Below are 55,199 nucleotides of genomic sequence, written 5' to 3'. Positions count from 1 at the left end.
CGTCTGGACCAAGAAAAAGGTCCGTCAACGCCGTTTCAAAGGCCGCCGTATCACTCAGCTCTGATTCCGGGTACTAGTCTTCGTTGAGAGCCTCATCTTGCGCTTCTCGTGGAGTTTGTAGGTGCCCGGGATAGGCGGCCGGCGCTTTCGGGCCGGCCGCTTCTGTTGTTCTCAATCGCGGCCTGACGTTCGCAGCTAGTCGCTTCGGCCGGCCGTCTTCATATTCTTAACTTGCTGCATGACCTGGTCCAGGTTGTAGCTGGCCGGGTCCTGCAGCGGCGGGAATTTGACGAAAGTCTCGAGGTGCATCAGCCACAGCTGCTGCCCGATAGGCAGCATGTTCCAGTCATAGACATAGGCGGTAGACGGAGAAGCAATCGCCCCGCCCATACCGAACAGCGTCTTCTGCTGTGAACCAATAGAGGTCTCGAAGGGATCGCGCTTGATGTTGACGACCTGGGTCCAGTGGAAGGGCAGCACTCCGGAAATGAAGCCCGACGGTGAGTCGGACACCATTGCGAAGTACATCTTCCAGTTCTTGTAGCGGACCGCCGACGGCTCCTTGCCGGAGTAATACAGGAAGTGGTCGCGGGCCGACTTGTCGGACCTGCCGCTCAGGTATTCCACCTGGTTGACGCCATCGAGCGTGGTCTTGACGATGCCGGGATACTCCCCGGCCTCGATCCGTTGCTTCAGTCCGTCGCCTTTGGGCCCGCCGGCGATCTCGACGAGAGTCGGGACCCAGTCGAGGGCGGCAAACATTTCGTTCTTGACCGTGCCCGGCTTGATGACGCCTGGCCACCGGATCACCATCGGGGCGCGCATGCCGCCCTCCCAAGTGCTCAGCTTGCCGCCTTTGAACGGCGTGACGCCACCGTCCGGGAAGGTGATGGTCTCGGCGCCGTTGTCGGTGGTGAACACGACGATCGTGTTGTTGAGCTGGCCCATGTCTTCGAGCTTCTTCAGCACCACGCCGATGTTGTCATCCATCTGCTTCATACCGGCTTCGTTGACGCCCCAGTCCTTGCCGCCGGGCTCGCCCACCATGGCCAAGTACTTGTCCGACAGCACGGTCGTGATGTGCATGCGTGCCGGATTGTACCAGGCGAAGAACGGCTTGTTGGTCTTCCTCGGATCGTTGCGATCGAGGAAGTCGACGACCTTAGCCGAGATTTCCTCGTCGATACCCTTCGATCGCTCGAGGGTCAGCGGGCCCTCGTCCTTGCATGTCATGTTCTTGGCGGTGCCATCCGAGGACTTGCACGCGAGCATCGGACGCGGTGGCGTCAGGCAGACCGTGGTCTTTGGATCCACCGCGCCGGCAACCTCGGGCAGGCCGGGGATCAGCGTATTCTTGCAGGGCGGCGCGACGGTCTGCTGGGTCGCGGTCTTGTTGATGTCGGGGAAGCTCACCCCCTGCATGGCGTCGAGGTGATACAGGTAGCCCCAGTATTCCTGGAAACCATGCGCAGTCGGCAACGAGTCGGTGTGGTCGCCGAGATGGTTCTTGCCGAACTCCCCGGTGTTGTAGCCGAGATCGAGCAGGAACCTGGCAAGCGACGGCGTCCCGGGCCGCAGATAGGATGGGCTGCCGGGAATCTCCGGCAAGGTCATGCCGACGCGAACCGGTTGCATGCCGGTGAGGAAGGCCGTTCGCCCGGCCGTGCAGCTCTGCTCCGCGTAATAGTGCGTGAACATTGCGCCTTCGTTGCCGATGCGATCGATGTTGGGCGTCTCCCCGACCATCAATCCGCGATGGTAGATGCTCGGCTGCATCCAGCCGATGTCGTCACCCATGATGAAGAGGATGTTTGGTTTTTGCTGGTTTTGCGCCAAGGCCGGCGTACTGACCGGACCGGACAAGGCCATCAGCATCGTCGTGCCGAGCAGCGAGGCGCAGGTCCCCTTGAGCCGGCCAGATGTCTTGCGTGACGGCGTTCTAGTAGGCGGCGACGGCTTGTCGGGCAATACAGAACTCAACATGGCTACGCTCTCCTGTTTATGATGCACTAGAGGCTCCTCGACTGATGCATCGAAAGCCAAGATGACTCGTGGAAGTATCAACCGGCTCCGCGTGGCGCGCTGCCGGCCGGTAGCGTCGGCAGTAATTCGGCGCGCACAAATGCGAGCCGCCTTTGATGACCTTCCTTGGAATCTTCACGTTGGTCATTCTGGGATCGTAGCTGTCGGCCTCACGCCCGCCGCGCGGATTCTCCGGGATGCAGCAGGCCTTCGTCACATCCGCCTCATGCCTGGGGGAATACCAGTCGGCTGTCCATTCCCAGACGTTGCCGATCATGTCGTAAAGGCCGTAGCCGTTCGGCGGGAATGCGGTGACTGGCGAGGTGCGTTCGAAACCGTCGGCATTGGTGTTTTGGTGCGGAAAATCACCCTGCCAGGTGTTAGCCATGTGATGGCCGCGCGGCATGAATTCGTCACCCCACGCATACTCGGCGTCGTCGAGCCCGCCGCGTGCCGCAAACTCCCATTCCGCTTCGGTCGGCAATTCCTTGCCAGCCCATTGCGCGTAGGCAAGCGCGTCGTTGAAGGCCACGTGCACGACCGGATGATGGTCGAGCGCATGGATGTTGCTATTCGGTCCGTAGGGATGGCGCCAGTCAGCCCCCCTGGCGAAGGTCCACCACTGGCTGAAGTCGCGCAGGCCGACCGGATGCCCCGGCGGCAAGAACATCAGTGAGCCCGCAAAGACCATATGCGGTAGGATCCCGGGATAGTCTCTCGGGTCGGGCGCAATCTCGGCCACGGTAACGTGACCAGTAGCCTTGACGAACTTTCTGAACTGCTTGTTTGTGACAGGATGGCGATCCATCCAGAAGCCATCGACACTCACCCGATGTGCCGGCGCCTCCTCCGGATAATGCTTGTCCGATCCCATGCGGAATGTCCCGCCGGGTATGTAGATCATCTTGTCGATATCCGACGGACCATCGCAAATGGCGATATCGCGCGCGCGCTTGGACTTCGCTCGCAAGGCGTCACCTCCCAGCCGGTCTTTCCGCGCTACGAGGCAAAACCCTCGCGTGATATCGGACCGTGGTCCAATATCTGCGCGCGCGGCCTCTGTTCGACCCACGGATGCCGCGGTGCCTCACTGGCCGCCCTGAAGCTGATACAGGTGACACTCACTCGCTTAAGGCGATCTTGATCTAGATCAAAGCGGGACTGCCTTCGGGGGCAGAATTCCGGGAAGCAGTGGAGGAATGCCCATAATTCCGCCTGCCCACGACTGTCCGCATCAGCCTCGGACAAGCGAGGCGCACTTGGCCATGTCGGCTACGGGGCCAATTTCGGACATTCCCGACAGGCCGCAGTGTCTTCGTGCATCGCCACCTGTTCCCCGGATGCGTCAGGTGACGTAGAATGTCACGGCCCTTGAAACGGGACGTGCCGAAATCACCGTCCGGGCAAACGAGCAGCACTGGTGCCATCGGCAGGCACGCTCTCCTAGAGGCCGTTCTTTTTTCGGTTTCGCACCACCGTTCACCACGAACTTTGCGCGCTGCATTTGCGGCGGCTCGTTCGGTAACGTCGGGAGAAAAGCGATGAGGAAGGTCGATCGAAGGTCCGCACTGGGAATCGCGTTGGCAGCGGTTTCGACTGCCATGATCAAGCCCGCCGAGGCTCAAGCCACGGGCTACAAGGATACGGCACCTTGGCCAGGTGTCGTGGTGCGTGAATATGAAGGCGAGACACCATCCCTGATCCCAGGATTCAAGACAGTCTCAATGCGCGATGTCATTATGCAGCCGGGATCGAAGACCATGGGTCCCCCGATGATGAACGCCATGATCTGCCATATCACCGAAGGGGAGCTTCGGCTTGAGCAGGAGGGAAAGACCTTTACGGGCAAGAAGAATTTTGTCTGGACCTGTAACAAGGAAACAAAAGAGCAGGCGTACAACGATGGGAATGTGGTCGCGATCATGCGGATCACGGACCTGAAGGCCTAAGGCTCTTTTCTTCGCAAGAGATCGATTGCAGGAGCGGATGGCGCACGCGACGACGCGCCATCCGCGTGCAGGACCGCTTCGGGTCAGAGGGCGATATCCCCGATGTCGGGTCGGGTTTCCGCTTCGTCCCCGACAGCGGGCGTCCCGGATTTTAGTGAGTACCTGCCCTACTCGCCCCGCTGCCGCGCCGTGGTGGCGAGCGCGCAGCCCTCGCAATAGCGGGCGTTCTTAAAGTCGATCCAGTTGTGCGCGTAGACGCGCTCCGGCGGACTGCCGTAGTGCGCGCAGCACAAGGTTGATGGGTATCGCTTCGCTCCACCCATGCTACGGGCTGGCTTTTGGCATAGTGCTTCGGCACGCACCTCGATCCAGGATCGTATGCCCATAGATCCGCCTGCCGACGAATGTCGCATCAGCCTCGGGTGCGGACAAACGAGGCAAACTTGGTTCATGTCGGCTAAGGGCCACAAGCGGTAGTTACTGCTGGTTCGGCTGAATGAAAGACGCCACCAGTTAAAGCGCTCTAATCAAGAACCGGCCCACCGCCAACCGCGCGATCGACGATGGGCCGTTCCGGGTGGATGGCACGAACTTGGTGTTTCAAGCGTCGCACCACAGACCCTACTCTCAATATCTGTACTTGGAGGTGGTTCCTACGGATTGGGCTGGCGGCCTTGCTCTTTAGGGCCCGGCTTTTCGTCCTGCTCAACCTCTTGCAGCACTGTATCAACAACGGCTTGAGTGCGTGTGTCATGCAGCTCTTCGGCGTACGCCGAAGCTGCCTCTAAGTGAAAGCGCATTTGAGTGCGCAACGCTTGTTCGCGACCAGCCATGCCATAGGATCGCAGGATCGGTCGATGAATCCATTCACATAGGTAAGAGAGCCAAGGTGTGAGGTGCCCTTATTAGGCTCCGACGTTCAAGCGCACAGCGCGACCAAGCTGTATAAGACTTGGCGGCGCTGGCGCTCAAACTGGAAGCTGCAATCCTCCAGCAATAGGGATACGGCTGAGCGAGCGGAAGGTTGCTACGGTCGGCGGTCCAGCTCCGCTAATTGCTCTTCGATGTCCTTGATTATGTCAATGAGCAAAAACCGCAGAGCGTCATGGGCGAAACGCTCCGAAAGCCCACGATAGCCGCGCAGCTTCTGTTCAAGTTCTTGCTTCGCCTCCTCTCGATTCACGTCGGCCCGGGAGAGCGTAGCCACTCGCTCGCGTGCGCGCCGGTCTCGGCTTGCCTGGCGCGCTTCAACAGCGCCTCCTTCTCAACACCTGGCGGCATCGACTTGGCCCGTTCGCGCATCTCTTCGGCCTGTCCGGCAAGCCGCGTTCCAGCGGCTCAGTTTGAATGCTCCGGCGTCTAATTGGTCCCATGCGAATTTCCTCATTGGGTTCCTGCCTGGAACGAGGGACTCAAGTCGGGAAGCCGCGCAACGTTCCTCGGGCCCGCCAACTGAGGTGGCCGGCGCGGTTCATTCCGACGCCGCTCCCTTTTCCTCAAACAGGATAATGCTGACCTCTCCGCAGGCCTCGCAGCGCTGCGTCAGGAAGCGAGTTCCAGTCTGCGCGTCAGGAAAGCTGCGGAGGTTGGTCAGCTCTCGGCCGCACTTGCAGCGACGGATAGCTTCTTCTGTTTTGAGCATCGCATGATCTCCACCGATCACGCTGACCCAACAGACCGGAGTTAAGTCCGTTCCGGACTTAACTAGGGAAATTCTGTTCACCCATGGAGAACCGCGGTAACACCCCTGCGCTGTGGATTGAGAGAACTTTGGCAGACGGCAACATTTGCTATGGGTTAATTCAGAACAGGCCCCTCGGAAATTCGAACTAAGCTCCGGCCAATTGGGACGGACGGTGAAACACCGGAGAGACAGGCCTGTCATAATCTGCAATTCTCCAGAGACGGCGCGGTGAGGCGACCCCAGTGTTCGTTCCAACGCGCTGGGGCCGTTTTTTGTCACCGTGTTTCTACGAAATCTGCTTTGAAGCAGAAGGGGCCTAGGGTCCTAATCCCGGGCTATTTCATAAAGATCATTTTTTGGTTATCCGGCAGGGGTCGCTTGCGTTGGCGGCCCCTATTTTATGTGCGTTGCGCCCTGCGCCGGTGCCTAAGACGGACAGCACTCAACCGTCCCGTCAGAACGGATGGTGATACCAGACCAATTCGGGAACATGGCAGTTGGCCGGGAGTCCGCATCGGGTCAAAAGCCGCCCGTGGTGGCTAAACCGGGCGGCAATAGAAACTCGCATATTAGTGCCGCAACTGTCGCATTCCGCATTATCGACTTCGAAGCTTACGGCTCAGACTCGGAGCGATCATCGAACAAGACCCACGCAAGTCCTGCCTTGAGCTACTGGGCGTCGGCCATCTTCGGTCGGGATGACTGCGGTTGTGCGTTGACTGCCGAGGGCCGGCTCGACGGCGACGCCGGTTCCGGCGATGAGAGGGCGGCGTCGGGCGGCGCGCTTTGGGATGGTCGATGGGCAGCTTGTGCCGGAAGCACGATCACTTTCGCTCCGACCTTCACCCGATCATAAAGGTCCGTGACGTCGTCATTGGTCAGCCGGATGCAGCCGGACGAAACCCGCTTCCCGATCGTATCGGGCTTGTTGGTGCCGTGAATGCGATATTCGGTATCGCCCAGATACATCGCCCGGGCGCCGAGCGGATTACCAGGACCGCCTGCCATAAACCGCGGCAGATAAGGCTGGCGCGAAAGCATCTCTGCCGGCGGACGCCAATCCGGCCATTCCGTCTTGCGGGCCACGACCTGTTCACCGGACCATGTGAAACCTTCGCGGCCAACACCGATGCCGTAGCGCATCGCCTGCCCGCCGTTCAGAACGAGATAGAGGAATGTGTTTCCGGTATCGATGACGACGGTGCCCGGCGGCTGGTGACTGACGTAGTCAACCACCTGCCGAACAAATCTTCCGGGAGCGTCAGCGGCTTTTGGTGTTTCGATCCGGGGTGCGGGGACCGGGATTGGAACCGGAGCTGGCGCTGGAGCCTGAACCGGCGCCGCTACGTGAATGGGAGTCGACGGCGTCGGACTAGATGGCGCCGGCACCTGGTGCGCGGCTTGCTTCCGTATTGGTTGAACGCTCGCCGGCCGCCACAGCAAGCTGTACCCCAATGCGGCAGCGGCCACGACGCCAACTACAACTCTTCCGGCGACCGGCAGGGTGAGCGTTTCGATCTTTCCACGTTTGGCCCGCTTGCCCATACCTCTCCCCTGATCCCAAGCCTGGAAGAGGTACCCGGCAAATTTTAACAAGCCTCGAAGCGATTTCGCTCAGGGTGGAAATCGCCAAGCGTCGTTAACGCCGGCCCTTGTTCTGCAACACCCGTCGTCCACATTCGATCGGTGGTTCCGGAGATGCGCCGCGGCAAATCGCGCCCCATAGATCAGCCTGTCGATGCGGAGGAGCGCGGCTCATTCGGGCAACCCCGCTTTGCGAAAACCCTCGATCATCAGCTTCGCATTTATTGATAGCCGGCTCCGAGCGATCCACGCCGATATTGTGAAAGTGGGATCGAGCTCAAGCACACCGGCTGCCGCTTCACGGGCCTCAGCGTCCCGTCCGAGATGAGCGAAAGCAGACGCGAGGCAGCGGTATGCGCCTGGATAGGAAGGGTTCTGACGCAGGGCTTTCTTCCCTGCAACGATGGCCTCGTCAAAGCGACGAAGCTCAATAAGGGCAAATCCCATCCCGGTTAACGCTGTGAATTGGAGCGGGTCCACCGGGCTCATTCGCATGGCGCGTTCGAGGCTCCGGATCGCTTCCTCCGGCTGCCCCGCAATCTTATAGACCCAGCCTCTGCGGTTCCATGTGTTATATGAATTCGGGTTGAGCGCGACCGCCCGATCGGCCATCTCAATCTCAGCCTCGCAATCGCCGACCAAAAGAGCCGAGATCAATGCGGCAGTTGCCAACGTGCCTGGATCATGATCGTCGAGGCTCAATGCCAGGCGCATAAGCCGAAGGGCCGCCTCGCGTTCGAATTGTTGGTCGATCGCATAGCTCCTGAGCACGTTTTCCAAATAACAGGCACCTGCCAAAGCTGCCGCAGCAGCAAACCCAGGGTCAAGCTCCAGGGCGCGCTGCACCAGTCGGAGTGCCTCGGCCAGACTTTCGCGGGTCGATCGGACGGCTTGCTGTGTTGCCCGGAGATAAAGATCATATGCGGTGAGGTCTTCCGGTCGCCGCCGCGACGCCATTGCGATTTCTGCTTGAAACAACTCTGGCTGAACAGCCGAGACAACAGCGAGCGTGATGTCGTCCTGCAGCGCGAAAACGTCCGTCAGGTCACGCTCGAACCTGTCCGCCCAGATGTGTGCGCCCGTGGCCGCTTCAATCAACTGGCACGTGATGCGGACTTTCCCCGACGCCTTGCGCACGGCTCCCTCGAGGACATAGCGGACCCCAAGCCTGCGCCCGACGTCCTTGATGTCGACGGCTTTGCCCTTGAAGGTGAAACTCGAATTGCGCGCGATCACGAACAGCCATTTGAACCGCGAAAGCGCAGTCGTGATCTCCTCAACCATCCCGTCCGCGAAGTACTCCTGCTCGGGATCGCCAGACATGTTCGCGAACGGCAGCACGGCGATGGAGGGCTTGTCGGGTACCGCAGGGGCGCTCTCGGGCGTATCGGCCGGATCCGGACCTGCAACCTCTCGCGCCTCCTGCACCTGTCCGACGAAACGGAATCCCTTGCGTGGTAACGTCTTGATCAGTCGCTGTTCCTCCCCGGAATCGCCGATTGCGCTTCGGGCGACATTCAGCCGGGTCGTCAGTGCCGCATCCGAAACGCTGCGCCCATTCCAAACGGCATTGATGAGGTCGTCCTTGCTGACGACGCGCTCCCTGTTGCGGATCAGATAGTCGAGCAGATCGAACACCTGCGGGGCGATGCGGACGACGTCCGCGCCGCGATACAACTCGCGCCGGTCAGGGTCGAATGCGTAATCCTCGAAGAGATAGCGCAAGATACGAATCCCCCTGGAATCCCCTCGGATGAGAGCCCCCGATAACCGGGCAGCGCCTTGGGCTGGCTGGAAATCGCAAGAATAAGCTGCAGGTGAGGAAAATGTAAGCCGCCGGTCAAGCATGCCCGCCGCTCTCGCGGCATCCTCGTGCCGGCGATGACGGCTCCTGACACCATGGTGGCAACAGGGGAGCGCTAAAGCCGTGGAAGAAACACCATCCCATGGAGACTGCGCGATGAGCTCGACGCACGGCACAACGTGGCTGGAACGGACATCCGTATCGACCCGGCATGTCTCCAGCTTCTTCTGGAAATATTGGGATGCCTTTCGGGAGCGCCGCGAACGCCAGGAACTGCGCGCCACCTTGTCCAACCTAAGCGACGCGGAGCTGATGGACATCGGCACCACGCGCGGAGAGATCGACTACGTCGCCTCGCACCGAGACATTGACCCGCGAGGCATCCGATCCGGCGAATGGCTCCGATAATTGTCAACGGTAGACGGCCGGGTTGAGCCCACCGACGTCCGATAAGGTCAGGAGGCGATATCCCTGAGGCCGGATCGGGTTTCCGCTTCATCCGCGAAAGCGGGCGTCCCGGCTTTTAATAGAGTACGCGCCCTACTCGCCCCACTGCCGCGCCATTGTGGCGAGCGCGCAGCCCTCGCAGTAGCGGGCGTCCTTGAAGTCGATCCAGTTGTGCGCGTAGACGCGCTCCGCCGGAATGCCGTAACGCGCGCGCAGCAGCTTCACGAGCACCCGCCAGGCCGCGACCTGCGCGTCGGTCGGGCCGGTCGTGACGTCGGGGTAATTGCCGGCGAACTCGACGCCGATCGACGTGTCCTTGTTCACCTGGCGATAGGTCTTGCTGTTGTCGATGTATTTGTTGTCGTTGCGATCGGCGCCGTCGGTGTGGGTCGGAACGAGGTTGTCGGCGACCGACCAGTAAACCGTGCCGTCGGTTTCGACCCAGACCATGACGCCGCGCCGGGTCGGGTTCTTGTGCTGCGCCTCGGCGCCGTATCGCGCCGAGCCCTGCGGCCCCTCGGTCTGGTGCACGATGATGTTGCGCCAGGGATGCGATTTGGCGACGTCGCCCCAAGGCGACAGCCAGACCATCTTCAAGCCGGGAATCTCGGGCGTGCCTTGCGATCGCGCAATGGCCGCGAGATCGGGGGTTTGGGCTGATACGGCGGAGGACAGGGCCAGCGCAAGGAGCGCGGTGAGCAGGCGAGGCATCATCAGGGAATATCCGGTGTCGCTCCTCGTTAGGGCGTGGCCTCGTTAGCGCGTCTAGCCCAAATCCGCCGCCGCATCTGTCGAAAATGACCCCGGGCGGAGCTTCCCTCTGCTGCTCGAAATCCCGCGCCCAAAGTCCTGTATCCCACGGTCAGGTAGATGTGCCAATCTACCTTTAGTAGCGCCGGGTGGGGGGAATCGACGGCATGAGCGATCTGCGCGACTGGTTGCGTGGGCAGAATCTCGAGCAATATGCCGACGCGTTTGAGGCGAATGACATCGACCTCGACATCCTGCCCGACCTCCATGACCATGATCTCGAGCAATTGGGCCTCTCACTGGGCAATCGCCGCCGGCTTTTGAAGGCGATCGCGGGCCGTAATATCGCAGCAAGCCCGATTTCCGAGGACAAGGCTCCTTCGCCCGGCAAAGCTTCGTCCGCGGCTGGGGCGCCCGGCTCTGGCGACGCCGAGCGGCGGCAGGTATCGGTGATGTTCGCCGATATGGTCGGCTCGACGGCACTCTCAGCGAAGATTGATCCGGAGCTGCTCGGCGGCCTGATCCGGCGATACCAGGACGCGGTGGCCGGTGCGATCGGCCGTTACGGTGGATTTGTCGCCAAGTTCATGGGCGATGGTGTGTTGGCCTATTTCGGTTTTCCCCGCGCCTTCGAGGATGCGGCGGAACGTGCCGTTCGCGCCGCGATTGGAATTCTGTCGGAAGTCGGCGCAATCGAACTGCCCGACGGCACACGCGTGCAGACCCGGATCGGCATCGCCACTGGTCTTGTCGTGGTCGGCGAAATCATCGGCACCGGCTCGGCGCAGGAGCGGACCATCGTCGGTGAAACACCCAACCTCGCGGCGAGGCTGCAGGCGCTGGCCGGTGCAGACTGCATCCTTATCAGCGAGTCCACCCAGAAATTGTTGGGCGGCCTATTCGAACTCACCCATACCGGCGAGCACGAGCTCAAGGGCTTCTCCCGACCGGTGCCAGCTTGGCGCGTGTGCGGCGAGGCCTCGGTCGAAAGCCGATTTGCCGCGATCCGCGCGAGACGCCTGCCGCTGGTCGGCCGAGCGCATGAAATGGGACTGCTGCGCGAACGCTGGCATCTGGCGCGGCAAGGCGACGGCCAGATCGTGACCGTGACCGGCGAAGCAGGAATCGGCAAATCGCGCGTGATCGAGGCGCTGCAGCAAGAGCTTGCGGCCGACGCTCTTGCGCGCATCAATCTGCAATGCTCACCCTATCACAGCGATAGCGCGCTCTACCCGGTGATCCAGTATCTCAACCGGGTCGCGCGCCTCGCGCCTGCCGACCCGTCGGATGTGCGCACCGAGAAACTCCGTGCGCTTCTTGGCGCGCGGCACATCGCCGATCCGGCTGCGCTACCGCTGTTGGCCGAGCTGTTGTCGATCCCGCTGGCTGAGGCGGCTCCCGCCGCGTCGCCGGCGCAGCGCAAGGCCGCGACGCTGGCGCTGATCGTCGAGATCATGACGCGGACCAGCGACAGCGATCCGGTGCTGACCGTGCTGGAAGATGCGCACTGGATCGATGCGACCACGATCGAACTGATGACGCGATTGGCCGACAGCATCGCCCGCGCGCGGCTTCTTGTCGTTGTGTCGGCGCGACCGGATTTCACGCCGCCCTGGTTGTCAAGGCCACACGCCACGCTGATCACACTCGGACGCCTTGGCCGCCCCGAATGCGTGCAGGTGGTCGCAAGCGTCGCCGCCGCGCATGGACTGACGGCGGACACGATCGCCGCGATCATCGCCAAGACTGATGGCGTGCCGTTGTTCGTCGAAGAGCTGACCCGAAGCGTGATGGAATCGGCGGGCGAGGATTCGGTGCCGGCGACGCTGAAGGACTCCCTAATGGCCCGCCTCGACCGTCTCGGCGGCGCCCGCGAGGTGGCCCAAATTGCCGCGGTGATCGGCCGGCAATTTACCTTTGCCTTGCTGGAAGCGGTAGCAGGCAAGGACAACGACGAACTGGAAGACATGCTGGCAAAGCTGGTTGCCGCGGGAATTGTGTTTCCTGAGGAGCGTGGCCTTGAGCGGAGCTTCAACTTCAAGCACGCGCTGGTGCGCGACGCCGCCTACGAAAGCCTGTTGCTGATGCGCCGCCGAGAATGGCACGGGCGCGTCGGTTTCGCGCTGGAGCGTTTTGGCGATGTCGCTGTGAAGGAACCGGAGTTGCTGGCCTATCATTTCGGCGAAGCGGAGCAGCTCGCTCTCGCTTGCGATTACCGCATGCGCGCCGGCAACCAGGCCGTGAGCCGCTCGGCCTATGTGGAGGCGATCGCGCATTTCACCGCGGGTCTCAAGCTCGCCGAAACCATGCCGGCGCAAGACGGCCTGCGCCGGCAAGTGGAGTTCTGGCTCAAGCTCGGCGCGGCGTCGGTGGTCGCCCACGGCATGCAAAGCGCCGAGGCCGAAGCAGCCTATACCAAGGCTGGCGAGATCGGCGAGCAGATCGGCGACAGCACCGCTTCCTTCCAGGCCAAATGGGGCCTCTGGATCAACGCCAACCTCAGGCGCAAAACGGCCCTCGCCCGCGACCGCGCCGGCGAGCTGGTGTCGCTCGCGCAACAGTCAGGCGATCGCGAGTTGTTGCTGGAAGCCTATCATTGCCAATTTTCAACGGCATATTTTCGTGGCGACGTCGGCGGCGCGCTGGAGGGCTGCCAGCACGTCATCGCGCTTTACGACATGACCCAGCATCGCCATCTTGCGCACGCGTTTGGAGGTCACGATCCCGCCGTCTGCGCTCATATCCAGTGCGGCAATTCATGGCGGCTATCGGGAGACGAACAACAGGCAAAGCCGCATTTCACACAAGGCATTGCGCTCGCCGAAATGCTCGATCACCCGAACAGTCTCGCGCACGGGCTGCACAATGTCGGTATAGGCTATCAGCTCGGGGGAGACCGCGAAGCGACTTACGCTGTGGCACATCGCGCGGCAGCGCTGGCCGAGAAGTTCGCCCTGCCGCCATGGCGCGCCAGCAGCCTCATCCTGGCCGGGTGGGCCACCGCAAGTGGTGCAGGCGCCACCGACGCGGTGCGGCTGATCGATGCCGAGATCGCCAACGCCACCGCAGCCGGTCCGCTGCCGCAATATTATCTCGGCCTCGCAGCTGAAGTTCTGCTTTCCGCGGGCCGCCCCGCGGACGCGCTCGGTCATCTCGACCGCGCGATCGCAGGTATCGACGAGGCCGGCATCGGCATCTACCTACCCGAAATCTACCGCTTGCGCGGCGCGTGCCTGCTGGCGCTCGACCGGGGCAACAAGACGGAGGCACGATCGGCCTTCGCAACCGCTGCCGATATCGCCAAGCGCCAGGGTGCGGTCATCTTCGAGCGCCGCGCGCAGGCTTCATTGTCCGAGTTGGCGCAATAGCGATCGTTGGATTGCGACCGCGGAATGAGTACGGGCCCTGGCACGCTCAGGCGCGCTTGCGCAGGGTCGCCTCCAGCGGATCGGCCATCTCCGGCGCCTTCGGCTCGTAAGTCGCGTAGCCGTTCTTGCCGCCCTTCTTGGCGTCGTAGAGCGCGTGGTCGGCGGCGGCGACCAGGCGATCGGGATGCAGGCCGATCTCACGGGTCCATTGCGCGACGCCGATCGAGACCGCGATCGGGATGTCCTTGCCAGTGCACTGCTCGGCATCGGCGCGGCAGACCTCGAGCACGCGGCGTGCGATCATCGCGCCCTCGCGCAGCGTCGAGGACGGCAGCACGATGCAGAACTCGTCGCCGCCGGTGCGGGCCAGCATGTCGCCCGGGCGGAGCCGCGTCTGCGCCATCAGCGTGAAATGCTGCAGGCAGGCGTCGCCGGCGGCGTGGCCATGGGTGTCGTTGATGCCCTTGAAGCCGTCGAGATCGATCACCAGCAGCGCGAACGCCTCGCCGTTGCGGTCGGAGCGCGCGCATTCCTCGGTCAGCCGCTGCAAGAGATGGCGGCGGTTGCCGACGCCGGTGAGATCGTCGAGCAGCGCAAGGTCGGCGACCTCGTTGCGGAGCCGGTCGATGGCCATCAGCAGGAAACCGAAATTGAGCGCCATCGACAGGAACACCATCAGCAGGATCACCAGCGACTGGCCCGCGGAGAAGCGGACGAACGAGAACTCGCCGGGCTGCAGCAGCGCGCCGACCGCGCGCAGCGCGTAGATGCCGATCAGCACGGAGGCGACGATGCCGGCGAGCCGGGCACCGGGGCTGACGCGGCCGTTCTCGGACGACAGCAACAGCTTCAGCGTCAGCGCGAACGGCGTGACCTGTGCGACGGTGTAGACCAGGATGCGCATCGGCATACTGTCATAGGCGAAGATGAAGGTGCCGAGACCGGCGAAGGCCAGTGCTGTGGTCATCAGGGTGGCGCGCCAGGTCGCGGGCTTGTCGTAGAACCGCTCGATGCCCATCGCGGCAAGGCCGGCGGCGAACACCATCAAGGTCCCCGCCGCAAGCAGCGGCAGCAGCGAGTCCGTCAGCATCACGCGAAGCATCGCACAGGTGGCGCCGGCGGAGGCGACGAGCGCCGATGCGGTCCAGAACCGCGCCGCGCCGAAAGCAGGATAGCTGCGCGCGACATAGGCCCAGATCAGCCCGAGCGCGAGAAAATTGATAATGAATACCGTCCAAAGCGTCGGAACGCTCAACATCGCCCCTGTTCGAGACCCGTATCGGCCTCGCCTCTCCTGAAATGACCGTCCGCCCCCCGGGCGTTTCCTCCAATGACAATCCCCGTTGTCTTACGGAAGAGCATGCGGCCGCGCCACTTAACGGAGCGTCACCCGCGACGTGGCAATCCGTGCTGTGGTTTTGAATTGATGAAGATCTGCGCATCCGCCGTTTGCGCATCGTTAAGCATGACGGACGCGACGACGACATGCCCGCGCTTTGCGAAAAACTGGCGAAAACACGTAACAGCTGTGGATAACACGATGACGGCGCCGTGACAGCACGCGGCAGCAGCCTCCGAATCTGCTGAGTTTGATATCGAGGATGTTGCGAGGCTGGCCCTCCGCCAAGCATGCCTCGGAGTCGCGTTCAATCCATGAAACCCTGAGAGGATACTATGGCTAAGAAAGCGAAGAAGGCGAAGAAGGCGAAGGCGAAAAAGGCCACCAAGAAGAAGGCCGCCAAGAAGTAACGAATTCCAGCCCGGGTAGCGGCTCTTGCCCTGCCCGGGCACCCGGACCGGGACAACCGGTCGCAGCGACAGCAACCTCGAATTCACCGGTCCTACATCGATCGGCCCCGACTGACGGGGCGCAAGGCAGCAGGCGCAACGCCTGCTTTTTTATGGCCTGCGTCAGGGCGCGACGTCAGCGCTCCGCGAAGGCGAGCCTGGCGCCGAGCAGGGCAAAACCGGCGGCAAAGCTTCGCCGCAGCCAGGCCATCACCTTCGGCCGGGTGATGACGCGGTCGCGCACCGAGGCGGCGAACAGCCCGTAGACCGCGAACACCGCAAAGGTCATCGCCATGAACACACCGCTGAGCTCGGCCATCCGTGCCAGCGGATGCGGCTCGTCGATGGCGATGAACTGCGGCAGGAAGGCCAGGAAGAAGATCGACAGCTTCGGGTTGAGGATGTTGATCAGGATCGCGGTCACGATCACCCGCCGGCGCGAGCGCGGCTTGATCTCGGTGTCGACGGCGAGCGCGCCGCGCTCGCGCAGCGCCTGCCAGGCCATGTAGAGCAGATAGACGACGCCGCCCCATTTCAGCGCCGCGAACGCCACGGCGCTGGTGTGCAGGATGGCGGCAAGCCCGAGCATCGCCGCGATCATCTGCGGCACGATCCCGAGCGTGCAGCCGAACGCCGCCGCCACGCTCGCCCGCGCTCCCCGGGTCAGCGCCACCGCCAGCGTATAGAGCACGCCGGTGCCGGGCGAGGCCACCACGATCAGCGTCGTCAGCAGAAAGGACCAGGTCACTGCAAATCCGTCACTTCAAATCCGTCACTTCACATCCTCGGCGGGCGGGACATCGTCCGCCAATATCACGGCGACGGGGACGGCGGAAGCGGCTGCCGGGCCTCCGCCCGGCGCCCGCGCCGACACCCCGTTATGACGACCTGCGCCATCCGCGATGCGAAAGCTCCGACGCCTTCATCTCGGCGACCCGGATCACGTCCAGCGGCGCCCAGGGCTTGGCCCAGAACAACGCCCCTTCGGGCAGGCGCTGCCGCAGCGGCTTGCCCGAGGTGACGATCACGTCGAGATCGGGTCTGTATTTCTTCGCGGCATGGGCGAGCTCGACGCCGGTCATGTGTCCGGCCAATTCGACGTCGGTCATCATCAGCACGACGTTGTCGCCGTTGCCCTGCAACACCAGTTCGGCGGCCTCGGCGCTCTCGCAGGCGATGACGTCGAACTCGCTTTCCTCCAGCAGCAGCCCGATCATCTCGCGCTGCATCGGATCGTCCTCAACCACCAGGGCCTTCGCACGATAGGGCTTTGACTGTCCCATGGGTGGCTCCCTTGGTTTGAATGCTTCGGTTCGAGCACGTAACATAGGTTAAATGCCTAAAATCACTGGATGGTTCAGTTCCAATTTGAGAAAAGTGTGGAAACGCCGTGTTCCCCGCTTGGCAACCACCACCCCCGTTGAGATGGAGCTCACCTGACATGACCGCGATCTCTGGATCCGCCGCTGCCGTGACCGGAGCCGCCAGCGGCATCGGCCGCGCGCTCGCGCATGAACTGGCGCTGCGCGGCTGCGATCTGGCGATCGCCGACCGCGACGAGGCCGGCCTGCGCGCCGCCGCCGCGGAGATCGCGAAAGCGAGCCCGCGCAAGGTCACCGTGCACCGCCTCGACGTCAGCGAGCCGGACCAGATCACGGCGTTCGCGGAGGCCGCCGTTACAGCGCATCCCTCGCTCAACATCCTCGTCAACAATGCCGGCGTTGCGCTGCTCGGCGAGTTCGGCGAGTTCGATCAGGCGCAGATGGAGTGGCTGTTCAACATCAATTTCTGGGGCGTGGTGCACGGCACCCGCGCCTTCCTGCCGCAGCTTTCGCGGCAGCGCGAGGCGCATATCGTCAACATCTCCTCGATCTTCGGCATTATCGCCCCGCCCGGCCAGAGCGCCTATTGCGCGGCCAAGTTCGCGGTGCGCGGCTTCTCGGAAAGCCTGCGCCACGAGCTTGCGGTGGCGAACAGCCCGGTGCGTCTGTCCGTCGTGCATCCCGGCGGCGTCGCCACCAACATCGCGCGCAGCTCGCGCGCCGGCACCGGCGTCACCGACAATGCCCGCCGCGCCCAATCGATCGAGCGCTTCGACGCGCTGGCCAGGACCACGCCGACCGCGGCCGCGCAACGCATCATCGCCGGCATCGAGAAAAACCAGCCGCGCATCCTGATCGGCAAGGACGCATACTTCATGGATTTGCTGCAACGCTTCCGCCCGGCGACATACTGGAAAACGATGCAACGGATGATGGAGAAGACGGCGGCCAGGCGGATGGCCCGCGATGCCGCGAGAGCGAGCCAGTAGCGCGATGGCGCGGCGTAACCCGCGCACCTCGACCGGCGTCGTCCCGGCGCAAGCCGGGACCCATAACCACAAGATCGAGTTGGTGAGACACGCTGGGGCCGCAGCGTCGTGCAACAACCGACATTTGTGGTTATGGGTCCCGGGTCAAGCCCGGGACGACACTGAGGATGTTGCACGGCCCGCGGGTCATACACATGCCTGAGAGTCACACCTGCGCGTCATCGCGACACGAGATTACCCGCCGAGCTGCCTCTTCACCCCGAGCGCCAGCCGGAACAGCGGATCGCTTTTCTCCGACGGATAGAGCGCACTCTTCGCCACCTGCGGGAAATTGTCGTTCTTCCAGAACGACGCCGGCGCGAACGAGAATTTTGCGACCAGCCGCCGGCCGAAATCCATCTCGTAGGGAAAGTAGTTCTCCTTCTGCTCGGTGCCGGACATCTCCGGATACTCGCCGAGCAGATAGCCCTCCTGGATATGCGGGCGCACCGCCGACGGCGGGCAGACGCTGGCGAGCCGCACGATCTGCAGGCCGGCCTCGGCGCTCGCGGTGATCGCGCCGCTCAGATTCGGTACGCCCAGCACATAGAGGAAGGCGGTGCCGGTCTCCGCCAGCGAGGCAAAGGAGGCGGCGATCCGGATCGAATGGGTGACGTCGAGCAGCGGCGTGGTGCAGACCTCGTAATGCTGCAGGATCGACCAGCGCAGGATGCGATGCCGCTTCAACCGCTCGAGCCCGAGCAGCTTTTCCCTGGCGTATTCGGCGATCAGTATCCGCTCGGCGCGTTGCAGCGCGTCGAACCGCCCGACCAGCGTCGCCTGATCGGGATTGCCGCGGCCGCCACGAAACAGCGTCGGCTTCAGCGACGAGTTGCGCTTGATGTTCCTGTAGTCGGCGCCCTGGCCGCGAAACAGCAGCACATGATCGCGGTTGAGGAATTGCAGCTCGGCGATCTTGGTGGCGAGCTCGAGATAAGAGCCGACGCGATGGCCCGGCCCCTCACGCACCGCCGCGTTCTTCGCGACCTGGCATCCGCGGCGGTCGAAGAACGACCAGATCTTTTGGCTGCCGATGGTTTCCATGCCATCCCCCGGTCGTCATTGCGAGGAGCGAAGCGACGAAGCAATCCATCGTCCCGCATGTGCTGAAAGATGGATTGCTTCGCTTCGCTCGCAATGACGAACGCAGCAGAGGCGCCGCGCCCTCACCGCCCCACGAGCTGATCGGCAAAATACCCGATGGTCTTGCGATAGATCACCGCCCTGTTCCACTCGCGCATCGCCTCGAAATTCGCGGTGCCCTCGCCATAGGGCGCACCCATCTTGAAGCCGCTGGTGTGCAGGAGGTTCGCGGTCGAGGCCAGCACGTCGGCGACCGAGTGGCGCAGGTCGACATGGCCGTCGCCGTCGAAATCGACGCCGTACTTGATGTAGGACGACGGCAGGAACTGGGTCTGGCCGATCTCGCCGGCATAGGCGCCGATCATGTCATTCAGACGGAGATCGCCGCGCTGCACGATCTTGAGCGCGGCGAGCAGTTCGCCCTGGAACAGGTCGGTGCGGCGGCAATCATGCGCCAGCGTGGCGAGCACGCGAAACACCGGCAGCTTGCCCATGTCGCCCTTGCCGAAATCGGTCTCGAGCCCCCAGATCGCGACCAGGATCTGGCGCGGCACGCCGTACTGCTGCTCGATCTTCGAGAGCAGCGCGGCGTGCCGCTGCAGCATCGCGCGGCCGCCATTGATGCGCCCGGGCCCGACCCGGGTTGCGACATACTGCTCGAAGGTCTTGTTGAAGGTGTAGCGCTGCCGCCGGTCGAAGGCGAGCACGCCGCCATCCTGCTGCACGCCGCCGAGCGCAGCCGAGATCACGTCCTGCTGGATGCCGGCGCTCGCCGCCTCCTGCGAGAACGACTGGACGAAGCCGGGAAAACTGCCGCCGCAGCGCGCGGCGTAGGAGGGGGTGGCAAGCAGCAAGGCGCCGAACACAACCGCCAAACGACACCTGAGCATGCAAAAATCCCTCCTGCTTCGAATGACCGATCATGCCATGGAGCAAACGAGGCAGTCAAAGTGTCGGCACCACACTCCATCCTCGGCGGGCAGTTACGCCTTCATCAGCCGTGCGGCGAAATCTCCCTGCGTTGATCCACTGACGAAGGTGTAGCTGACGATCAATCCCTGAGCTGGCGCTCCAGCCCGACAAAATCGATCTCCGCCCAGCGCTCGGAAATCCTGCCGTCCTGAATCCGCCAGAACGTCATGCCGCGGAATTCGACGTGGCGGCCGGTTGGTTGAATGCCGCGCCAGGGGCTGCGGTGGCGGCCGCGCCAAACGAAGCGGCCGGCGACGATGTCGCGCTCGGCCACCAGGCATTCCGCCACCGCCGACAGGTCGGCGAAGGTCTCGTGCATCGCGGCCGAATGCGCGATCACGTCCTCGGCGCTCAGCCGCTTGCCCGCCGCATGGTCGAAGAAGTCGGGCGCCAGTTGCGCGCGGATCGCATCGGGATCGTGGCGGTTGGTCACGGCGTCGTAATGCGCGAGCACGAGCGCCTTGTTGGCGTCGATTGTGGCTTGGGGCATCGGCGATCGGTTCTCGAAGGTAAGGTTGTAGAAAGAGAAGGATGCGCCTCATACGCGAATCGGACGGCATGGCGCAAGTGACGATGGTCAGAAAAAGCTCAGCTTTTCGGCCGTCGTTCGTTTGTGCGCCGATGCGAAAGACTGCTGCCGGGAAAGTGCGCCGGCGTGCGCGCTTCGCCACCAGCCATTCCCTCGGCTCGGCGCGAACGGCAGGCCGGCCGGCCTACCGGCGGTAACATCATCCGATCGCTTGACTGGCAGTGGTAAGCAAGCGGCGGTCCCCGGCGGCCAGCGACCCACCGCACGGCAACATTCGAGGACGCGATACATGAACGCCGAAGCCGCCGACCGCGACCAAGAAGCACGGGCTGGGCAAGCCGCTTCCGCCACGCGGCCGGCCGCGCTGTCTTGTTCATGCAACGCCGCGCCGCTAAAGCCAGGCACGCCGGCTGCAACGCCGCCGTCATTTGGGGACACCATCCGATGACGCGTTTTGGGATGAGGATGTGCCGTTGATGACGATCGCCGGGGGTTTCGCACGCGCGCGCAGGGCCTCCGCATCGATCGGTGTCGTGCTCGCGCTCGGCGCTGTCTTGACCGCGACGTTCGACATCGCCGCCGCGCAGAACGCCCCCGCCAGGCGTGCGCCGGCGCAAGGCGGCGGCAGCACGCAGGCGATCACCGCGCAGATCAAGAACGCCGTCGCCCTGACGCGCAGCGGCAAAATCGACGCCGGCCATGCGCAGCTGCTTGCAGCACTGGATGCCGCAGACAAGCTCGACGACGCCCAGTTCGTCATGGAGCAGTATTTCGACGCGACCGCGACGCTGCGCGCGGTCAAGCGCGACGATCTCGCCGAAAAGCTGTTCGTGCGCGCGTTCCAGAGCAAGGCGGCAGCGCAGAAGCCGCCCGGCAATGCCGACGTGCTGCTGATGTACGCGATCCTGCTGTCCGACCACGCCAGGATCGCCGAAGCCGTTTCGCTCTACATGCAGGCGATCGCGGCGTTCAACGCTCATTGGGGCGAAGGCTCCGAGGAATCGCTGATCGCGAGCGACAAGCTCGCGGTTGCGCTGTCCGCCAACGGCTCGGCGGCGTCGGCGACGAATCTGGGCCGGCACAATTTCGAGCGCGCGGAGAAGGCGCTGGGGCCCGACCACCGCACCACTTGGAAGCTCGCCAACAATTATGCCGACATGCTGCGCGAGATCGGCGCGCCCGCGAAGGCGCTCGAGCTCGATCTGTTCGCGATCGAGAAGCGCGCCAAACATTATGGCGAGAACCATCTCAACACGCTGGTGACGGTCAACAACGCCGGCCAGGATTTCCTCAATCTCGGCCGCTTCGACGACGCCCGCCGCTACTTCCGCCGCCACCGCGCGATCGCGGCCGCGATGGCGCCGAAGGATCCGAGCTTTGCCGGACAGGCCGATGCCTGGCTGTTCTACACCGACATGCTCGCGGCCGGCGACGCCGCGATCGCGCCGGCCGATCTGGGGCGGCTGGAGGCGATCGTCGCCAATGAGGCGAATTTTGCGGATTTCCTGCGCATCAAATCCGCGGTGCTGGCTGCCGGCCAACGCGAGCAGCGCGGCGAGCGGGACAAGGGGATGCGGCTGCGCGAGACCGCGCTGGCGATTTCGACCCGCGCCTTCACGGCGCAGCATCCGATCAGCTTCGAGATCAAGCTCGGCATCGCGACCGCGCTGATCGCAACCGATCCGACCCGCGCGGTGCAGGCCTTCGCCGCGCTCGACCGCGAGATGTTCGACTGGATGAAGCGCGAGGTCGGCACATCGGGCGATCGCGCCGTCGCCGAAGCGATCCGCGCCCATGCCGATCATCTCTTGTTCGCGTTCGGCCGCTTCGCCACCGGCGCCGGCTCCGCCGTGGCGCAGCCGGCCTTTGCCGCCGCCGTGCTGCGCTGGAAGACGCTCGGCGGCGCCGACGCCACGGCGCTGCGCCAGCTCGAGACAGCGGTCGCCGGCAAGGACGAGGAGACCGCGACGCTGCTGCGCACCGCGCTCCGGCTCAACGGCGAGAAGCAGGAGCTGTTCTCGTCGGGCAATATCGACGATTGGGCGAGGTCGGTGTGGGGGCGGCAGGACACGGCCGAGAAGGCGCTGCAGAAGCGGCTCGATGCGATCGGGGTCAAGCTGCCGCAAGATCCGATCCGTCCGTCACAGCTGCTGGCGGCGCAGGAAGCCGTCGTCAACTATTTCATCACGCGGCAATGGAAGGCGGATCGCCAGGCGAAGGCGCCGCTGGCGGCGACCGTGCTCTACGCCATCGTCGAGACCGCAACGAGCGAGCCGCGCGTGGTCGATCTCGGCGATCCCGGCCGGATGATCGACACCGGCGTGCGCACCGAGATCGCCCGGCTGCGCGCGACGCGGGCCACCGTGCCTGATCCCGACGCGCACGCGCCCGACGTCAAGGGCCGCTTCCAGAACCTCCGCGCGCGGCTGTTCGCGCCGCTCGAGCCGCTGCTGAAGGACAAGACCACGCTCTATGTCGTGCCTGACGGCTTCCTGTTTGCCGTGCCTTTCGCGCTGCTGCCTGGCAGTGGCGGCGGCCTGCTGGAGGACAAGTTCACGATCCGGATGCTGACAAGCCCCGACGCGCTGATCGCGATCCATGCGCGCGAGACGCTCGATCAGCGGGGCGCGATGCTGCTCGCCGGCGGCATCGAATATGGCGAGCCCGGGCCGATGCCCCTGCCCGCGACCCGGACCGAGATCGAGGCGATCGCAAAGCTCGCCCGCACGCGCGGCGCGCCGGTCGAGATGATGACCGGGCGCGGCGTCAGCGAAGGCACGCTGCGCGCGGCGATCGGCAAGGCGCGCATCGCGCATCTGGCGACGCACGGCTTCTATCGCGACGGCACGGCATCCGGCCTCGACACGCTGTGGCAGAGCGGCATCGTGCTGTCGGGCGCCGGCGACAGCCGATTTCCGCTGCGCGACGAGAACGACGGCTATCTCTATGCCTTCGAATTGATGGACTGGGACCTGTCCGGGCTCGATCTTTTGGTGCTGTCGGCCTGCGAGACCGGCCGCGGCGACGAGAGCTTCGTCAGCGGCCTGCGCGGCCTGCCGACCGCGCTCGGCATCGCCGGCGCGCGGCGCGCGCTGCTGACGCTGTGGCCGGTCGCCGACGAGGGCACCGCGAATTTCACCGTGCGGTTCTACGAGCACCTGGCGGAGGGGCTGACCTATTCGGATGCGCTGCGCCAGACGAGGCGCGATGCGCGTGACGGCAAGGTCGCGGGCGCGGGCGACGCGGGCGTGTGGGCGGCGTTCGTGCTGTTCGAGGGCTGAGGCATATATGTCGTTGATGTGACCGGACGGGCGCCGCGAGCGCGTGCCGGGCCGAACTGCGCGCGACGTTGCGCAAGGCCCGCACGCAACCCCATCGCGCAGGGCAGACCGGCGCGCGGGCGCGGGCGATTTGCTTTGACAGCGGCGGCCCGATCGAGGACAAGCCGCCCATGCCGAAAAAACCCGGGACCAATCCCAAAGGCGAATTCGCCTTCTTCAACGTCTTCTATGAAGACGGCTCGCAGCGCTCCAACCGCCGCGTGCCGTCGGAGCTCATTGGCGGGCTCGACGGCGACGAGCCGGTGCGCGCCTTCCTGCGCGAGCAGGACCGCGAGATCGCCGAAAAGGGCGGCCGCGCCCCGCTCGAGATCAAGTCCATCGAGCGCGTCGGCGCGAAGAAGAAGTAGCGTAGCCAGCAAGGCCGGTTATTACCCCGAGCGGCGCGTTCGCTGAGCGCTATTGTCCTCGCGGTCGATCGGCATCGGAGCAAGCGGTACCCCTCTCCCCGCCCCTCCCCCGCGAGGGGGGAGGGAGCCCTTCCGCCAGTGCGTCCCTCACGTTTGCAACCACCGTGCGGCGCGCAGCAGCGTGCAGCACGCGTTGTGGCACGACGTACAAAGAGCCACGAGCAACGTGAGGCGAGCACATTATTCAGGCTCCCTCCCCCCTTGCGGGGGAGGGTTGGGGAGAGGGGTGGCCGCGGGCGTTGGCGCGTGAATTTTGTGCGGACGAATTATTGCGCCCCGGCGCGGAGACGGGTTGGCCAACCGACACGGACCAACGTTTCATCCGGGTCAGATATCGCAAATTCGTACATCCCCCACGGCTTGTCTTCGGGTGCTTGCTGAAATTCGCGCGCTGCGGCATCAACGCTCTCGAGGTAGAGATAAAGCCCAAACGGGTTTCTGCCCGGCGTGAGCCATCCCTCGACCGCGTCCGTCAGATGTAGATATCCGCCCTTCCCGTTCGACAGCATGCGATAGGTGTCGGGCTCTCCAGGAGCAGGCCTTTCGCTGTCCGGGCGCGCAAAGCCCAGCCGATTGTAGAACCGCTCCGACGCATCAAGATCATTACACGGCAGGATCGCGATCAAAGCTCCGGAAGGGCTCATTCGTGCACTCCAGCGTCATGCGACAATTTTGGTCCGCTCTTCTCAATGTCTGAAAATTTGTCGCCTTTAAGGTGGGAAAATGAAAACGGCGGGCTCAGGCCCGCCGTTCTCGTTTCGATGGATACCGATAGAATTAGTTATCCAGGAAGCTCCGCAGCTTCCGCGACCGCGACGGGTGCTTCAGCTTGCGCAGCGCCTTGGCTTCGATCTGGCGGATGCGTTCGCGGGTGACCGAGAACTGCTGGCCGACTTCTTCCAGCGTGTGGTCGGTGTTCATGCCGATGCCGAAGCGCATGCGCAGCACGCGCTCCTCGCGCGGAGTGAGCGAGGCCAGGACGCGCGTGGTGGTCTCGCGCAGGTTGGACTGGATCGCAGCATCAATTGGCAGGATCGCGTTCTTGTCCTCGATGAAATCGCCGAGATGCGAATCCTCTTCATCGCCCACAGGCGTTTCGAGCGACAGCGGCTCCTTGGCGATCTTGAGGACCTTGCGGACCTTCTCGAGGGGCATGCCGAGCTTCTCGGCGAGCTCTTCCGGGGTCGGCTCGCGGCCGATCTCGTTCAGCATCTGGCGCGAGGTGCGGACGATCTTGTTGATCGTCTCGATCATGTGCACGGGGATGCGGATGGTGCGGGCCTGGTCGGCGATCGAACGGGTGATCGCCTGCCGGATCCACCAGGTGGCGTAGGTCGAGAACTTGTAGCCGCGGCGATATTCGAACTTATCGACCGCCTTCATCAGGCCGATATTGCCTTCCTGGATCAGGTCGAGGAATTGCAGGCCGCGGTTGGTGTACTTCTTGGCGATCGAGATCACGAGACGGAGGTTGGCTTCCACCATCTCCTTTTTGGCCTGACGGGCCTCGCGCTCGCCCTTCTGCACGCCGTGCACGATCTTGCGGAATTCGCCGATCTCGAGCCCGGTGAGCGCCGCCAGCGACTGGATCTCGTGGCGCAGGTCCTTGATGCGGTCCTTCTCGTGATGGACGAAGTTCTTCCAGCCCTTGGCCGACAGCTTGGAGACGCGGTTGAGCCAGCGGGGGTCGAGCTCGGACCCCTGGTAGTTGCGCAGGAAGTCCTCGCGCGCGACGCCGTGGCTGTCGCCGAGGCGCAGCAGGCGGCCCTCGAACGAGACCAGCTTCTTGTTGATGTCGTAGAGCTGCTCGACCAGCGAATCGATGCGGGCCTGGTTGAGGCGCAGCGACTTCACCTCGACGATGATCTCGTCCTTCAGCTTCTTGTACTTGCGCTCCTGCGAGGGCGACAGCGACTCGCTCTGCAGCTGGTTGGCGATGTCCTGCTCCTGCAGGCGGCGCAGCTTCTTGTACTCGGACGCGATCTTGTCGAAGGTCTCGACCACCTTCGGCTTCAGCTCGGCTTCGATGGCGGCGAGCGACATCTGGTTCTCGAACTCGTCGTCGTCCATGTCGCCTTCGGCGGCGGCCTCGGCGGGATCCTTCTCCTCGGTGGCGGCTTCGCCGCCGGCGGGCGCGGCGCGGAACGGGGTCGGCGACGGCGGCGCGGCCGGCGGCGCAACATGGGCCGGCGCTGCGCCTTGCGCATCGCCGCCATTGCCTTCAGCGGCGGCGCCCTCGGCGCCGTTGTTGCCGATCAGGTTCGGATTGATGCCGCCCTTGGACTCGGGGCCGGCATAGGTGGCTTCGAGATCGATGATGTCGCGGAGGAAGATCTTTCCTTCGTTGAGCTCGTCGCGCCAGATGATGATGGCCTGGAAGGTCAGCGGGCTTTCGCAGAGGCCCGCGATCATCGCCTCGCGGCCGGCCTCGATGCGCTTGGCAATCGCGATTTCGCCCTCGCGCGACAGCAGCTCGACGGTGCCCATCTCGCGCAGATACATGCGCACGGGATCGTCGGTGCGCTCGCCGGGCTCCGACTTCTTGACCTCGGTGACGGCCTTCTGCGTGACCTCGACGAGCTCGTTGTCGGTCTCGTCGTCGCCGTCGTCCTTCTCGTCCTCGCCTTCGCTATCGTCGGCCTCGGTGACGTTGATGCCCATGTCAGAGAGCATCGACATGATGTCTTCGATCTGTTCGGGCGAGGTCGTGTCGGAAGGCAGCACTTCGTTGAGCTGATCGAAGGTCACGAAGCCGCGCTTCTTGGCCTGCTTGATCATCTTCTTCACCGCGGCATCCGACAGGTCGAGCAACGGCGACGGGGCGTCAGCGGCATCCTTCTCAGGAGCATCCGCTGCCTTGTCGTCTTTTTCCTTGTCCTTAACCTGCAGCGTCTTTGCCTTGGTGGCCATTCACTAAGCTCCCGAAACGCGGTCATGCAAAATGGCGCCACGCACGCGCATCCGCACGAAATCTAGATTTACTCTCTCGACGCACAAAGGGCGGCGCAATATCTCGCCACCCCTGTCATCCGTCTCGACGGTTTCCAATCTGCAATAGCCCGTCGCGTCTTCCGTAAAAGTGAACACCGGTTTTACGATCGGAAGACGCGACAGATCTAGATCTGACGCATTTTCTGACGGCGAACCGGGAACCACTTCGCCTGAAAATGCTACGGTAGCTATTAAGTTTCGCTTAACCCTGTTTTTGCAGCCAAACCATGGATTTGGCGAGTCTTTTTGCGGGTGCGGCCAGCGCCGTCCGCAGCATTTTTGTTATCAGACATTACGCTGGAACCGGCCCGATAATTCGCCGAACCCTTCAATCAGGGCTTCGGTCCCGTCGGCTTCTGCCATCCGGGCCTGGATATCCTGCAACCATGCCAGATTGGCCTCGCTGGAGTCTTCAGCCAAAGCCGCTTCCGCATCTTTTCTTTCCCTAAGTAAGGCGTGGGTTTTCTGATGCAAGGCAACGAGTTGACGCCAGGTTGATAAAACATCCTCGCGCGCCGCGCCGATCTGCGCACCCCACACCGCCTGGGTTGTGATCGCCCGCTCAACCCTTTGAAGAATCGAGGATAATCCGCTCGCTTCGAGGTCGCCCCGCATCTTCTCGGCCTGCTCCTCGGCGTCAGGGGAATGATGATGGTCGTGGGCAAAGGCGGCGATGATGGCGGCCCTGAGCTTGTGGGCCTCGGGATGGGCGAGCTCCAGCGCCGCCACCTCCTCGAGATGGTCGTGCAGCAGCCAGGGGTGGTTGATCAGGGATTGCAGGATCAGGGCCTCGCGGCGGGAGATCGCGCTGCGCTGGCCGCGCATGATCGGGCTGTTGGCCAATTGGGGGCTGGCGGCCTGGTAGGGACCCCGTGAAATCCCGGGGGTGGCGCCCTTGGCACCGAACCGGCCGCCTTGCAGGCCTCCCTGTCGGCCGTTTTGGGCAGGTCCCCGGGGGGCAAACTGGCGGGGTGATTCGCCGCCGCGGCCGCCGCCGAAATTGCCCCGACCGTAGCCGCCGCGACCATAACCGCCGCGTCCGCCCTCCGGCGCAAAATTGCGCTGCAGCCGCTCCTGCAGGTCCTGCCGGTAATAGCGGCGCACCACCTCGTCACGGATGCCATTGGTGAGCTCGCCGATCCGCGCCTCCAGCGCGGCGCGGCGCTCGGGCGTATCGAAATTGCCGCCCTCGATCTCGCGCGACCAGATCATGTCGGCGAGCGGGCGCGCGGCCGAGATCACGTCCTCGATCGCACCACGGCCGCCGGAGCGGGCGAGATCGTCAGGGTCCTGCCCTTCCGGCAGCAGCGCAATCCGCAGGCTCTTGCCGGGCTTGAGCTGCGGCAAGGCGATGTCGGCCGCACGGTACGCCGCCTTCTGTCCGGCGCGGTCGCCGTCGAAGCAGAGGATCGGCTCGTCGACCATCTTCCAGAGCAGGCCGAGCTGGTTCTCGGTCAGCGCGGTGCCGAGCGGCGCCACGGCGCCGGGAAAACCCGAGGTGACCATCGCGATGACGTCGACATAGCCCTCGACGACGATCAGCTGCGCGCCGTCATGCGCGGCCTGCCGCGCGGTGAAAAAATTGTAGAGATTGTCGCCCTTGTGAAACAGCGTGGTTTCCGGCGAATTCAGATACTTCGCCGGAACGTCCTTCTCCAGCGCACGCCCGCCGAACGCGATGACGCGGCCGCGGGCATCCGTGATCGGAAACATCACGCGGTCGCGGAAGCGATCATACGGCACCGGGATATCTTCGCCGCCGATCAGAAGCCCCGCCTCCACCATGTCGTCGGTGGAGATACCCTGCCCGCCGAGGTGCTCCTTCAGCGCGAAGCGATCCGGCGGCGCATAGCCCATCCGGAACTGAAGCTGGGTCGCCGGCGAGATAGCGCGGTCGGCGAGATAGCCGCGCGCCTTGGCGCCGCCCCGCGAAGCCAGCGTGTCGGCGAAGAATTTGGTCGCCAGTTCCATCACGTCATGCAGGGTGCGGCGGTGCTGCTCGTGCCGCGCTGCATCGGGCGTCACGGCCGGCAGCGGAACTCCCGCCATCGCGGCGAGACGTTCCACCGCCTCGGGGAAAGTCACGCCCTCGGTCTTCATCAGGAAGTCGAAGATGTTGCCGTTCAGCCCGGACGAGAAGTCGAACCAGGCCTGCTTCTGGTCATTGACGAAGAAGGACGGCGTCTTCTCCTGCTGGAACGGCGACAGCCCCTTCCACTCCCGCCCGGCCTTCTTGAGCTTGACGCGCCTGCCCACGACTTCCGAGACCGGAAGCCGGGCGCGCAGCTCTTCGAGGAATTCGGGCGTGAAACGCATCAGTCAGGATTTTGGGCTCGGGCGGCGAATCGCGGACAACCGGTTAGCCATATAGCGGCACGACCCGCCATGCCGAACAATGTGGGGCTTTTCCGGGCTATTCACAGGTCTGGCCTGTCAGGGCTCCGTCGAGCGGGCTACCCCCAAATCCACCGTGGAGAGCCTGTGCGGCGAGCTTGCCCCCTTCCCGCTTCCGGGATTGGATAGGCCATGTTCACGACATTCAGAGGCGGGCAGAGCGGCGGCTGGCAGGTCACCTCCATCACGCAGGTGAAGGGCGAGACGCTGCCGAAGGTCGCGGCGCTGTCGATCGTTGCGAGCGAGTCGATCGCGCTGCCGCTGCTGCCGTCGCAGAACGCATGGCGACTTGCCGGCGTCACCAGCCATCTGCGCTACACCGAGAAGGAGGAGCGGGAGAAGCTCTTAGCCGTGCAGGCCGGGCTCGGCCGCAGCGAGGCAACCCACGCGGCGCTAATCCCGATCAGGAAATCGGCGGCGTGGTGGGAGCTCACCCAGGAGGAGCGCCGCCAGATCTTCGAGGACAAGTCGCACCACATCGCAGGCACCCTCAAATTCCTCCCCGCAATCGCCCGCCAGCTGTTTCATTCGCGCGACCTCGGCATGCCCTTCGACTTCCTGACCTGGTTCGAGTTCGCGCCCGACCACATCACCCTGTTCGACGAACTGGTCGGCATGCTGCGCGCGACCGAGGAATGGAATTTCGTCGAGCGCGAGGTCGATATCCGCGTGATGCGGGAAATCTGAAGCAGCTAATGCTCGAGGAATTTTCCTGACGCGATCCGCGGCAGCTCGGCGACCGGCCAGTTGTAGAGATAGGTCCACGCCTCGCGCACGCTTCCGTCGGCGAGCGTGACCTCGAGCAGTTCGCGGACATATTCGGTCGGCGGCGGAAAGCCTTCGCCGCAGGCCTCGTACATGTCGAATTCACGCAGCATGGCCTCGCGCTCACGCAGGCGGAACAGTTCGCCATGCACGATGTCGGCCGGATCGTCCGACACCACCAGGCCCGGATAATGCTTCACCAGATAGAGCCGGCCACGGCACTGCGCCGGCCCGAGGAATTCGGCATTGCCCGCGAGCAGCTTCGCCATCGGATGGTCGAAGCCTCGCATCAGCGTGCCGTAGACGAAGAGAAGGTCGGAGGTCATGGGTTCAGTTGTCATTCCGGCACAACGGGGCAGTATAACTCACAAGCTGCGCCTCACACTCGCTGTCGTCCCTGCGAAAGCAGGGACCCATAACCACAAATCCAAATCGCTGCGCAACGCCGGAACGACGGGTCCTGTCAACAACAGGAGCCGCGGCGTATGGGTCCCTGCTTTCGCAGGGACGACGGAAAGCGCTGCAAAGCTGCGAGCCCTGAATGACGCAAGGTCCGGCAAGAATCAAGCCGCCGCCACCTCATCGGTCACCACGACGAACTTCGTCAGCGTCATGCGGCCAAAGCTCGTGGTGAGGGCGACGTCGGCGGCGTCGCGGCCGGTCGCCATCAGGATGCGGCCGATCCGCGGCGTGTTGTGGCGGGCATCGAAGGTGTACCACTGGCCCGACAGATAGACCTCGAACCAGCCGGAGAAATCCATCGGCGCGGGGTCCGGCGGCACGCCGATGTCGCCGAGATAGGCGGTGCAGTAGCGCGCCGGAATGCCCATGCAGCGGCAGAAGGTGAGCGCCAGATGCGCGAAGTCGCGGCAGACGCCGGCGCGGCTTTCATAGACGTCGTGCGCCGACTTCATGTGATGGGCGTGCTGGTAGCCGAACGTCACGTGGTTGTGCACGAAATCGGTGATCGCCTGCACCCGCGCCCAGCCCTGCGGTGTGTTGCCGAACAGCGACCAGGCAATGTCGGTTAGCTTGTCGGTCTCGCAATAGCGGCTCGGCATCAGATAGAGCAGCATATCGTCAGGCAATTGCTCGATCGGCAGCTGCTGCGCCGCCGGATTGACGGGATCCGGCAGCCCGGAATCGCGCACCTGCGCGCTGCCGCGGAATGTGACGTCACCGCTTGGCGCGACCAAGCGCCCGCACACATTGCCGAAGCCGTCGCGATAGAGGCCGATCGGCACGTCCGGTTCGGTCGAAAGGCGCTCGGTGCCGACGATGTCGGCGTAGCGCGACGGATGGATCGACAGCATGATCACCATCGGGGTCGGCTGCGCCGCCGTGTAGGTGATCTCGAAGCCGACCTTGATCTGCATCGTCAGGCCGTCTCCTGCTCCGCATTCTCGCCAACCGAGACCACCTTGATGTCGACATCCATGCCGAGAAAGGCATCCGCCGCGCCGAGATAGACGCCATGCAGCGGGATCGCCTGGCGCGGATCGCGCGCCACCGCGACGCGGATCAGATCGCGCGTTCCGACGATGCCGTTGGTCGGATCGAATTCGATCCAGCCCGCGCTCGGCAGATAGACCTGCACCCAGGCATGGGTCGAGCCGCCGCCGACATAGCCGTGCGCGCTGCCGGGCGGCATCGCGAGATAGCCGGAGACGAAGCGCGCGGCGACGCCGAGCCGGCGCAGCGCCTCGATCATGAACAGCGCATAGTCGCGGCAGGTGCCGGACTGCGTGCGCAGCGTGTCGAGCGGATGCTGGGTGCCCTGCTCGTAGCGCTTGCGATAGCTGAACGCCTCGCGGATGCCGTGGGTCATGCCGCTGAGGATCTTGAAAGTCGGTGTCGGCGCCTCGACATCGAGGAAACGCCGCGCCCAGGCCGACAGCTCGCCGTTCGGGTCGCCATATTGCGGCGTGATGAACTGCTGCAGATCGGGGAATTCCTCATCGTCGTAGAGGAACGGATAGAAATAAGCGGGATCGTCCGGCGTCAGCGCGAACGTATCGGCCGGATTGTGCTCCACCGTCGCGGTCGAGACAAAGGACAGCGTGTCGGCGCGCTCGTCGAAGGCGGCGATCGCCATGCTGTTGCCGAACACGTCGTGGATCCAGCGCAGCGACATCGGCTGTGGATCGATCACAAGTGCGCTGTCGAGCACGCGCAGATCGTGGCCGTCACGGGGCCGCAGCATGATGCGGTGTTCGCCGAACGCCACCGGGCGCGCGTAGCGATAAACGGTCTTGTGATGAATAGTTAGCAGCGGCATCTTCAAACAATCATCGTGATTTCGGGCTGCATAATCTATAGAGAAAGCTGCCCGATTCCAGATCAGCATGCCGCCTGAATAGGCAAAGTTGAGGAAAAAAGCCCTTGAATTACGGAGGCGGTCCATCGTTCCTGCTCGCGAGCACCGACGCTTCACCGGTTCTTGAACACAATGCCGACGGCCGCTCGCCGTTCCTGTTCACCTGCGACCACTACGGCAGGCTGATTCCCTCTCCGCTCGGCGATCTCGGCCTGCCCGAAGACGAGCTCGTGCGGCACATCGCCTGGGACATCGGCATCGCCGGCGTCGCAACCCGCCTCTCGGACCGGCTCGGCGCGCATTTGATCGCGCAGCGCTATTCGCGGCTCGTGATCGACTGCAACCGTCCGCCGCATGTCGCAAGCTCGATCCCGCTGATCAGCGAGGCCACCACAGTGCCGGGCAATGAAGGCCTGTCGCGCGAGGCCGCCGAGATGCGCCACGCGCAGATCTTCGATCCCTATCACAAACGCATCGACGAGATCATCGACGCGCGCGCGCGTCAGGGCCTGCCGACGATGCTGGTGTCGCTGCACAGCTTCACGCCGATCTACGCCGGCATCGCGCGACCCTGGCACATCGGCACGCTCTACCACCGCGACACGATGCTGCCGCCGCTGCTGTTGAAGCATCTGCGCGCCGAGGGCGATCTCGTGGTCGGCGACAACGAGCCCTACGCGGTCAGCGACGAGACCGACTACACGATCCCCGTGCATGGCGAGGCGCGCGGCCTGATGAATTCGGGCATCGAGATCCGCCAGGACCTGATCTCCGACCAGGCCGGCGAGACGGCGTGGGCCGAACGGCTGGCGCGCATCCTCGGCGAAATCGAGGCGACGCTGCGCACGGAAGCGCTGCTCTAGCGACTAACGGTCAGCCAGGGCGTGGCCTCTAGCCCGAAGCCAGCTCGACGTGCTTTAATTGGCTGGGTTGAACTTCCAAGTTAGGGTAGTCCGTGGCGCCCGAGCGAGTGGAAAGGCGACTGGCAGCAGTGCTGGCGGCAGATGTCGCCGGCTACAGTCGCCTGATGGGAGCGGACGAGGAAGGCACGCTCGCGCGGCTCAAGGCGGCCAGAAAGAATCTCATTGATCCAACGATCGCCGCTCATCGAGGCCGCATCGTCAAAACGACCGGCGACGGCATGCTTGTCGAATTCGGCAGCGCCGTCGATGCAGTGCGCAGCTCTGTAGAAGTCCAGAGCAGGATGGCAGAGCTTAACGCATCCGCACCGCAACAGCAGCGGATCGAATTTCGCATCGGCATTCACGTCGGCGACATCATCATCGACAACGACGACATCTTCGGCGACGGCGTCAACATCGCCGCGCGGTTGGAGAACATCGCGGACCCGGGCGGCATATGCCTGTCGGACGACGCCTACCGGCAGATCCGGAGCAAGGTCGATGCAGCCTTCGAAGACATGGGCCAACAGAATCTGAAGAACATCACTGAGCCGATCCGCGTTTGGCGAATGAAGATTGGCGCCAGACCTTCGCCTGAGCGCCATCCAACTCCCGCCGAATCGCATCACGTGCGCCCGTTTTCGGGAAAGCCCTCCATCGCGGTGCTGCCGTTCCAGAACATGAGCGGCGACAACGAGCAGGAGTATTTCGCGGACGGGATCGCGGAAGACGTCCTTACGACCCTGTCAAAGATTCAGGAACTGATGGTGATAGCCCGCAACTCGAGCTTCGCGTTCAAGGGGCAGAACAGGGACATTCGCGAAATCGGGCAGATCCTGGGTGCTCGTTATCTGCTGGAAGGGAGCGTTCGAAAGATCGGCAATCGCATCAGGTTGACGGCGCAGTTGATTGATGGTCGAGACGGCGGCCATCTCTGGGCGGATCGCTTTGACGGAGACCTGGACGACGTGTTCGATCTCCAGGACCGAATTACGCAAGAGATCGTCGAAGCGCTTGAAGTGCAGTTGACGGTCGGTGAACGCGCAAGGGTGTGGAGAAAACGCTCGGGCAGTCCGCTGGCTTATGAGTATGTCTTAAAGGGACGCGCCCTGTACGTTAATTTCGCAAGGCAAACCCATGCACAGGCCCGGAAGCTTTTTGAACAAGCGCTGGAGATCAATGCCTCGTTTATGCCGGCGCTCTATTTGTTGGGTCTTACCCTGACAGACCAGGCGCGCTTCGGTTGGATCAAGGATGAAAATGAAGCGTATCAAGCAGCACTGGGCTGCGCTGATCGGGCTCTCGCCGCCGACCCGAGCTTCGGGGAAGCATACCTCGTGATCGGCTATGTTCGTACCTATCAACGCCGTCATGATGAGGCTGTGGCAGCAGGAGAAACGGCGATCAGCCTCGCTCCCAGCAGCTCTGACGCCCATCACATGGCGGGCATGTACCACGGTTATGCCGGCAACTTCCGAAAAGCCGTCCTCTACGAGGAACACGCTCAACGGCTCAGTCCGATTGAGCGCAACGAATCCATGGTCGACGAAGCGCGCGCAAGATTTCATCTCGGAGATTTCGCGGCGGCGCACGATATAGCCTCCCGCGTGCTGAGGCAGCGGCCGCTCTGGCTGACCGCGCAGTCGACGCTCATGGCGGCGCTCTGGAATCTCGGCCGGCAAGATGACGCGCGCATGATCGCAAGCGACTTGCTGGCGGGCCACCCCAATTTCAGCTTGGCCCGCTGGGCCAGGCTGCTGCCGTATCGTCGACAAGGCGACCTGGACGCATTGGTCAACCCGCTACGCATGGCGGGGCTCCCGGAGTGAAACCTGTCATCTTACAATTTACAATGCCGTCGAGAGCGCGATGCCGCACGCCAGGTACCTGCACGGCCGCGACTGCTTGTTCGATTGCCGGTTCGGCTTCTTGCGCATCTCCGCGGATGAGACACCACAGGGATCGGCATATTCCGATTGGACCGGCTTTGCTGATTGCGCGACCGGTTCGAGGCGCGATCAGGTCAACCCGATCAATTCGGCTGGCGCCGCCAGATGAACACCAGGTAGAGCAGCACAGGCAGGCCGAGTCCGGCCCACGAGACCGCATCCCACCAGCCGTCGCCGACCAGCGCGCTGATCAATCCGACCGTGCTCACGACCGCGATGACGAGCGGGGCGCCGAAGATCTGGGTCAATGAACGATGCGAGACCATGCTGACGTCACGACGATAATGCGGGGTTGTCGATGGAGGCGGCGTTGGCGATCGCGCGTTCCTGGCTCACACCGGCCTTGCGGCGGCGCATCCACAGATACACGCCGGTCACGAGAATGAAGATGGTCAAGATGTCGAGCAGCGCCCAGACGATCTTGAGCGGCATGCCGCCATAGTCGCCGAAATGCAGCGGCTGCGAGACGAACAGGGTCGTCACATACCAGGGCATATCCCTTGTATCGGTCAGCTTGCCGGTTTCCGCGTCGATCAGCGCCGGCTTCAGCAGCCGCGAGGTCAGCGGCGTATCGCCATGCAGGAATACGGCGTAGTGGCTCTTGCTGCTGAACAGGGTTCCCGGGAACGCGACGAAGCTCGGTGTCATGCCGGGCACCGCATGGGTGGCCACTTCGACCGCCGCATTCAGCGAGGTCAGCTTCGACGGCACCGGCCGGTCCTTGTACTGCGCGGTCATTTCGGCGAGCTGGCCGAACTGCCACATCTTGAGCACGAGGTCGGCCCAGGTGTTGATGACACCAGTGAAGCCGACGACCAGCGTCCAGGCGACGAGCAGGATGCCCGCGAGATTGTGGACGTCGAGCCAGCGCACGACGCGGGTCCGCTGCGCGCGGTAGGCGCCGAAGCGCAGCTTCCGCATCGAGGGCGCATAGACGACGATGCCGGAGATGATCGCGACGCAGAACAGGATCCCCATCAATCCAAGGAACAGCTTGCCGGGCAGCCCCGCGAACATGTCGGTGTGCAGCTTCAGCATGATGTAAGTGAAGCGGCCGGTCACATCGGGCGCATCGAGATAGGCGCCGGTATGGGTGTCCATCCGGATCAAGAGGTTGTTGGTCGGATCGGCATCGATGGTCGGGCCGACGCTGACGAACATCGCGCTCGGATCGTCGCGATCCCAGATCAGGAAGTGAGGCACCTTTCCCGGCGCCTGCGCCATCGCGTTGCCGAGCAGACGGTCCAGATTGGCCGGCGGCGTGCCTGGCGGCACGTCGGCCGGCTTGACCTGACTGTGCAGGAGATCATCGATCTGCTCGTGGAAGATCAGCGGCAGGCCGGTGATGCAGAGCAGCAGCATGAACAACGTGCAGATGAGGCTGGTCCATTTATGGACAGCGCCCCATCGCCGCAAGGATCTGGTCGTCGCAGTCAATTTCGTTACCTAGTTCCAGGTGTACTTCATCGTGCCCAGCACCGTGCGGCCATTGCCGAGGCCGCAATAGGGAAGCCCGGTCAGGCAGGATGCAACGTAGAAGTGGTCGGTCAGATTGGTGACGTTGACCTGTGCCTTCCATCCCTTCAGGTCCGGCCGCAGATAAGCGAAGTCGTAGCTGACCGACGCATCGAGCAAGGCATAGGAGGGAATGACAAAGGTATTGAAGTTGTCGCCGTAGGTCTCGCCGACATAGCGCACACCGAGACCGAGCCCAAGGCCCGCGAGCGCGCCGTCATACCAGGTATACTTGCCCCAGACCGCGCCCTGGTCCTGCGCCGTGTTCATCATGTACTTGCCGGCATAGCCGGCGAGGCTCGTCGTCACCCGCGGGTCGAGATGGGTGTATCCCGCCGTGATCTCGAACTCGCGCGTCAGATTGCCCTTCAGCTCGAGCTCGAGGCCGCGGACGCGCACGGCATCGGTCTGCACGTTGAACAGCGGATTGAGTGGATCTGCCGTCAGTACGTCCTGCTGACGGATATCGAACGCCGCCGCCGTCACCATGAAGTTCGAGCCGTTCGGCTTGAACTTGACGCCGACCTCCGCGCCCTCGCCTGTCGTCGGCCTGAACGACCGGCCGGCGCTGTCGGCGCCGAGATTCGGTGTGAACGAGGTCCCGTAGCTGACATAGGGCGCGAGGCCGATATCGAACAGGTAGCTCAGGCCGATGCGCCCGGTTTGCGCCGAGTCATCGCGCGAATAATGGCCGGCCGGCGGATAGAACGCCATGCTGGTGAAGCCGGAGCTGACCCAGTCCTGGCGGCCGCTCATGGTCAACGTCCAGCGATCGAGCTTGATCTGATCCTGCAGATAGGCGCCGAGCTGCGACTGCCTGTCGTCGCGCAGAATGAACGGCGCCAGCGAGCTGGCTGACGGAACGGCGGTGCCGTAGACCGGACTATAGGCATCGATCGGCGCAATCGGCGTCGTGCGATAGTCGGTATTGGCCCACAGGTCGAAGTAGTCGACGCCGGCCAGCACCTTGTGGACCAGCGGCCCGGTCGCGAAATCCGCCTGCAGCTGATTGTCGAGCGCGACATTGGCGGCGTTGGCCTTGACGTAGTTGTAGGTGCGCGCGACCAGACGATCCGTCACCATGCCCTCGGTCCGCACCGATGCGAGGTCGTTGCTGACCTGGGTGTAGCGGAGATTTTGCCGGAACTGGAAGATGTTGTCGAAGCGATGCTCGAACGCGTAGCCGACCGCGAACTGCTCGAGATGATAGCCATCAAGCCCGGGCTCGCCGAGGTAACGGCTGTAAGGAATATGTCCGTTGGGGTTGGGCAGGAAGGACACCTGTCCCGGGACGTATTGCTGGTAACCCTTGTTGTCGACCTTCTGGTACTGCGAGAGCACGGTGAAGCTGGTGTCGTAGGTCGGGCGCCAGGTGAAGCTCGGCGCGATGAACAGCTTGTTGTCCTGAACGAAGTCGGTCTGGCTGTTGCTGTCGCGGCCAAGGCCGACGATGCGGTAAAGGAACCGGCCGTCCTTGTCGGCCGGACCACCGATATCGAAGGCGCCCTGGAAGCGATCGAACGAGCCGAACGATCCCTCGATCTCGTAATGCGGCGTCTCGGTGGGCCGCTTGCTGACCAGGTTCAACAGGCCGCCCGGATCGGATTGTCCATACAGGCCGGATGACGGGCCCTTCAGGACCTCGATGCGCTCGAGACCATAGGTCTCGATGCGCGGGACGGCGAAGGACGTGGTGTCGGTCGGCAGCCGCAGCCCGTCGAGATAGCGCGGCGCGGTGAAGCCCCGCAGCTTGAACTCGTCGAAGAACGCGTTGGCGCCAAAACTCTCGATCGTCACGCCGGGCGTGTAGCGCAGTGCTTCGGTGATGTTCTGCGCACCCTGCGCCTGGATCTGATCCTGGGTGACGATCGAGATCGACTGCGGCGTCGTCAGGACCGGGCTGTCGGTCTTGGTTGCGGTGACGCTCTGGCTTGCGAGATAGCCGGTGACCGGGCCGTTGCCGCGCTCTCCGCCGCCACTCGCCCCGGGTGCTGGAACGTTCTGCGCGGGCGCCCGGTTCGCGATCGATCGCGGCGTCGTGCGCGCAGGACGCGCCGCGCGTCGCGCCGGCTGCGTTCGCCGCGCTTGCTGCTGTTGTTTCGGCGCCTCGACCGTCACCGGCGGCAGCGCCGATTGCGCAACGCTTTCACGCGGCATCACCACACTCAGCACGAACAAACCGCCGCCGGCCATGTACCCGGCCGACAGCGCAGTGCGACGAAACATCCGACCCCCGTCAACTCACATCGCCTTCATCTTCGCCGTCACTAACACGATGAAAGACGTACGCAGCCGATCGGTGATTAGAACACGTCCAGTGTCGGGCTTATCGCCGGTGGTGTTGCGAGCTCGCAACGCGAACGCAGCGAAACTGCGTCAATGCGCCTCAGATTTTTCGAGCGCTTCTAAGGACGATTCTAAATTGCGTTTCGCTCCGCGATACTTCGAGTCAGTTCCGCGCACAGCGATCGAACGACGCCGTGCGCGGAAGCGATGATCGCAATTGCGGTGCTCTCGCCGAGCTCAGCGTCAGACTTCGGTGACGTGCTCCGGATCGGCGGATGCGAGCGCCGCGGCACGCTCGGCGCGCGGCGGATAGATCCAGACGGTGTTGATCTCCCGCTTGGTCTTCTTGGCCACGTCGCCGACCATCTCGACCTTGCGCTCCCAGCCGCGGGTGAACAGCGCACCGGCCTCGCCGAGGTCGAGGCAGGTGACATAGGCCTTCTGGTGATACGGCTTGGTCGGGACACCGAGCAGCTCGGCCGCGGCGTTGTTGCCGGCAAACGCGCCCATCCGCGTCGCGTGCTGGCACGACATCAGCGCGTAATTGCCGACATCGTCGCATGCGGCGCGCGCCGCGTCGCCGGTGGCGAACACGCCCGCGACCGACGGCACGCGCAGATCGCGGTCGACCAGCAGCCGGCCGAAATTGTCGCGTTCCGCCGGGATCTGCGTGGTCAGCGGCGCGGCGCGAATGCCCGCCGCCCAGACCACGGTCGCAGCCTCGATATGCTCGCCGTTGGAGAGCGTGACGCCGGACTTGCTGACCTCGGCGACGCCGGCGCCGAAGCGGCCTTCGACGCCGAGCTTGCGCATCGCGTCCTCGATGATCGGGCGCGGGCCTTCGCCCATGTCCGGCGCGATCGCGGCATTGCGATCGACGATGACCACGCGCGGCCTGGCGTCCTTGCCGAGGATCTCGCGCAGCCGCGCCGGCATCTCGGTCGCGGCCTCGATGCCGGTGAAGCCGCCGCCGGCAACGACCACGGTGTCGCGCGCCGCTGATGCCGGCTGTTTGGCGAGGCCATGCAGATGGCGGTCGAGCGCGATCGCGTCCGCAAGACTGTCGACGCTGAAGCCATGTTCGGCGAGGCCGGGCACGTTCGGACGGAACAGCCGGCTGCCGGTCGCCACCACAAGGCGATCGTAAGGCAGCGTCTTGCGCGCGTCCTTGGCGGTGACGATCTGCACGGTGCGGGCCTTGGTATCGACGGCTTCGGTGCTGCCCTGCACATAGACGACGTCGATCGCGTTGAAGACGTCGAGCAGGGGCGCGGTCAGCGTCTCCGGCTTCGGCTCATAGAGCCGCGGGCGCACCACCAGGGTCGGCTCCGGCGCGACCAGCGCGATCTCGAGCTCCTCGGGCGAGACGCCCTTGATGTCGCGCAGGCGGGCCGCGGAGAGCGCGGCGTACATGCCGGCAAAGCCGGCGCCAATGATGACAATTCGCATGGGTATCTCCTCTGGGTTGACAGTCTCTGATGTCCGCGCGTTGCCGCCGCGTGCGGCGAAGCCTGTCGCGATCGGCGACGCGAAGAGGTGAAAGGGTGAGCGCCTATTGCCGGGCGCAGCTCGACAGGAACGGCGTGCGCGCCGCAGGCATGCACGCTGCGCGGCAGCCTCTCGCGCCCGAGAGCGGTCCATGCTGGAGGCCGATCGGCAGCGCGGCCCCCGGGAGCCAGTCGCGGTACAGCGCCTGGGCGGCGTCGCTGATCGTCACCGACGTCATGGCATCGGCGCCCTGAACGGCCTGCGCCGGCGCATCGGCATCCTCGCCTGTTGCCGACGTGAAGCGGACCGTGAGCGTAAGTCCGTACATCAGCGCAGTCGCGAGGACCCGACGTCGCCGCGTGACTGCAAGGGAGCTACCGAAATCCTTCCAGGCCATCGCTTGTCTCCGTTATTGGCATGGGCGCCACGGTGATCTAGCGAATTTGACTTGTGAGTGCCCCAGAGCGATTGCCCGACCTGAAGAGCGATTGCGGCTAGAGCACTTTCGGTTCTGCGCTCGAAAACGCCCTACCGCAGGCGCCGCCGCCAATCGCTCGGGGTTTCGCCGGTCAGCTTCCTGAACGCGGCCGCGAACGCGGTCTGCGAACTGTAGCCGAGCGCCGCCGCGATCGAGACCACGGATGCGTCGGTGTCGCGCAGCATGTTCATGGCCTGCTCGAGCCGGTGCTGGCGCAGCCAGGCGTGCGGCGAAAGCCCGGTGCTTTCCTTGAAGGCGCGGCAGAAGTGAAAGCGCGACAGGCCGGCGTCCGTGGCCAGCGCCGCGAGCGAGACGTCCGCATCGCTGTCCGAGCGCAATCGCTCAATGGCGCGGCGCAGCGCTGTCGGCGCCAGACCGCCCACGGTCGCCTGAACCGTGGCAGGCACGCCGGCATGCGCCGACAGCAGGCGCGTGGCCAAGAGATCCGTCAGTTGCTGCCGGAACAGCGCATCCAGCGCCGCGCTGCCCTCGAGCGCATCAGCGGCGCTCAGCAGCAACCGCGATGTAATCGGATCGGGGTGCCCGGTGCGCTCCAGCAGATCGCCCGGAGCCGCGGTGTCGGCTTCGCCGGCGACGCGCGCCAGCGTCGCATGCGGAAGATAGAGCTGAACGACATGCAAGGACTGGTGAATATCCCAGCGCGAGGTCGAGCCGGCCGGAATGATCGTCACGACCCCGGACCGCGCCGTTCCGATCGAAGCCACCTTGCCGGTGCGCCGCTCCAGCCGCTGCGAGCCGGCGGGATAGCTCATGACGACATGGTCGACCATCGGCCTGACCACGTCGTGCAGGGCATCATGCTTCCAATAGGCGATCGCGCCGCTCGAGGGGTCGGCCGCCATGCGAAGCGGCTGCGTCTTGAGCACACGGGCCATTTCCTGACCGGCCGGGCAGCGCGGGCCGGCCGGTGCCTCGGCCGGCCGCGCATCGGATGCGGCGGGCAAATCCCGCAGAGGATCTTGCAGGATCGGCTTACTCATCACCTGTGCTCGCGTTTGAAGGCTCATGCGCTCTCTCCTTGCGGGCCGGTCTGTGGGACCGATGAGGCGCGGAACTGCCCGCCGGACCTAAGCGCCGTGCAGTTCGGCTGTCTTTCCTGAAACGGCCATGCTTTGCCCAATTCTGCGCCAAGCGCAGCGCTGCGACATTTCTGCGTCGGGTACGGCCGATCGAACCAAGGCGATTGAAATCGTTCTGGAATCGCTGGGCCGCGATCGGCCGGCAGATCGTTCATGATTGCGTGAGCAAACTGGACTGCGCCGCAGCAATCCCGGATAATGAGTGACGGCTTCGAAGGATGACTGACAGGTCCCTGCCCGGCTGCGCATCAATGATGGACTCAACGCACATGACACAGGCGGGCGCCTACGGGCAGCGGCTCGGGCAATTCCTGCGCCTGAAGGATACGCCGCCGGCGCTGATCACGCGCACGCTGCGCAGCGCCGAACTCGCGGTCACCGAAACCCGGGACGACAACCCGGTGCCCGGGCTGTCCGGATCGCTCACCGCCGAGGATGCCTTTCTGGTCAGCCTGAAGCTGCACGATTATCCGGACTGCGAATTGTGGGAGGGCGGCAAGTGCCTCATGAAGCGGGATATCCCCGCGGGCGCGACCTATCTCTACGATCTCAAACGCGATCCGCGCTACGTGATCGACAAGCCGTTCCACTCGCTGTTCTTCTATCTGCCGCGCTCGGCGCTCACTGATTTCGCCGAACAGACAGGCGCGCCGCGCATCGGCGAACTGGCCTGCGAAATCGGCGACGGTCACGACGACGGCGTCATTCGCCATGTCGGGGCGCTGCTGCGCGAGGGACTGCGCCGGCCGGACGAGACCAACCAGCTGTTCATCGATCACATGATGCTGGCGCTGACCGCACACGTCACCCGCACCTATGGCGGAATACAACACCCGACCGGACCGAGCCGCGGCGGCCTCGCCGCCTGGCAGATCAACCGCGCCTGCGAAAAGCTCGAGTCGGACCTCAGCGGGAAGATTTCGCTGAAGCAGATCGCGGCCGAGCTCGATCTGTCGGTCGGCCATTTTTCGCGCGCCTTCCGCATCTCCACCGGCCTGCCGCCGCACCAATGGCTGCTTCAGCAGCGCCTGAAGGTGGCCAAGCAGCTGATGGCGGCGCGCGACCTGTCGCTGTCCGAGATCGCGATTTCGGCCGGCTTCGCCAATCAAAGCCACTTCACGCGGGTGTTTTCCGCCGTGGTCGGCGTCAGCCCGGCGGCGTGGCGGCGCGAGATGCATCGCCCGGCGAGAAGCGAGAGCTGAACAGGTCCGCGTTCAACCGGCCGCCGCGGCTCGCACGGCATGCTTCGCATGCCATTTGGGGCCCGGTCCGCGCATGTAGTGCAGCTCGGGCCGGTAGGGATCGCGAATTCGCGCGATCAGATTCAGCAAGCCTGTCGTGATCGCGTTCCAGCCGTCGCGCAGAAGGAGCAATGATGCGTGCGGTGACAGCATGGCGCCCTCTCAGTGCGGCTTGCCGAGCACGGATGCGAAGGACAGGATCACGATCTCGTCGCCGGACTCGTCGCTGACATGCACGACCCAGTCGCGCCAGTCTTCCAGGCTGACCGTTGCGACCAGCGATCGCATCATGCACGTCGCCGCCTCGCAGGCCTCCGAGAGGCTGGTCACCGAGGTGCCGCGGCGATCCATCAGCACCCCGTGCGTGGTCGAGCAATGGAAGTAGACCTGGGTCATGTGCGTATCCTCGCAAGCTCCGGACGAGAAGGTCATCTTTGGAGCTCCACGTTTCTTCGACGCGACCATTCGCAAGGCGGTTCACACCGGCGCGGGCTGCGCGGCGGCCTCGCGGAATGGTGATCAAGCCCCAGCACCACCTCCTCACCAAATCGCGATTTGACAGTTTTTCGATATTTGTCAAAATCGTCAAATGGGACCGAAAACCCGCATTCTCGATGCCACCATGCTGGTGTTCCGCCGGCACGGCTTTCGCCGCTCCTCGATCGAACTGGTCGCCGAGGCGGCCGGCCTGACGCGGCAGGCGCTCTATCACCACTTCGAATCCAAGGAAGCGCTGTTCCGCGCCGTGATCGAGCGCGTGCATGAATCCGCGATCGCGGCCGAGGAGACCGCCGTTGCCGCGGCCGAGACCGCGGGCGGCGATCTCGGCGACATCCTCGCCGCGGGCATGACCGCGCGGATGTCGACCATGATCGGCTCGCTGGACGGCTCGCCGCATCTCGAGGAATTGTATTCCGAGCACCTCGTGCACGCGCGCGACCTCTACCAGACCTACGCCGCGCGCTATGCGGAACGCATGGTCGCGACGATCACGCGGGTCGTGCGCAAGCAACAGCTCGCGCTGCCGCAAGACCTGACGCCGGCCGAATTCGCGCGGCTGGTCGAAATGGCGATGTACGCAGCGAAGTCGCAATATCCGGCGATGCAGCCGTCGGATGCGTTTTTGAAGGACATGGCGATCATGGTGCGGACGCTCTGCGCCGGCGCGCTACCGAAACCCATGCCGAAATCGCAGAAGCCGCCCGTCAAGAAGGCGGCAATCCCCAAAAGGCCGACACGCAGGACAAGCGGAGGACATCCATGAGCACGACGACCGTTAATGGCCGCGTCGAATCCCTGCCCGATGATCCCGATGCGCTCTTGATCGACATCGTGCGCGACCAGCTCAAGCTCACCGGCACCAAGCTCGTCTGCGGCGCCGGCGTTTGCGGCGCCTGCACCGTGCTGGTCGACGGCGCGCCGGTCGCAAGCTGCCTGATGCCGGCGCACGCCGCCGCCGGCAAATCGGTGACAACGGTGGAAGCCATCGCCGCGTCCGGGCTGCATCCGGTGCAGAAGGCGTTCATGGCGCATGACGCGTTGCAATGCGGCTTCTGCACCCCCGGCTTCATCGTGGAAGCGACCGCATTCTGCGACCGCTGGCGCGCCACCAGGGGAACGGCGGTGCCGTCGCGCGAGGAGATCGGCGCGGCGCTGTCGGGCCATCTCTGCCGCTGCGGCGCCTATGACGGGATTTTCCGTGCGGTGGCGGACGCCTGCGCCGGCCGCTTCGACGGCGATCATGTCACGGCGCCCCGCATCGAGGCGCGCGACAAGGTGACGGGCGCGGCGAAATACACCGTCGACATCCATCATGACGGCCAGCTCGAAGGCCTGATCCTGCGCTCGCGCGAGGCGCATGCGCGGATCACCACGCTCGATCTCGCGCCGGCGCGCGCGGTCCCCGGCGTTAGTGCGGTGTCGCTGCTCGGCGACGACCGTGTCGTGCGCTATGTCGGCGAGCCGATTGCGGCGGTTGCAGCTCCGGACCGCAAGACGGCGCTGGCCGCGCTGGCCGCGATCAAGCTGACCAGCGAGCGCCTGCCCGCCGTGGTCGGGCTCGACGCCGGACGCAAGGATGATGCGCCCGTGGTGTTCGACAAGGCGAGCCGCAAGCGGGCCGGCAACGTCTCGGAAGCGGCCGGCGGGCCGGCGCCCTGGAAGCAGAACATCCGCGGGCCGACCGCGGTGTTCTCGACCCGCGCCAAGAAGGCCCGCAACTGGGTGGACGAGGCGCGCCAGGCCAGCAACAAGCTACTCGTCGAAGCCACCTTCCGCACCGCCACGCAGCAGCATGCTTGTCTCGAGCCCCACGCCGCAGTGGCGCGCTTCGACGGCGACCGGCTGACCCTGCACGCCTCGACCCAGCAGGTGTTTCACCTGAAGGAGCAGATCGCCAAGCGCTACAAGCTCGATCACGACAAGGTCCGCGTGATCGCCGACCACGTCGGCGGCGGCTTCGGGTCGAAGGCGAGCCTCGGCACCGAGGCGATCGCCGCGATCGAGCTCGCCCGCGCGGCGAAAGCGCCGGTGCGGGTCGCCTATGATCGCCAGGAAGAACTCTCGGTCGCCGGCTATCGGCCGGCTGCGGAGTTGAAGGTCGCGCTGCTGCCCTCCGACCAGGGCGGCCTGAAGGCGCTCTCGGTCACCGCGCATGCCGATACCGGCGCCGCGACCAACTCGACCATCGCGGGCCTGGCACGGCTGATCTATCCGGCCGAGGCGAAGGATCTTTCGGATTTCGACGTCATCAGCAATCTGCCGCCCGGCGCCGCCTTCCGCGGCCCCGGCGGTCCGCCGATGGCATTCGCCGTGGAGCAATCGATCGACGAGGCCGCGCTGCGGCTCAACGTCGATCCGATCGCCTTGCGCAAGAAGTGGGATCCCGATCCCAACCGGCAGCGGCTCTACGATTGGGCATCCGGGCTCGAGATCTGGCGCAACCGCAAACCGGCGCAGAACGGGCGCTACCGCCGCGGCATCGGGGTCGCGACGGGCTACTGGCTCTATCTCTGGCAGCCCAAGGTGAAGGTCGAGGTCGCGGTCAAGGGCGGCCGCATCGTTGCCAGCACGGCGACGCAGGACATCGGCACCGGCACCCGCAGCGTGCTTGCCGACGCGATCGCGCGCGAGTTCGATCTCGAACCCGGCGACATCGATGTGCGGATCGGCGATTCGTCGCTGCCCGAAGGCCCCGGCTCCGGCGGCAGCCGCGTCACCGCCTCGGTGATGCCGCCGACGCTGCAGGCGGTGCGGAAGCTGAAGGCCGCGATGCTCGAACAGGCCACAAGAAAGCCGGCGCCCGGCTCGAACGCGCCCTGGCGCGAGCTGATCGCGCGCTCGCCCGACATCGCGGTGGTGGAGACGCGCGGCGAGGACGGCAAGAACACCGCGCCCGGCATCCGCTCGCCGCTGCGCGAAGTCGGCCTGATGGGCATGGTGTTCGGCTGGATGATGCGCCGCTTCTCGAACATCGCGGTCGGCGCCGGCGTGCCGAGCTCGGTGCAGGTGATCGAGGTCGAGGTCGACACCTGGCTCGGCCATGTCCGCGTGCTCAACGTGCATACCGGCATCGCGGTCGGCAGGATCGCTTCCCCCGCGCTGGCGCGCAGCCAGGCTTGCGGCGCGGTGATCCAGGGCCTCGGCTACGCACTCTACGAGGCACGCGAGCTTGATCCGAGCAGCGGCGACGTCCTGACCGCGGGAATGGAGGACTACCGCATCCCGGGGATCGCCGACACGCCGGAAATCGACGTCCATTTCGACGAAGCCGGCTTCGACCATGTGCTCGGCAACAGCGTCGGCATCGGCGAGGCGTCGACGGTGCCGACCTCGGCCGCTGTCGCCAACGCGATCCACAACGCGATCGGCGTCCGCCTCACCGAGATTCCGATCAGGCCCGATCGCATCGTCGCCGCGCTGAAAGGGAGGGATGCCGCATGAGTGTCGCAACTGCAGACGTCATCTCCGCGCCCGAATTCCGCGCCGCCGGCACCGATCTGTCGGAGCGTCGCCGCAGCGGCCTGTCGTGCGGCGCGATCATCGATCTCGCCGCCAGTCCCGACACGATCGGTGTTACGTGGAATGCGGACGGCTCGGCCCGCATCGGCGCCCTGACCACGATCGCGGCGATCGCATCCGATCCGCGGCTCGCCGAGGCTTACCCCGGCATCGCCGCCGCAGCGCAGGGCCTCGCCACGCCGCAGATCCGGCACATGGCAACGCTCGGCGGCAACCTCGCCCAGCGCTCGCGCTGCTGGTATTTCCGCAATCCGCAGATCGCCTGTCTCAAGAAGGGCGGCGCCGACTGCCCGGCGCGATCCGGCAACCATCTCTATCACGTCGCATTCGATCTCGGTCCATGCGTCGCGCCGCATCCGTCGACGATGGCGATGGCGCTGCTCGCCTATGATGCGAAGGTCGCCACCGACCGGCGCAGCCAATTGTCGATCTCCGACCTGCTCGGCGACGGCAGCAACGGCGCGGCCGACAATCTGCTCGCACTGGGCGAACGGATCGAGCGGATCGAGCTTCCCGTCCCGCTGGCCGGTGAGCGCGCGCTGTACAAGCGCGCCATCAGCCGGACGCATGCGGAATGGCCGCTGGTCGAGATCTGCGTGCGGGCGGTGATATCCGGCGGCGCGTTCCAGCAGGCCCACATCGCCGCCGGCGGCATCGCCCCGGTCCCGCTGCGGCTGACCGCGTCCGCGGCGGCGCTGCAGGGCAAGCAGATTAACGCGGCGACCATCGCGCAGGCCGCCGAACTGGCGACCTCGGGAGCCAGGCCGCTGCCGATGACCGGATACAAGCTCGAGCTGCTGACCGGCCTGGTGCGCGACGTCGTCGAGCGGATCGTGGCGTAGCATCAAGCGCCCATTCGCGGCCTCGAGGCAACGTCGCGTCTGGAATGCATAGATCCAGGAATTCCTACGCCGGAATGCCGGCCTCACACAGCACGGCGACCATGCGGTCGCCCCATTCGACGCTCCTGGTCGGAAAATTCTGCCGCGCGTAGGACGCGCGGAAATCGGGCCGCAGCTTGAGCAGGCGGCCGGCGATGACGCGTGCCTCGTCGAGGCGCCCCGAGCCGACCTCATTCATGATCAACGCGCTGAGCGTGTGTGCGTCTTCGCCGATCACCAGCGCCTTGGCGGCGGCCGCACGGCCCTGCTCATACTGGCCGAGCATGAAATGCGCGAAACTGATTCCGTTCCACATCGACGCCCGCCCGGGATCGATCGGGCTGAGCCGGAGTCTGTGCTCAAAACTTTCGATCGCGCGTGCCGGCTGGACGCACATGAGCGAAATCCAGCCGCGATATCCCCACGCCGCAGCATCATTCGAATTGAGCGAGATCGCCTCTTCGATCATGGTCTCAGCGCGATCGTAGTCGTGGCCGAGATAGGCAAACATGTGAGCCGCGCGCGCCAGCACGAACGGATCGTCGCTGGCCAGCGCGCAGGCGAGCTCGGCGATCCGCAGCGCCTCAGCCAACTCCTCCGCGCCGGGGGGCGTACCGCGCGTGGTCTGTTTCAGCAGTGACGAATAGGCCAGCATGATCTGAGCGGCCGCATAATTGGGATCAAGCGCGCAGGCCTTGTTGAACCACTCGCCCAGTTCGGCGTCGCCCCACTTGGAGCGGTCTGCATAGGCCGCAATGCCTCTCAGAAAGAGATCGTAGCTGTCGAGACGGTCAGTCGGCTTGGTTCGGGTTCGTTCGATCTCGCTCTGCTGGATTTTTGGCGCTATCACGCTGACAACATTTGCGGTGACCTGGTCCTGCAGGTCGAACACGTCCTTCAGCTCACCGTCGAACCTGTCTGCCCAGAGATGCGCACCGCTGCCGGCCTCGATCAGTTGCGCGGTGATCCGAACACGGCCGCTCGACTTACGCACCGAACCTTCGAGCACGTATCGCACACCGAGTTCGCGCCCGACCTGCTTGATGTCGACGGGCTTTCCCTTGTAGGTGAAGCTTGAATTGCGCGCGATCACGAACAACGATCTGAAGCGCGATAGCGCCGTAATGATGTCCTCGACGACGCCGTCGGCAAAGTATTCCTGCTCCGCATCGCCGCTCATATTCTGGAACGGCAGCACCGCGATGGAGGCCTTCTCGGCAAGCGCGGGCGGGGAGGCCGGAGCGGTGAAGGCGGGTTTCGCGACCGTGGCCGCTGCGCAGGCGGCGCCAACGCGAAGCCTCCAAGCACGAATTGGCTCCGCAATATTCTTCAGAAGCTGCGGCCCCAAGTCCTCGAAGGTCGCATCGACCTTGCCGCGAACTTGCCGTTGCGCGTCGTCGGAAATGCAAACGCCACCCGGTTCGGCAATCCCCTCCAGGCGAGCTGCGATGTTGACGCCATCGCCAAAGATGTCGTTGTCATCAAAAATGATGTCGCCGATGTGGATTCCGATTCGGAATTCGAGCAGCTGCTCCGTTGGTACGCCAGCATTCTGATCGGCCATTCGACGCTGAACTTCAACGGCGCTGCGCACCGCATCGACGGCGCTGGCGAATTCAACGAGTATTCCGTCGCCGGTCGTTTTGACGACGCGGCCGCGATGCGCAGCCAGCGTCGGATCGAGCAGCATCCGCCTGACCGACTTCAGCCTGGCCAGGGTGCCTTCCTCGTCGATTCCCATCAGCCGGCTGTAGCCGGCGACATCCGCCGCCAGAACCGCTGCCAGACGCCGATCCACGCTATCGGTGGTCAAGGCCCTGCTCCCAGACGATGGGTTAGCTTCCGTCGCGGATCAAAGCATGGCCGACGGCCTCCGGGCTAGAGCAAACGTCTGCGAAGTTTGCCGACGCCGGGGAATCGTGGCCTTGTCGGCGACGATTTTGAGCCTATCGCCCGGCGGCTTCAGCGCGCCCGGGTCAGCGCCAGCCAGATGCCGCCGCCGATCATGAAGCCGCCTGATATGCGCGACATCAACCGGGTCCGCTCCTTGGAGAAGAACTTGCGGGCGCGGCCGGCCGCCAAGGCGTAGGCGGCGTCGGTCAGCACGGCGGTCGCCATGAAGGTGAGGCCGAGCAGCGCCACCTGCGGGACGTGCGGCTTGTCCATATCCATGAACTGCGGGATGAAGGCGCCGAAGAACACCAGCACCTTCGGGTTCGAAAGCAGCACCAGAAAGCCCTGCAGGAAGAAGCCGCCGCGCGGCGGCGGCGGCGTGTCGTCGGTGCTGACGCCCTCGACCGGCGAGCGGATCAGCTTGAAGCCGAGCCAGACCAGATAGGCGGCACCGGCAAAGCGCACCCAGTCGAACCAGTAGCCCATCGTCGCCATCAGTGAGGTCAACCCGACCGCGACGGTGCCGATCACGATCGCAAGTCCCACCTGCGCACCCAACACGTTGGTGAGCGCGGCGCGCGTGCCGTAGCGCAGCCCGTTGGCGATCACCATCGTGACGATCGGACCAGGCAGCAGCGCCAGCGCGATGCAGGCGGCGACGAAGGCGAAATAGGCTTGCAGGGACATGAGGAGCTCACTGACGGTGAAGCCGAATTATGCACATAGGACGGGCGAAGAGGAAGCGGCTCCTGCTCATCTCTGTCATACCCCGCGAAAGCGGGGTATCCAGTACGCCGCGGCCCATCAGCTAAGCATCAGCGTCTCTGGAATACTGGGTCACCCGCTTTCGCGGGTGACGACACCATTTTCGCATGCGAGAGACGGGTTCCTCAATGTCCCTCCATTGCCGTAATCATCCATGCTCTGATCTCTCGCGACTCCAGAAACTTCAACGTCGCCCGCTGCACCCCTGCGGCATCTCCCCTGCCCTGCGCCGCGACCGCCATCAGGTCGCAGCGATGCGACACCGCGATGCCGATCGCAGTGTGCTTCTCCTCGGGCATCTCGAGATCATAGACCCTGATCCGCCCCGGCATGTCGGCGACGGCAACGGCATCGCCCGCCTTCAGCGGCACAAAGCGCGGGCTGATCATGTCGACATCGGCGACGCGATCGACCTCGTCGTCATCGGCGACGCCGCTGTCGCAGTTGCAGAAGCCGAGTTTCGGCCTGAGATAAACCTCGACGTCGCCACCGCACTCCGCCGCGCCGCAGCGGAAGGCGCGGCCGGCGGGCCAGCCGTCGCGCTGGAACGGCCAGGCGATTTCACGCCACGCGGCCGCGCCCGGCGGCGCCATCTCGTAGCCGGCAACGGCGGAGAGCCCGCCGAGCGCCAGGAACATCGCCGCTGTGGCCGGCCATGAGCGCATCATCGCGCGCTCACGGCAGACCGGCGACGGCGCGCGCCGCGCCGGTCAGTTCGAGGATGTGGAGGCCGGTGTTGGCGCGGTCGACCGCATAGATGTAGCCGCGCTCGTCGGTCTCGACATTGTTGGTCTGGATCGCGACCTTGCAGCGGTCCTTGCCGTCGATCGTGACGCAGCGCTTGTCGGTCGCCGCCGTGATGGAGGGAATGAAGTAACCCACTTCCCTCGGATGGTAGGGATCGCGGATATCGAGCGCGCGGACGCCGGCGTTGAAGAAGGCGATAAAGGCCAGCTTCTTGTAGTAGACCGGCGCCATGCTCTCGTTCGACGAATGCGACCCGAACCGGCCGCCCCGCTCGCAGAACGCGCCGGAGGCTTCGGGCACCGTGTAGCTTGAGATCAGCATCGGCCGCGCCTCGGTGGTGACGTCGGCGAACCACACCATCTGGCGCGCCTCGCCGCATTCGTTCTGGATCGCCTCGTCGACGATCATCACGATGTCGCGGCTCTTGCCGTCCTTGTCATGGGCGAACTCGGCGATCGGCATACCGGGTATCGGAAACACCGTATGCGCGCCGTTCATCGCCGACAGCGGCATCCGCGCGATCTCCGGAAATTTCAGATTGTCCGTCGTCGGCTGCTTCGGTCCGTTCAGCAGCTTGTCGCGATCGACGATCTGCAGGAAGCCGCCCTTGTTGGTGCCGTAGCCGAAGTAGACGCGATTGCCCTGCGGCCCGGTCGAGATCGGCCCGTGCAGTTCGGTCGGCACCGCGCCGGTCGCACCCGGCTCCTGCCCGGGCAGGCCGAAATCCCTGATCTTCTTTGGCTGCGCGGGATCGGAGAGATCATAGACCTGCGTCATGCGCCGCGTGCGCCAGTCCGGCGCGCCCGACACCAGGAAGGCGATGCCGGTGCCGCATTCCCAAAAACTCTTGTGCGTGTCCTTCAGCCCGCCGATCCGGGTGACGAGCACCGGATTGGCAGGATCGGCGACGTTCCAGATTTCATGCGCCTCGCTGCCGAAGGTGCGCAGCATGTAGACCGCGTTGCGATCGCCCTTCGGCAGATCCTTGCCGTCGCAGATCCGCACCATCTGCGCGCCGCCGGATTCATACTTGCCTTCCTGTCCGGGAATGTGCCGCAGATATTTCGGATGCGCGGGATCGGTGACGTCGACGATCGAGGTGCCGTTCGGCTCGGCCTTGCCGGTCATCGGGTTGACGGGATCGGGAATGTCGTCGGTGCCGCCGTGATGGCCGATATAGGCGATCCATTTGTCGCCCTGATGATGGATGGTCGGCTGATAGGCGCTGCGGGCCTGCAAATCGCTGGTTCCAACCAGCCTCATGTTGGATGCTTCGGGCGGGTCGCCGATCTTCTGCCGGGCGCTCGCACCATTCGCGAACAGGACAAGAAACAACGTGCAGCAAGCTGCCGTAACGCGACCACCCATGCGCACCACCCAATGTTCCACACCAATCTGCGTTGGCTGCCGGCGAGGCTAGCACGGCGCTGCCGGCCTCCAAACACACGCTCTTGACATGCAACCATTTGGTTGCCTATTATCCGACCCATGGATGAAGTCTTCAAAGCCCTCGCGGATGCCTCACGGCGAACGCTGCTTGACCGGCTTCACGATCAGAACGGGCAGACGCTCGGTGAGCTCTGCGACGGTCTCGACATGACGCGTCAGGCCGTCACCAAGCACCTTGTGATTCTCGAGGAGGCCAACCTCGTCACCACGATCAAGCATGGCCGCGAGAAGCTGCACTATCTCAACCCGGTTCCGATCCATCAGATCGGCGAGCGGTGGATCAGGAAGTTCGAGCGCGGGAAACTCGCCGCGCTGAGCGAGTTGAAAAGACAATTGGAGAAGCGTGATGAGTAAACCGGACTACGTCTACGTCACCTATATCGAGACCACCGCCGACAAACTGTGGCATGCGCTGACATCGAGCGATTTCACCGAACGCTTCTGGTTCGGCTATCGCGTCAGCTCCGACTGGAAGATCGGCTCCCCCTACCACCTCACCAAGGACGGCCGCCGCAGCGTGCAGGGCGAGGTGCTGATCGCCGATCCCTCGAAAAAGCTCGCCTACAGCTGGGATGTGGTGAAGGAAGGCGTCGAGCGCGAACAGGTCTCGCGCGTGACCTTCGACATCGAACCCCACGGCGGAGTGGTCAAGCTGACCGTGACGCATGATAATCTGGGTCCGAAGACGCTGCGCGACATCTCCGGCGGCTGGCCGATGGTGATCGCAAGCCTGAAGAGCTTCCTGGAGACCGGGCGCGAACTGCCGGCCGACCTGCTCACCAGCGGCGCGAGGGAGGCCTACCATGCCTAAGCCCGAATTCGCCTACGTCACCTACATCGAGACCACCCCGGACAAACTGTGGGACGCGCTGACCAAGAGCACGTTCACGCGGCAATACTGGTTCGACACCGAGCTGCAATCGGACTGGAAGGTCGGCTCGCCGCTCGCGCTGGTGATGGGCGGCAAGACCACCGACACCGGCGAGATCCTCGAGGCCGACCGGCCGCGGCGCCTCGCCTACACCTTCAAGCACGTGCTCGACGAGGACATGCGCAAGGAGCCGGCAACCAGGGTGGTCTTCACGCTCGAAGCTCATGGCAAGATCGTGAAGCTGACCGTGACCCATGAGGGCTTCGGCGCGGGCAGCAAGCTGCTCGACGGCATTTCCAAGGGCTGGCCGGCGATCCTGTCGGGACTCAAGAGCCTGCTCGAGACCGGCAAGGCGGTCACGATCCCGCCGGCCGCGCTCGGGATCGACGGCTTCGAATGACAATGAAAATCTATCGACGGGTGCGAACGGACATGAACATCGAAAAATTCAAACCGGCGATCGTCTACGCGATCTACATCGCCGCCGCGCCCGAGAAGGTGTGGCAGGCTTTGACCACTGCCGAACTCAGCCGGCAGTATTTCTCCGGCAACGCGGTCGAGGTCGATCTTCGCCTCGGCGGCGCCTACGTCGTGCGCACGCCGGACGGCGCGCTGCACATCTCCGGCGAGGTGATCGAGTGCGATCCCCTGAAGCGTCTGACCGTGACCTTCAACGTCAACTGGCCGCAGCTGGTCGAAAAGCTCGGACCGACGCTCGTCACCTGGGAGATCGAGCCGGCCGGCGACGGCGTGAAGCTGACGCTGCTGCAATCGCATGACCGTCCGATCAGCGACGACATCCTGTCGGGCGGCCGCACCGGCTGGCCGGCGATCCTCTCCAGCCTGAAGAGCCTCGTGGAGACCGGCAAGGCCATGGTGATCCCGATGCAGCCGCCAGCGCGCATGATGGCCGCGCTGAAGGAATTGGGAATCCCGATGCCGTAAACATATCCCACCGTCGTCCCGGCGAAAGCCGGCAACTGTTATGTTGATTTGGTCTGCAGGTACGGCTTTCGGTCTCGCATCATGGCATTGAGGACCGTGAGCAGCTTCCTGGCGACGGCGATGA

49 protein-coding genes and 1 pseudogene are annotated in these 55,199 nt (G+C 64.4%); 17 read left to right on the top strand and 33 right to left on the bottom strand.

What is annotated here, in order from left to right:
• Positions 1 to 195: 195 nt before the first annotated feature.
• On the bottom strand, positions 196 to 1,869 hold the full coding sequence (locus QJT82_RS35935; RefSeq protein WP_028343433.1) for a sulfatase-like hydrolase/transferase: 1,674 nt from the start codon (positions 1,867 to 1,869) through the stop codon (positions 196 to 198).
• Between the two features lie 130 nt (positions 1,870 to 1,999).
• The gene (locus tag QJT82_RS35930; RefSeq protein WP_028343432.1) at positions 2,000 to 2,926 is read right to left on the bottom strand and encodes a formylglycine-generating enzyme family protein; all 927 of its coding nucleotides are present in this window, start codon (positions 2,924 to 2,926) and stop codon (positions 2,000 to 2,002) included.
• A gap of 637 nt (positions 2,927 to 3,563) precedes the next feature.
• Between QJT82_RS35930 and QJT82_RS35925 the strand changes: the two genes are divergently transcribed.
• Entirely contained in the window at positions 3,564 to 3,971 is a 408-nt protein-coding gene (locus tag QJT82_RS35925) for a hypothetical protein (protein ID WP_028343431.1), read from the top strand.
• A gap of 167 nt (positions 3,972 to 4,138) precedes the next feature.
• Here QJT82_RS35925 and QJT82_RS35920 read toward each other — a convergent pair.
• From QJT82_RS35920 to QJT82_RS35890, 6 genes and pseudogenes are all read right to left on the bottom strand, one after another.
• Positions 4,139 to 4,255, bottom strand: a pseudogene (locus tag QJT82_RS35920) (N-acetylmuramoyl-L-alanine amidase); the annotation flags it as partial.
• A 369-nt stretch (positions 4,256 to 4,624) separates the two neighbouring features.
• Positions 4,625 to 4,804, bottom strand: coding sequence for a hypothetical protein (locus tag QJT82_RS35915; protein ID WP_155258708.1), 180 nt, complete (start codon positions 4,802 to 4,804; stop codon positions 4,625 to 4,627).
• Between the two features lie 194 nt (positions 4,805 to 4,998).
• Entirely contained in the window at positions 4,999 to 5,178 is a 180-nt protein-coding gene (locus QJT82_RS35910) for a hypothetical protein (protein ID WP_028343430.1), read from the bottom strand.
• Between the two features lie 264 nt (positions 5,179 to 5,442).
• Positions 5,443 to 5,613 carry a hypothetical protein gene (locus tag QJT82_RS35900; protein WP_155258707.1) on the bottom strand — a complete coding sequence of 57 codons (171 nt, stop codon included), beginning with the start codon at positions 5,611 to 5,613 and terminating at the stop codon, positions 5,443 to 5,445.
• A gap of 711 nt (positions 5,614 to 6,324) precedes the next feature.
• A complete protein-coding gene (locus tag QJT82_RS35895; RefSeq protein WP_028343429.1) occupies positions 6,325 to 7,200 on the bottom strand; it encodes a L,D-transpeptidase in 876 nt (291 codons plus the stop codon).
• Positions 7,201 to 7,410: 210 nt separating this feature from the next.
• On the bottom strand, positions 7,411 to 8,964 hold the full coding sequence (locus QJT82_RS35890) for a winged helix-turn-helix domain-containing tetratricopeptide repeat protein (RefSeq protein WP_028343428.1): 1,554 nt from the start codon (positions 8,962 to 8,964) through the stop codon (positions 7,411 to 7,413).
• A 235-nt stretch (positions 8,965 to 9,199) separates the two neighbouring features.
• Between QJT82_RS35890 and QJT82_RS35885 the strand changes: the two genes are divergently transcribed.
• A complete protein-coding gene (locus tag QJT82_RS35885; RefSeq protein WP_028343427.1) occupies positions 9,200 to 9,451 on the top strand; it encodes a DUF1127 domain-containing protein in 252 nt (83 codons plus the stop codon).
• A 132-nt stretch (positions 9,452 to 9,583) separates the two neighbouring features.
• Here the strand turns inward: QJT82_RS35885 and QJT82_RS35880 are convergent, their stop codons facing one another.
• The gene (locus tag QJT82_RS35880) at positions 9,584 to 10,204 is read right to left on the bottom strand and encodes a peptidoglycan recognition family protein (protein WP_035632722.1); all 621 of its coding nucleotides are present in this window, start codon (positions 10,202 to 10,204) and stop codon (positions 9,584 to 9,586) included.
• Between the two features lie 203 nt (positions 10,205 to 10,407).
• On the opposite strand from QJT82_RS35880, the gene QJT82_RS35875 reads away from it, so the two are divergent.
• Positions 10,408 to 13,608, top strand: coding sequence for an adenylate/guanylate cyclase domain-containing protein (locus QJT82_RS35875; RefSeq protein WP_051448074.1), 3,201 nt, complete (start codon positions 10,408 to 10,410; stop codon positions 13,606 to 13,608).
• Between the two features lie 46 nt (positions 13,609 to 13,654).
• Here the strand turns inward: QJT82_RS35875 and QJT82_RS35870 are convergent, their stop codons facing one another.
• The 3 genes from QJT82_RS35870 to QJT82_RS35860 all read right to left on the bottom strand — a co-directional run bounded on the left by QJT82_RS35870 (position 13,655) and on the right by QJT82_RS35860 (position 16,679).
• On the bottom strand, positions 13,655 to 14,866 hold the full coding sequence (locus QJT82_RS35870; protein WP_028343425.1) for a GGDEF domain-containing protein: 1,212 nt from the start codon (positions 14,864 to 14,866) through the stop codon (positions 13,655 to 13,657).
• Positions 14,867 to 15,532: 666 nt separating this feature from the next.
• Positions 15,533 to 16,144: a LysE family translocator gene (locus QJT82_RS35865; protein ID WP_028343424.1), complete on the bottom strand. Its 612-nt coding sequence runs from the start codon at positions 16,142 to 16,144 to the stop codon at positions 15,533 to 15,535.
• A gap of 130 nt (positions 16,145 to 16,274) precedes the next feature.
• A complete protein-coding gene (locus tag QJT82_RS35860) occupies positions 16,275 to 16,679 on the bottom strand; it encodes a response regulator (protein ID WP_028343423.1) in 405 nt (134 codons plus the stop codon).
• A gap of 158 nt (positions 16,680 to 16,837) precedes the next feature.
• Between QJT82_RS35860 and QJT82_RS35855 the strand changes: the two genes are divergently transcribed.
• Entirely contained in the window at positions 16,838 to 17,707 is an 870-nt protein-coding gene (locus tag QJT82_RS35855; protein WP_028343422.1) for an SDR family oxidoreductase, read from the top strand.
• Between the two features lie 234 nt (positions 17,708 to 17,941).
• Here the strand turns inward: QJT82_RS35855 and QJT82_RS35850 are convergent, their stop codons facing one another.
• The 3 genes from QJT82_RS35850 to QJT82_RS35840 form a co-directional block, all read right to left on the bottom strand.
• Positions 17,942 to 18,790 (bottom strand): FRG domain-containing protein, encoded by an 849-nt coding sequence (locus QJT82_RS35850; protein ID WP_028343421.1) that lies wholly within the window; start codon positions 18,788 to 18,790, stop codon positions 17,942 to 17,944.
• A gap of 122 nt (positions 18,791 to 18,912) precedes the next feature.
• Entirely contained in the window at positions 18,913 to 19,719 is an 807-nt protein-coding gene (locus QJT82_RS35845) for a lytic murein transglycosylase (RefSeq protein ID WP_028343420.1), read from the bottom strand.
• Between the two features lie 161 nt (positions 19,720 to 19,880).
• Positions 19,881 to 20,291, bottom strand: coding sequence for an ester cyclase (locus QJT82_RS35840; protein ID WP_051448073.1), 411 nt, complete (start codon positions 20,289 to 20,291; stop codon positions 19,881 to 19,883).
• Positions 20,292 to 20,806: 515 nt separating this feature from the next.
• Between QJT82_RS35840 and QJT82_RS35835 the strand changes: the two genes are divergently transcribed.
• Positions 20,807 to 23,611 carry a CHAT domain-containing tetratricopeptide repeat protein gene (locus QJT82_RS35835; protein WP_028343419.1) on the top strand — a complete coding sequence of 935 codons (2,805 nt, stop codon included), beginning with the start codon at positions 20,807 to 20,809 and terminating at the stop codon, positions 23,609 to 23,611.
• A 170-nt stretch (positions 23,612 to 23,781) separates the two neighbouring features.
• A complete protein-coding gene (locus tag QJT82_RS35830; protein ID WP_028343418.1) occupies positions 23,782 to 24,018 on the top strand; it encodes a hypothetical protein in 237 nt (78 codons plus the stop codon).
• A 326-nt stretch (positions 24,019 to 24,344) separates the two neighbouring features.
• Here the strand turns inward: QJT82_RS35830 and QJT82_RS35825 are convergent, their stop codons facing one another.
• The 3 genes from QJT82_RS35825 to dnaG all read right to left on the bottom strand — a co-directional run bounded on the left by QJT82_RS35825 (position 24,345) and on the right by dnaG (position 29,385).
• Complete coding sequence (locus tag QJT82_RS35825; protein WP_028343417.1) at positions 24,345 to 24,722, bottom strand: VOC family protein; 378 nt, start codon at positions 24,720 to 24,722, stop codon at positions 24,345 to 24,347.
• Positions 24,723 to 24,855: 133 nt separating this feature from the next.
• Positions 24,856 to 26,988 (bottom strand): RNA polymerase sigma factor RpoD, encoded by a 2,133-nt coding sequence (gene rpoD, locus QJT82_RS35820; protein WP_038386840.1) that lies wholly within the window; start codon positions 26,986 to 26,988, stop codon positions 24,856 to 24,858.
• A 366-nt stretch (positions 26,989 to 27,354) separates the two neighbouring features.
• The gene (gene dnaG, locus QJT82_RS35815) at positions 27,355 to 29,385 is read right to left on the bottom strand and encodes a DNA primase (RefSeq protein ID WP_028343415.1); all 2,031 of its coding nucleotides are present in this window, start codon (positions 29,383 to 29,385) and stop codon (positions 27,355 to 27,357) included.
• Positions 29,386 to 29,595: 210 nt separating this feature from the next.
• On the opposite strand from dnaG, the gene QJT82_RS35810 reads away from it, so the two are divergent.
• Positions 29,596 to 30,150: a chlorite dismutase family protein gene (locus QJT82_RS35810; RefSeq protein ID WP_028343414.1), complete on the top strand. Its 555-nt coding sequence runs from the start codon at positions 29,596 to 29,598 to the stop codon at positions 30,148 to 30,150.
• A gap of 5 nt (positions 30,151 to 30,155) precedes the next feature.
• Here QJT82_RS35810 and QJT82_RS35805 read toward each other — a convergent pair whose 3' ends face one another.
• From QJT82_RS35805 to QJT82_RS35795, 3 genes are all read right to left on the bottom strand, one after another.
• Complete coding sequence (locus QJT82_RS35805) at positions 30,156 to 30,554, bottom strand: gamma-glutamylcyclotransferase family protein (protein WP_028343413.1); 399 nt, start codon at positions 30,552 to 30,554, stop codon at positions 30,156 to 30,158.
• A 237-nt stretch (positions 30,555 to 30,791) separates the two neighbouring features.
• Positions 30,792 to 31,604, bottom strand: coding sequence for a transglutaminase family protein (locus tag QJT82_RS35800; RefSeq protein WP_028343412.1), 813 nt, complete (start codon positions 31,602 to 31,604; stop codon positions 30,792 to 30,794).
• A 2-nt stretch (positions 31,605 to 31,606) separates the two neighbouring features.
• Complete coding sequence (locus tag QJT82_RS35795) at positions 31,607 to 32,506, bottom strand: transglutaminase family protein (protein WP_028343411.1); 900 nt, start codon at positions 32,504 to 32,506, stop codon at positions 31,607 to 31,609.
• Between the two features lie 104 nt (positions 32,507 to 32,610).
• Here QJT82_RS35795 and QJT82_RS35790 point away from each other — a divergent pair, with 104 nt between their 5' ends.
• Both QJT82_RS35790 and QJT82_RS35785 read left to right on the top strand, forming a co-directional pair.
• Positions 32,611 to 33,408 (top strand): N-formylglutamate amidohydrolase, encoded by a 798-nt coding sequence (locus QJT82_RS35790; protein WP_028343410.1) that lies wholly within the window; start codon positions 32,611 to 32,613, stop codon positions 33,406 to 33,408.
• 128 nt (positions 33,409 to 33,536) lie between these two features.
• The gene (locus QJT82_RS35785; protein WP_259245097.1) at positions 33,537 to 35,276 is read left to right on the top strand and encodes an adenylate/guanylate cyclase domain-containing protein; all 1,740 of its coding nucleotides are present in this window, start codon (positions 33,537 to 33,539) and stop codon (positions 35,274 to 35,276) included.
• 203 nt (positions 35,277 to 35,479) lie between these two features.
• Here QJT82_RS35785 and QJT82_RS35780 read toward each other — a convergent pair whose 3' ends face one another.
• The 6 genes from QJT82_RS35780 to QJT82_RS35755 all read right to left on the bottom strand — a co-directional run bounded on the left by QJT82_RS35780 (position 35,480) and on the right by QJT82_RS35755 (position 42,164).
• Positions 35,480 to 35,662 (bottom strand): hypothetical protein, encoded by a 183-nt coding sequence (locus QJT82_RS35780; RefSeq protein WP_028343408.1) that lies wholly within the window; start codon positions 35,660 to 35,662, stop codon positions 35,480 to 35,482.
• Between the two features lie 7 nt (positions 35,663 to 35,669).
• Positions 35,670 to 36,812, bottom strand: coding sequence for a PepSY-associated TM helix domain-containing protein (locus tag QJT82_RS35775; RefSeq protein WP_028343407.1), 1,143 nt, complete (start codon positions 36,810 to 36,812; stop codon positions 35,670 to 35,672).
• A gap of 30 nt (positions 36,813 to 36,842) precedes the next feature.
• Positions 36,843 to 39,104, bottom strand: coding sequence for a TonB-dependent siderophore receptor (locus tag QJT82_RS35770; protein ID WP_028343406.1), 2,262 nt, complete (start codon positions 39,102 to 39,104; stop codon positions 36,843 to 36,845).
• Positions 39,105 to 39,440: 336 nt separating this feature from the next.
• On the bottom strand, positions 39,441 to 40,646 hold the full coding sequence (locus tag QJT82_RS35765) for an NAD(P)/FAD-dependent oxidoreductase (protein ID WP_028343405.1): 1,206 nt from the start codon (positions 40,644 to 40,646) through the stop codon (positions 39,441 to 39,443).
• A 103-nt stretch (positions 40,647 to 40,749) separates the two neighbouring features.
• On the bottom strand, positions 40,750 to 41,082 hold the full coding sequence (locus QJT82_RS35760; RefSeq protein WP_028343404.1) for a hypothetical protein: 333 nt from the start codon (positions 41,080 to 41,082) through the stop codon (positions 40,750 to 40,752).
• 131 nt (positions 41,083 to 41,213) lie between these two features.
• Positions 41,214 to 42,164, bottom strand: a complete 951-nt coding sequence (locus QJT82_RS35755) for an AraC family transcriptional regulator (RefSeq protein WP_028343403.1) — start codon at positions 42,162 to 42,164, stop codon at positions 41,214 to 41,216.
• Positions 42,165 to 42,532: 368 nt separating this feature from the next.
• On the opposite strand from QJT82_RS35755, the gene QJT82_RS35750 reads away from it, so the two are divergent.
• Positions 42,533 to 43,465 (top strand): AraC family transcriptional regulator, encoded by a 933-nt coding sequence (locus QJT82_RS35750; RefSeq protein WP_035632714.1) that lies wholly within the window; start codon positions 42,533 to 42,535, stop codon positions 43,463 to 43,465.
• A 12-nt stretch (positions 43,466 to 43,477) separates the two neighbouring features.
• On the opposite strand, the gene QJT82_RS35745 is transcribed toward QJT82_RS35750, so the two are convergent.
• Both QJT82_RS35745 and QJT82_RS35740 read right to left on the bottom strand, forming a co-directional pair.
• The gene (locus QJT82_RS35745) at positions 43,478 to 43,657 is read right to left on the bottom strand and encodes a hypothetical protein (RefSeq protein ID WP_028343401.1); all 180 of its coding nucleotides are present in this window, start codon (positions 43,655 to 43,657) and stop codon (positions 43,478 to 43,480) included.
• A gap of 9 nt (positions 43,658 to 43,666) precedes the next feature.
• Positions 43,667 to 43,900, bottom strand: coding sequence for a hypothetical protein (locus tag QJT82_RS35740; protein ID WP_028343400.1), 234 nt, complete (start codon positions 43,898 to 43,900; stop codon positions 43,667 to 43,669).
• Positions 43,901 to 44,093: 193 nt separating this feature from the next.
• Between QJT82_RS35740 and QJT82_RS35735 the strand changes: the two genes are divergently transcribed.
• Genes QJT82_RS35735 through QJT82_RS35725 form a run of 3 tightly spaced genes read left to right on the top strand, consistent with a single transcriptional unit; the run spans position 44,094 to position 48,366 of the window.
• On the top strand, positions 44,094 to 44,768 hold the full coding sequence (locus QJT82_RS35735) for a TetR/AcrR family transcriptional regulator (RefSeq protein ID WP_028343399.1): 675 nt from the start codon (positions 44,094 to 44,096) through the stop codon (positions 44,766 to 44,768).
• Positions 44,765 to 47,446 carry a molybdopterin-dependent oxidoreductase gene (locus QJT82_RS35730; RefSeq protein WP_028343398.1) on the top strand — a complete coding sequence of 894 codons (2,682 nt, stop codon included), beginning with the start codon at positions 44,765 to 44,767 and terminating at the stop codon, positions 47,444 to 47,446. Before QJT82_RS35735 ends, QJT82_RS35730 begins: the two co-directional genes overlap by 4 nt.
• Positions 47,443 to 48,366 (top strand): FAD binding domain-containing protein, encoded by a 924-nt coding sequence (locus QJT82_RS35725; RefSeq protein WP_028343397.1) that lies wholly within the window; start codon positions 47,443 to 47,445, stop codon positions 48,364 to 48,366. Before QJT82_RS35730 ends, QJT82_RS35725 begins: the two co-directional genes overlap by 4 nt.
• 64 nt (positions 48,367 to 48,430) lie before the next feature.
• Here the strand turns inward: QJT82_RS35725 and QJT82_RS35720 are convergent, their stop codons facing one another.
• The 4 genes from QJT82_RS35720 to QJT82_RS35705 all read right to left on the bottom strand — a co-directional run bounded on the left by QJT82_RS35720 (position 48,431) and on the right by QJT82_RS35705 (position 53,178).
• On the bottom strand, positions 48,431 to 50,218 hold the full coding sequence (locus tag QJT82_RS35720; protein WP_245288848.1) for an adenylate/guanylate cyclase domain-containing protein: 1,788 nt from the start codon (positions 50,216 to 50,218) through the stop codon (positions 48,431 to 48,433).
• 149 nt (positions 50,219 to 50,367) lie between these two features.
• Positions 50,368 to 50,985, bottom strand: coding sequence for a LysE family translocator (locus QJT82_RS35715; protein WP_028333127.1), 618 nt, complete (start codon positions 50,983 to 50,985; stop codon positions 50,368 to 50,370).
• Positions 50,986 to 51,188: 203 nt separating this feature from the next.
• Complete coding sequence (locus QJT82_RS35710; RefSeq protein WP_028343395.1) at positions 51,189 to 51,731, bottom strand: hypothetical protein; 543 nt, start codon at positions 51,729 to 51,731, stop codon at positions 51,189 to 51,191.
• A gap of 7 nt (positions 51,732 to 51,738) precedes the next feature.
• A complete protein-coding gene (locus QJT82_RS35705; RefSeq protein WP_051448072.1) occupies positions 51,739 to 53,178 on the bottom strand; it encodes a hypothetical protein in 1,440 nt (479 codons plus the stop codon).
• A 120-nt stretch (positions 53,179 to 53,298) separates the two neighbouring features.
• Between QJT82_RS35705 and QJT82_RS35700 the strand changes: the two genes are divergently transcribed.
• Genes QJT82_RS35700 through QJT82_RS35685 form a run of 4 tightly spaced genes read left to right on the top strand, consistent with a single transcriptional unit; the run spans position 53,299 to position 55,075 of the window.
• Positions 53,299 to 53,613, top strand: coding sequence for a metalloregulator ArsR/SmtB family transcription factor (locus QJT82_RS35700; RefSeq protein ID WP_028343393.1), 315 nt, complete (start codon positions 53,299 to 53,301; stop codon positions 53,611 to 53,613).
• Complete coding sequence (locus QJT82_RS35695) at positions 53,606 to 54,070, top strand: SRPBCC family protein (protein WP_028343392.1); 465 nt, start codon at positions 53,606 to 53,608, stop codon at positions 54,068 to 54,070. Before QJT82_RS35700 ends, QJT82_RS35695 begins: the two co-directional genes overlap by 8 nt.
• Positions 54,063 to 54,530, top strand: coding sequence for an SRPBCC family protein (locus QJT82_RS35690; protein ID WP_028343391.1), 468 nt, complete (start codon positions 54,063 to 54,065; stop codon positions 54,528 to 54,530). The genes QJT82_RS35695 and QJT82_RS35690 overlap by 8 nt, the downstream gene beginning before the upstream one ends.
• Before the next feature lie 32 nt (positions 54,531 to 54,562).
• A complete protein-coding gene (locus tag QJT82_RS35685) occupies positions 54,563 to 55,075 on the top strand; it encodes an SRPBCC family protein (protein ID WP_028343390.1) in 513 nt (170 codons plus the stop codon).
• Positions 55,076 to 55,199: the final 124 nt, after the last annotated feature.

Source organism: Bradyrhizobium sp. Mp19, from assembly GCF_029952935.1.
GTDB lineage: Bacteria > Pseudomonadota > Alphaproteobacteria > Rhizobiales > Xanthobacteraceae > Bradyrhizobium > Bradyrhizobium elkanii.
Note: the sequence above shows the minus strand (reverse complement) of the source record. Positions and strands in the feature narration are given on the sequence as shown.

What these genes read in the sequence shown, in the direction of transcription:
- QJT82_RS35915 (WP_155258708.1), bottom strand. Translation starts at nt 4,804, where the DNA reads ATGGCTGGTCGCGAACAAGCGTTGCGCACTCAAATGCGCTTTCACTTA.
- QJT82_RS35715 (WP_028333127.1), bottom strand. Translation starts at nt 50,985, where the DNA reads ATGTCCCTGCAAGCCTATTTCGCCTTCGTCGCCGCCTGCATCGCGCTG.
- QJT82_RS35870 (WP_028343425.1), bottom strand. Translation starts at nt 14,866, where the DNA reads ATGTTGAGCGTTCCGACGCTTTGGACGGTATTCATTATCAATTTTCTC.
- rpoD (WP_038386840.1), bottom strand. Translation starts at nt 26,988, where the DNA reads ATGGCCACCAAGGCAAAGACGCTGCAGGTTAAGGACAAGGAAAAAGAC.
- QJT82_RS35735 (WP_028343399.1), top strand. Translation starts at nt 44,094, where the DNA reads ATGGGACCGAAAACCCGCATTCTCGATGCCACCATGCTGGTGTTCCGC.
- QJT82_RS35795 (WP_028343411.1), bottom strand. Translation starts at nt 32,506, where the DNA reads ATGCCGCTGCTAACTATTCATCACAAGACCGTTTATCGCTACGCGCGC.
- QJT82_RS35825 (WP_028343417.1), bottom strand. Translation starts at nt 24,722, where the DNA reads ATGAGCCCTTCCGGAGCTTTGATCGCGATCCTGCCGTGTAATGATCTT.
- QJT82_RS35800 (WP_028343412.1), bottom strand. Translation starts at nt 31,604, where the DNA reads ATGCAGATCAAGGTCGGCTTCGAGATCACCTACACGGCGGCGCAGCCG.
- QJT82_RS35750 (WP_035632714.1), top strand. Translation starts at nt 42,533, where the DNA reads ATGACACAGGCGGGCGCCTACGGGCAGCGGCTCGGGCAATTCCTGCGC.
- QJT82_RS35855 (WP_028343422.1), top strand. Translation starts at nt 16,838, where the DNA reads ATGACCGCGATCTCTGGATCCGCCGCTGCCGTGACCGGAGCCGCCAGC.
- QJT82_RS35900 (WP_155258707.1), bottom strand. Translation starts at nt 5,613, where the DNA reads ATGCTCAAAACAGAAGAAGCTATCCGTCGCTGCAAGTGCGGCCGAGAG.
- QJT82_RS35695 (WP_028343392.1), top strand. Translation starts at nt 53,606, where the DNA reads ATGAGTAAACCGGACTACGTCTACGTCACCTATATCGAGACCACCGCC.
- QJT82_RS35730 (WP_028343398.1), top strand. Translation starts at nt 44,765, where the DNA reads ATGAGCACGACGACCGTTAATGGCCGCGTCGAATCCCTGCCCGATGAT.
- QJT82_RS35885 (WP_028343427.1), top strand. Translation starts at nt 9,200, where the DNA reads ATGAGCTCGACGCACGGCACAACGTGGCTGGAACGGACATCCGTATCG.
- QJT82_RS35685 (WP_028343390.1), top strand. Translation starts at nt 54,563, where the DNA reads ATGAACATCGAAAAATTCAAACCGGCGATCGTCTACGCGATCTACATC.
- QJT82_RS35700 (WP_028343393.1), top strand. Translation starts at nt 53,299, where the DNA reads ATGGATGAAGTCTTCAAAGCCCTCGCGGATGCCTCACGGCGAACGCTG.
- QJT82_RS35895 (WP_028343429.1), bottom strand. Translation starts at nt 7,200, where the DNA reads ATGGGCAAGCGGGCCAAACGTGGAAAGATCGAAACGCTCACCCTGCCG.
- QJT82_RS35935 (WP_028343433.1), bottom strand. Translation starts at nt 1,869, where the DNA reads ATGGCCTTGTCCGGTCCGGTCAGTACGCCGGCCTTGGCGCAAAACCAG.
- QJT82_RS35780 (WP_028343408.1), bottom strand. Translation starts at nt 35,662, where the DNA reads ATGGTCTCGCATCGTTCATTGACCCAGATCTTCGGCGCCCCGCTCGTC.
- QJT82_RS35875 (WP_051448074.1), top strand. Translation starts at nt 10,408, where the DNA reads ATGAGCGATCTGCGCGACTGGTTGCGTGGGCAGAATCTCGAGCAATAT.
- QJT82_RS35810 (WP_028343414.1), top strand. Translation starts at nt 29,596, where the DNA reads ATGTTCACGACATTCAGAGGCGGGCAGAGCGGCGGCTGGCAGGTCACC.
- QJT82_RS35690 (WP_028343391.1), top strand. Translation starts at nt 54,063, where the DNA reads ATGCCTAAGCCCGAATTCGCCTACGTCACCTACATCGAGACCACCCCG.
- QJT82_RS35740 (WP_028343400.1), bottom strand. Translation starts at nt 43,900, where the DNA reads ATGACCCAGGTCTACTTCCATTGCTCGACCACGCACGGGGTGCTGATG.
- QJT82_RS35710 (WP_028343395.1), bottom strand. Translation starts at nt 51,731, where the DNA reads ATGATGCGCTCATGGCCGGCCACAGCGGCGATGTTCCTGGCGCTCGGC.
- QJT82_RS35835 (WP_028343419.1), top strand. Translation starts at nt 20,807, where the DNA reads ATGACGATCGCCGGGGGTTTCGCACGCGCGCGCAGGGCCTCCGCATCG.
- QJT82_RS35760 (WP_028343404.1), bottom strand. Translation starts at nt 41,082, where the DNA reads ATGGCCTGGAAGGATTTCGGTAGCTCCCTTGCAGTCACGCGGCGACGT.
- dnaG (WP_028343415.1), bottom strand. Translation starts at nt 29,385, where the DNA reads ATGCGTTTCACGCCCGAATTCCTCGAAGAGCTGCGCGCCCGGCTTCCG.
- QJT82_RS35755 (WP_028343403.1), bottom strand. Translation starts at nt 42,164, where the DNA reads ATGAGTAAGCCGATCCTGCAAGATCCTCTGCGGGATTTGCCCGCCGCA.
- QJT82_RS35840 (WP_051448073.1), bottom strand. Translation starts at nt 20,291, where the DNA reads ATGCCCCAAGCCACAATCGACGCCAACAAGGCGCTCGTGCTCGCGCAT.
- QJT82_RS35880 (WP_035632722.1), bottom strand. Translation starts at nt 10,204, where the DNA reads ATGATGCCTCGCCTGCTCACCGCGCTCCTTGCGCTGGCCCTGTCCTCC.
- QJT82_RS35805 (WP_028343413.1), bottom strand. Translation starts at nt 30,554, where the DNA reads ATGACCTCCGACCTTCTCTTCGTCTACGGCACGCTGATGCGAGGCTTC.
- QJT82_RS35725 (WP_028343397.1), top strand. Translation starts at nt 47,443, where the DNA reads ATGAGTGTCGCAACTGCAGACGTCATCTCCGCGCCCGAATTCCGCGCC.
- QJT82_RS35765 (WP_028343405.1), bottom strand. Translation starts at nt 40,646, where the DNA reads ATGCGAATTGTCATCATTGGCGCCGGCTTTGCCGGCATGTACGCCGCG.
- QJT82_RS35850 (WP_028343421.1), bottom strand. Translation starts at nt 18,790, where the DNA reads ATGGAAACCATCGGCAGCCAAAAGATCTGGTCGTTCTTCGACCGCCGC.
- QJT82_RS35930 (WP_028343432.1), bottom strand. Translation starts at nt 2,926, where the DNA reads ATGATCTACATACCCGGCGGGACATTCCGCATGGGATCGGACAAGCAT.
- QJT82_RS35860 (WP_028343423.1), bottom strand. Translation starts at nt 16,679, where the DNA reads ATGGGACAGTCAAAGCCCTATCGTGCGAAGGCCCTGGTGGTTGAGGAC.
- QJT82_RS35830 (WP_028343418.1), top strand. Translation starts at nt 23,782, where the DNA reads ATGCCGAAAAAACCCGGGACCAATCCCAAAGGCGAATTCGCCTTCTTC.
- QJT82_RS35705 (WP_051448072.1), bottom strand. Translation starts at nt 53,178, where the DNA reads ATGGGTGGTCGCGTTACGGCAGCTTGCTGCACGTTGTTTCTTGTCCTG.
- QJT82_RS35925 (WP_028343431.1), top strand. Translation starts at nt 3,564, where the DNA reads ATGAGGAAGGTCGATCGAAGGTCCGCACTGGGAATCGCGTTGGCAGCG.
- QJT82_RS35845 (WP_028343420.1), bottom strand. Translation starts at nt 19,719, where the DNA reads ATGCTCAGGTGTCGTTTGGCGGTTGTGTTCGGCGCCTTGCTGCTTGCC.
- QJT82_RS35770 (WP_028343406.1), bottom strand. Translation starts at nt 39,104, where the DNA reads ATGGCCGGCGGCGGTTTGTTCGTGCTGAGTGTGGTGATGCCGCGTGAA.
- QJT82_RS35745 (WP_028343401.1), bottom strand. Translation starts at nt 43,657, where the DNA reads ATGCTGTCACCGCACGCATCATTGCTCCTTCTGCGCGACGGCTGGAAC.